Source organism: Mucilaginibacter sp. GW822-FHT03E02 (assembly GCF_058801545.1).
Genome location: NZ_JBXANJ010000001.1, coordinates 2,536,081 through 2,593,751, shown reverse-complemented (window position 1 = coordinate 2,593,751; position 57,671 = coordinate 2,536,081). Strand labels below are relative to the sequence as shown.

The following is a 57,671-nucleotide window of genomic DNA, read 5'->3' as shown; positions in this document are numbered from 1 at the left end:
TTCGAGAAAGTATTTTTCTGATGTGAATTTTATCCCGTTTTGATCTAAAAAAACCAAAGATGGCTTTTGTTTAATAACTGGTAAAAGCTTGGGGAACAGCAATTCAAAGTCTTCATTAAAATACTCAATAGAAACAAAATGCTTGAGGCTCGGATTGTTTTCTAAAAATGTATTGCACGAAATTTTCAGAAGTTCGAATTTTTCTTGAACTTTCTTTATAGGTTGATATTCATTTAGGTATAAAATTATGCGGACTTTTTTTTGAAAAATATTATCAATTTGTTCCTTTATTTTCTCCAGTATTCTGATTGGACTACCAGGAACGCCTGTCTTATCGTAACCTGTTCCAGCGAAAAAATCAATTATGCAAATTTCAGGGCGACCTTGCATAATAAAAGTCGGCAGCCACTCTTGCGCATAGTTTTCAAAAATTTCAAGTTTTGTAATTGTTTCGTCGTCGAAAGGCTTGCTATGTAAATCTATTGCTGCCATTAGTTTAGGTTGTTGTTAGAAAAATCTAATCTAAGAATTTTAGTAAGGTTTTAAACTATACAAAAAAATTAAATATTAGTATTAAATATCTTTGTTTATTCAACTTTGACATAAATACATTTTCTACCCGCGTTAACGATTGCAGCGGATACCGGCCTCGCGCCTAAGGCCCGTGCAGTATGAGCGAAAAGCGTGGGCCGCAGGCAACGCCGGGAAAAGAATTAAGAGGCAAGAATCAAGAGGCAGCCTCAAAACGCCTAAATTATCCAGCTACCGCGAGTTTTAAACTCATAGTAAAATATGGTTTCAGCTAAATAGTGAAGTTTTATAGCGTTCAGTATCCCCTACTGCTTATTAAAAACCATAGGCGAAGGAACGCAACTGGCATTAAACGGGCAGGTGAAATAAAGTGAAAGTTTATTTTTCTGGCCGTTGATTGACAGGCCGTAAGCAACGGTTTTGGAGCCGTCAACGGGTATAAGTTCGGTTACCGGGCCGTAACTGTTTTTGGAGTTTGAATAATTTACCTGGTCAAACATAATTAACGAATCATTTTTGATGCTATATTTCCCGGTGCTTCTAAAGCGGTATCCTATTATTTTTTTGGTAACCGAATCTGTGGCTATAATATCGTATTGAAACTGGTTGCCATTTTTGAATTCATATTGTTGAATTCCCTGGAATTGCATGATAGCCCATTTCCCGGTAATATTAATAGTCCCACTTGCATCCTTTTCACAGGCAGAAAAAGTAAATGCTAAAACAGCTACTAAAAGGCTTAAAATTTTGATAAGGGCAAGTTTTGTTTTCATATTGATAATTACGCACAAATAAATGGTACTGATACAGTTGCGATATTTTTTTGTTAAAATACTCATTTGCTACTCGCTGCCGCGAGTGTTTAACTCCTGGTGCAATATTGTTTTAGTTTCAGTTTTACTGTGACGACAAAGGATTTATTCAATATCATTCTGCTAATTCTCAAATTCTTTAATTCTGATTCAGACAACCTCCCCGCGTTAACGATTGCAGCGGATACCGGCCAATGTGGCTAAGGCCCGAGCAGTATAAGCGGAAAGCGTGGGCTGGGAAAAGAATCAAGAGGCAAGAGTCAAGAATCAAGACAGCTTCAAATAACTAAAATCCCCGCTATACTTCAATCCTAAAAATCAAGGTTCAGACAATACCGCGATCAACCTATAATCGCCCCTGCTTTCAACTAAACTTTAAACCCAACGGCTTCGGCCGGCTTTATCCACTGGTTATCACAAGACAATTCCCTACCGTTATTTACCTGAAAAAAAGCTACCGAAAGGGCTTTTTTACCCTGCTTACAGGTAAAGCCTTTGGGTACTATTGTACATGGTAATGGTGGAGTAACTGAGATGATTTCTGTTCAATTATTTTATTGGTTATCCATCAATTAAATGATAACCATGTTTTACATCATTCCAAATAATCCTTTCCCCCTGTTACCACCATCAAAAAAATAAACCATTCTATAACAAACTGTTAAAATTTAACCAATAAGCCAAAAGAATTATGACAACCGAGAATTTACAAATGCTTGAAGAGCAGATTGAACAATCAAAACCCCTGGATTTTGTACTGCAATCATTCAATGTTTTTAATCCCATTATTGCCAAAAATCCTGAATTATTACTGAGCCAGCTGAGTAATTATTTGAAAACACCGTTAACCGATAATGATGTAAATACCCAAACGGTTAAGCAAACCTTTTCGTCTACTTTTAAAGAATTTCAGTCTACCCAATCCTCTGATACGGAGTTTGCCGCTTCGGTGGGTATTGAGGGGAGTTATGGGTTTTACAGTGGTTCGGTAAAGGCCAGCTACAGTTCTGAAACCTACCAGGCTTCAACAGCTTTCAGCAGCAGTTTTAACGGCGTTATTAGCTGCGGCACGGTAACTTTTAAAAGGCAAAGCGACCACAACGCCATAAGGGCGTGCCTGGCCACCGAATTATGCGCGGCGCTTGACAGTATTACCACACTTAAAGCAGCTGAAGCTTTTGTGGGCACCTACGGCACACACCTGGTGCTTGGTTTAAACCTGGGGGGCTTTATCCAGCTAAAATCGGCATCAAAAACAAGCAATTACAAAAGTAAGCAGGAGATGTCGCTTGCGGTAACAGCAGCCTATGAAGGTGCCGGCAGCATTAGCGCCGCGGCAAGCGCGACTCAAAAGTTATCGCAGGAAAGCTTTTCCTCCAGTCTTGAGCAAACGGTTGATACATCGGGAGGGCAAGGCAGCCTGGCGGCCCAAATTGACCCGAAAGACCCTAAAACAATTGTAGATTGGGCTAATAGCTGCACCGCCGATACTTCTTACGGTATAACCAGCGCTATCGAGATATGGCAACTGGCCGCAAATGATACGGCAAAAAACACATTGAAGCAATATATTAACCTGGTAATATTGGTGCAAAGCATTAAAAACCCCACCATATTTGCAGCCGAAGCAGCCTTGCAACCATACACTGTGGTTGATGTGAATGCTGTAGCTAACGATGCCCACTTCCGGATTATTGGGGGAGGGGCTATGATAGAAAAAAACAAAAGCAGCTTCCTGGTAAACTCTTATCCCCAAACGGATAGCCATGGTCATATCAACGGGTGGACTGCCGGATCGCATGATATTGCGGATGCCGCATCGTCCGATGACTATATAACTGCTTTTGCTATGGCCATATACGATCCCAGTTATGTAGCCGGCAGCGCAGATAACCTGTTGCAGGTTCAGCTAAAAACGGCACAGGGCATCAATCCGGGTGTAGGTGGCGATACCGCTGCAAGTAGTGTAGATGGCGGTTATTTACTTTCGGGCGGCGGTATTCAATCTTTTACACCCGGAAATGTTAATAAATACATTTTGGGCAGCTACCCGTCAAGTGATGATACCTGGACGGCCACCAACCACGATTACGAAAGAGCGGCATCGGATGTTGCGCTTACGGCTTATGCAATTGGTATAAAGAGCAACCACCCTTCGCTTACCATTACGCCATATTTGGTTAGTACACCCGAATCTGAACATGAATACGGCAACCAAACCGCAACGCTGGGCGATGGTGTATCTATTGCGGGTGGCGGCTTATCCATAACCAATGCCACAGATTGTGGTAACCTTGCGCAGCAAAGCTACCCGTCATCATCAAACAGCTGGACGGAATATAATAAAGACGATGACGGCCACGTATCACATGCCGACGTTGTGGCCTATGCCATTGGGTTTACCGCTTCGCTTGATTTTAACAAGTAGTTTAGTAGTAAGTATCAAGTAGTAAGTAGTAAGACAAAAGAGCGAAAAATAAAATCCTGGCTATCCTTTAATCCTAAAAATCAGGGTTCAGACAAAAAAGATCGACATAACAACGGCCCGTTCCTGGCAGCTAAAAAGCCAGGAACGGGCCGTTTTAAATAATAGGGTGGGGCTTAACTTAATCAACTCAATCCAACCTAATCAACCCAATCAACCAACTATCCCAACAATTCTTCCAGTTGGTTAAGGCCGATGGTAAAGCCGCCCTGGAAGCCCATGGCTACCAGTTTTTCCAGGTCTGCTTCGGATTGGAAGGTGAGGGTTACATTAACAATTGTTTTTTCGCCCTCCTGTTTCATGGCCACGTGCCATGTGGATGGCGAGAAGCCCGGAGCCTGTACGCCATTTTCGTCGCTGAAAAAGGAAGTGGCTTCAAAGGTGTTGGTACCCACGGTGATAAACTGTACATTGCTCCAATGTACTTCGCCGGCGGGGCCCACCATCGAATACAGCCATTGGCCACCTGGTTTAAATTCCATTATTTTGGTTACGGCGTTCCAAGGTCGTGGTCCCCACCATTTGTCCAACAGTTCGGCCTGGGTCCAGGCGCTCCATACTTTTGCTATAGGCGCTTTAAATTCACGCACAACGTGCAGTTGTTTTTTTGCTAAATCTTTTTCAAAGGAGATCATGGTGTTTGTTTTTAAAGTGTATCTAATAAATTATCTAATTGGTTAAAACGGTCTGTCCACATGTTGCGGAAGGCTTCTATCCATTGGTCTACTTCTTTCATCTTGTTCAGTTCTAAATGGTAGTAAATTTCGCGGCCCTGTTGTTCTTGTTTTAACGCGCCGCATTCGGTTAATATTTGTATGTGTTTTGATACCGCCTGCCTGCTGCTGTCAAAGTGTTCGGCAATGGCATTGGGTGTCATGGCACCTGTTACCAGGAGGGTTAAAATGGCCCGTCGGGTTGGGTCGGCAATGGCTTGATAAATATCGCGTCTCATATAATTTGCAACTGATTGATTGCAAATATAAATGCAATTGATTGATTGCGCAATATTTTTTGAAAATATTTTTTGAGTGGAGGGGAAGTGGAGTGGTTTGCACGGGTGAACGGTATAGTGCAATATGTCATTGCGAGGTACGAAGCAATCTCGTTGCTATGTATATCCGTCCTGGGTATGGCTACGAGGTTGCCGCGCTGCGCTCGCAATGACATAACTTTTTATTTCCCTCTCCCACATTGATAATCAACTATCAAAATGATAGGCTATTTTCATTAATTAAACTCGTTTTTTATAACTGCTTAATGATAATTGCCTGTGATTCAATTATTTGATTTCCTGTGCCAATAATTGGCACCTACTTGGTAAACCCTCCTGCAAAAACTAATAATATGGATATTTTACAGATTGTTATTTATGTGGCCACCTTCATAGCCATATTCTGGATCTTCTTCAAATCAGTTAATTACTTCGAAAACATTTAATCATCATGATCGCATTATTCATTGTAGCAGTGGCTGTGTTTGTATACATGGTGTATGTACTGCTTAAACCCGAAAAATTTTAAACTATTAAACCCATGAACACTGAAATTTCAGGTGTAATTTTTACCTACCTGCTCACGCTGGCAATAGCCATCCCCCTGGGCCGTTACATCGCCCGCATTTTTAAGGGCGAAAAAACCTGGCTCGACTTTTTAGCCCCGCTCGAAAGGTTCATTTTTCGTTTCAGCGGCATTGATGCCAAAAAGGAAATGAACTGGAAACAGCATTTATTTGCCCTGCTTACTATCAATAGTGTATGGCTTATTTATGCATTTGTTTGTTTAATGGCACAAGGCCATCTGCCACTTAACCCGGATGCAAATCCGGGCCAGTCGCCTGATACGGCTTTTAATACGGCCATCAGCTTTTTGGTAAACTGTAACTTACAGCACTACTCGGGCGAAAGCGGCGCCACTTACTTTACACAGCACTTTGTGTTTATGTTCCTGCACTTTGTATCGGCAGCTACAGGTATTGCCGCGCTGATTGTATTGTTCAGGGCCCTGAAAGATAAAGTGACCGATAAACTGGGCAACTTTTGGGATTACTTTGTAAAAACCATTACCCGTATATTATTGCCTATATCATTTGTAATAGCTGTCATCTTCGCTTTTAATGGCATGACTACCAGCTACGCAGGTAAAGATACTTTTATTAGTATGCAGGGCGATACCGTTCACGTATCCCGCGGACCGGTTGCTGCCTTAGTTGCTATTAAGCACTTAGGTACAAACGGCGGTGGCTGGTTTGGTGCAAACTCTGCCCACCCTATTGAAAACCCTAACTACTTAACCAACACAGTTGAGTTGGTTGCACAGCTTATTATTCCTATAGCGCTGGTATTTGCCCTGGGCTTTTACCTTAATAAAAAGAAATTTGCTTACGTAATTTTCGGGGTGATGACGCTGGGAATGCTCATGCTGATGATACCAACCATTAATGCCGAACTAAACGGTAACCCGGCTATAGCCCACATGGGTGTTAGCCAGCCTACCGGTGCTATGGAGGGCAAGGAAGTAAGGTTTGGACCGGCCAATTCCGCATACTGGAGCATAATGACTACTGTTACTTCAACAGGTTCGGTAAACTCCATGCATGATAGTACCATGCCTTTATCAGGTTGTATGCAATTGCTGGGTATGATGGTTAATTGCTTTTATGGCGGTGTGGGTGTTGGTTTCCTTAATTTTTACATCTTTATCATCATCGCGGTATTTATATCGGGCCTGATGGTTGGGCGTACACCTGAGTTCCTGGGCCGCAAAATTGAAGCCCGGGAAATGAAGATAGCTTCACTGATTGCTTTATTACACCCATTCATCATATTGGTAGGCTTAGCCGTATCATCATACGTGGTGGTACACATGCCTGGTGCCGATTGGGCAGTAAAACCATCAACATGGTTAAATAACCCCGGCAACCACGGTTTTTCTGAAATGCTGTATGAGTATACTTCATCGGCCGCAAACAACGGTTCGGGCTTTGAAGGTTTGGGCGATGGTAACATCTTCTGGAACTTTAGTACCGGTTTAGTAATGGTTTTGGGTAGGTTTTTGCCAATTATTGGTCCGCTGGCCATTGCAGGTTTACTGGCCAATAAAAAATTCATTCCTGAATCTGCCGGAACACTTAAAAGCGATACCTCAACCTTTGGGTTAATGATCTTCGCGGTGATTGTAATTATCGCTGCCCTTTCATTTTTTCCTGCACTGGCTTTAGGTCCAATTGCTGAACATTTTTCACTTAGATAAAAAAAGGAAGCGGAGGGCGGTGCGATTCCCCTCTTGAGAGGGGGGAGGGGTGTGTTTAACCCGCGTTGAATGGCGCAGAACACACCCCTGCTGTCGCACAGTCCATCGCGCCCCCTCTCGAGAGGGGAACTGAAAAGCATTAATCGCTTAAAAAATTAAAAAGAAAATGAAAACCTCAAATACATTATTCCAGGGCGATCAGATGAAGGAGGCTTTTAAACAGTCGTTCATCAAACTAAACCCACGCATACTGTTCCGTAACCCGGTTATGTTTACCGTTGAAATAGGAACGGCAGTAATGCTTATTGTAACTATATTTTCCTTTGCAAATAAAGGACAGGGCAGTTTTGCCTATAACTTCACCGTGTTTTTGGTACTGTTGTTAACTGTACTGTTTGCCAACTTTGCCGAAGCTATTGCCGAAGCACGTGGTAAAGCCCAGGCCGAAAGCTTGCGCAAAACCCGCGAGGAAACTCCTGCCCGCTTACTGGTTAATGGTAAAGAAACCATGGTAATGTCGAGCCAGTTAAAAAAAGGCGATGTGTTTATCTGCGAAACAGGCGATAACATCCCTACCGATGGCGAGATCATTGAAGGTATTGCTACCATTGACGAATCGGCCATCACTGGCGAATCTGCCCCGGTTATCCGCGAATCGGGCGGCGATAAATCATCAGTAACCGGTGGTACCAAAGTATTATCTGATAAGATAAAGGTTATGGTAACCACCCAGCCCGGCGAAAGCTTTTTGGATAAGATGATTGCGCTGGTTGAAGGTGCATCGCGCCAGAAAACACCAAACGAGATTGCTTTAACTATCCTGCTTGCAGGCTTTACGCTCATATTTGTTATTGTGTGCGTTACCCTGAAACCATTTGGCGATTATTCAAATACCCCGATAACAATTGCCGCATTCATTTCACTATTTGTTTGTCTTATCCCAACCACTATCGGTGGCCTGTTATCGGCCATCGGTATTGCCGGGATGGATAGGGCGTTACGCGCAAACGTGATAACCAAAAGCGGTAAAGCGGTTGAAACTGCAGGTGATTTGGATACCTTGTTATTAGATAAAACAGGTACCATCACTATTGGTAACCGTAAGGCAACCAATTTTTATCCTGCCACAGGTGTTAGCAACGCCAGCTTTGTAGCCGCATGTGTATTAAGCTCGCTGGCCGATGAAACCCCCGAAGGTAAATCGATAGTGGAACTTGCCAACGAGGATAAAACCTTACCTAAAGTTGTTGCCCCCGCCAATTCGGTATTTATAAAATTTACCGCCGAAACCCGTTCAAGCGGTTTGGATACGCCCGATGGTTTACGCATCCGTAAAGGTGCTTTTGATTCCATCCGTAACATTGCCTTAAAGGCTGGTCACCCGTTCCCAACCGAGGTTGAGGATAACGTTAAAAAAATCTCATCAAATGGTGGTACACCGCTGGTAGTATCGCAAAACGAAGAGATAATGGGTGTAATTGAATTACAGGACATTATTAAACCCGGCATTGCCGAACGTTTTGACCGCCTGCGTAAAATGGGCGTTAAAACAGTAATGGTTACCGGTGATAACCCTTTAACTGCCAAATTTATTGCTGAGAAAGCAGGTGTGGATGATTTTATTGCCGAGGCTAAACCCGAGGATAAAATGAACTACATTAAAAAAGAACAACAAGGCGGCAAGCTGGTAGCCATGATGGGCGACGGTACAAACGATGCCCCTGCATTGGCCCAGGCCGATGTTGGTGTGGCCATGAACAGCGGTACCCAGGCTGCCAAGGAAGCCGGTAACATGGTTGATTTGGATAACGACCCAACCAAGCTGATTGAGATTGTGGAAATTGGTAAACAATTGCTGATGACCCGCGGTACGCTTACCACCTTCTCGATAGCTAACGACGTAGCCAAGTACTTTGCTATTGTTCCGGCCTTATTCATGGTATCTATACCATCATTAAGGGCACTGAACATCATGGCATTGCACAGCCCCGAATCGGCCATATTATCGGCAGTAATATTTAACGCCATCATTATCCCGTTGCTGATACCGTTGGCCTTACGTGGTGTGGAATATAAACCGATAGGTGCCAGCGCGTTGTTGCGCCGTAACTTGTTAATATATGGCCTTGGTGGTATACTGATACCATTTATCGGTATTAAATTAATTGACCTTGCCGTAGGCGTATTTATATAGAAGAGATTTGAGATGTGAGATATGAGATTTGAGACAAAAAAAGAATGTCGAAAATCTCATATCAAAGCACTCAGATCCAATTTAAAAGATGTGAGATAAGGAAATCTCATATCTCAAGTCTCATATCTCAAATCTAAAAAGAAAATGAAAACATATTTGTTGCCATCAATCAAGTTAACTATCATCCTGATAGTAATTACAGCCGGTATCTATCCATTAGCTATAGCCGGTGTGGGTAAATTAACTCCCGGCCATGGCGATGGGGAAACCGTAACATACAAAGGCCGCGTGGTTGGTTATGCCAACGAAGGTCAAAAATTTACCAAGGACGAATACTTCTGGAGCCGTCCATCTGCGGTTGATTATAATGCTGCCGGTTCGGGAGGTTCAAACAAAGGCCCTTCAAACCCCGATTATTTGAAACAGGTAGAAGGCCGCATCCAGGATTTTTTAAAGCACAATCCAGGTGTAACCCGCGCCCAGATCCCTGCCGAACTGGTTACCGCATCAGGTAGTGGGTTAGATCCTGATCTTTCGCCTGCAGGTGCAAAGGTACAGGTAGCCCGTGTTGCCAAAGTACGTGGCCTATCTGTCGATGTTTTAACCAAACTGGTTGACGAGCATACCGAAAAACCATTATTTGGCTTATTTGGCCCATCAAAAGTAAACGTACTGAAGTTGAATGTAGCATTGGACGAGCTAAAGAAATAGCCCTCTTTAAGTAGTTAAAAAAAGCGGGGCCAAGTGCTATTCCCTTCTTGAGAGGGGGGAGGGGGGGGGTTAACCCGCGAAATGGCATAACACACCCCTGCTACCGCACAATCCCAACGCACCCCCTCTCGAGAGGGGAACTGAAAAAGCAAATGATTTTTATACATAAATGAAAAAGACCTTCATATTAGTACCTGCATTTTTACTATTAAGCGCTTTGATAACCAAAGCCCAGGACACTGTTAAAACAACATCCGATGCGCCATTGGTGATCTTTGGATCGGTTGATACTTATTATAAATACGACTTTGCTGATAAAGGCAGCCAGATCCCTACCAGTTTTGCTACCGACCAAAATTCAGTTTCGATTGGGATGATAGACCTGGGGATTAAGAAGAAAGTTGGTAAAGCTGCCTTTTTAGGCGAAATGTCTTTTGGCCCAAGGGGGCAGGCGCAATCCGTACCTAACGGGCCAAACGGCGACTCGTATCATATCCAAAATCTATATATAGCGTATGATGTAACCGATAAATTAACCCTTACCGGTGGTTATATGGCAACTTTTATTGGCTATGAGGTGATAAGCCCTGTTGGTAATTTTAACTATTCCACATCGTATCTGTTCACTAATGGCCCGTTCCAAAACGCTGGTGTAAAAGCTACTTATGCTTTTACCGATAAAATAAGCCTGATGGTTGGGGCATTTAACGATAACTGGAACGCTTACCAATCTACCAAAAGGGTTAACAACTTTGGCGCTCAGCTAATGATTATCCCGGTAAAAGGATGGACAACTTATCTGAATGTTATTACCGGTGGTTTGCAGGGAACAGAATTTGATTTGACCACAGCCTACCAAATAACAGATGCCTTTAAATTAGGCTTAAACGCCGCTGACTATAAAGCTAACAGTGGTGTAACAGGTGGTTTTACCGGGGTGGCATTATATCCGCAATACGCGGTTTCAAAAGATGTGACCTTAGGCCTTAGGGGCGAGTACTTTAAAACAAAAACCGGTACCTATAGCTCGACAGCTGCTCCGGCACCTGGCGAAAACGTAACGGCTGTAACTTTTACAGCAAATATTAAGGCTGGTCCGCTGGCATTGATACCCGAGTTTAGGGTTGATAACGGATCGGCAAACGAGTTTAAAAATCACTCGGGCGACCCGACTAAAACAGCCTCGCAATTTGTGCTGGCAGCGGTGTACGCTTTTTAATTTAATAAAGATATGTATGGATGGTTGTATAGTTAATTTTGGTTTAATTATATGTTAGTTTGAGAAACATTCATACCTTAAAAGGGGGGCCGCGAGGGCTCTCCCTTTTTTAAGCCCCCTCTAAATCTCCCCCTGAAGGGGGGAGACTTTTGACTTGCGGGGGGGCCTTGGTTGTAAACCAAAATGGGATTTGTGCGGCTTTAAACATAACGGGTATTAATAAGTGTCAAATAAATTAAAATTTTTAAAGTCTCCCCCTTCAGGGGGAGATTTAGAGGGGGCTTGGGCTTATGGACAGCGAAAAAGAACGATCGGTTGAGCATTTCCTGGAGCTGATAAAAAAATCAAGGCGCGGGAAATTCAAGGTTTACATAGGCATGAGCGCAGGCGTGGGCAAAACCTTCCGCATGCTGCAGGAAGCCCAGGCTTTGATGCGTAACGGCATCGACGTTAAAATTGGCTACATAGAAACGCATAACCGCAAAGAAACCGTTGCCCAACTGGAAGGTTTGCCGGTAATACCCCGCCGCAAACTGTTTTACAAGGGTAAAGAACTGGAGGAGATGGATTTGAAAGCCATCATTAGTCTGCGCCCCGAGGTGGTTTTGGTTGATGAACTGGCCCATACCAATATTGAAGGCAGCAGCAACGAAAAACGCTGGCAGGATGTGCTGGAGATATTAAACGCGGGTATCAATGTGATCAGCGCAGTAAACATCCAGCATATGGAAAGCCTGAACGAAGAGGTGGAACGCATAACCGGGGCCAAAATAAACGAGCGGATCCCCGATAAGGTATTGCAACTGGCAGACGAGGTAGTAAACATCGACCTTACCGCAGACGAACTGATAGACCGCTTAAAGGAAGGTAAGATATACGATGAGAAAAAAGTGCCGATGGCGCTCAATAACTTTTTCCAGGCCGATAGAATTTTACAGCTGCGCGAACTGGCCCTGCGCGAAGTAGCCCACCAGGTAGAACGGAAGATAGATATTGAGATACCCAAGACAATTAAACTACGGCCCGAGCTTTTTTTGGCCTGCATTAGTACCAATGACGAATCGGCCAAAATAATTATTCGTAAAACGGCAAGGTTATCATCGTATTACCGCTCTAAATTTTTTGTTTTGTATGTGCAAACGTCAAGAGAAAGCAGCGATAAAATAAACCTTGCATCGCAGCGCCACCTCATTAATAATATGAAACTGGCTACACAATTGGGCGGCGAAGTAATTAAAGTGAAAAGCGACCGCATAGCCCAAACCATTTGGGAAACGGCCGAAAAATACGACATTACAACTATTTGCCTGGGTAAACCACGCTTTAAATTTTACCAGGTTATTATGAAAACGGCGGTGTTTACCCAATTGTTAAATAAAATGTCAAAAACTGATATAGACCTTGTAATACTATCATAACTATGACTATTAAAAATAAACTCCGTACAGGCATCGGTTTCTTGTTTGTACTGGCGCTCACCTGCTGCGGGCTATCTGTTTACTTCCTTAACCGCCTGTCGGCCGATGCCGGGGCAATCCTTAAGGACAACTATAAAACACTGCAGTTTACCCAAAACATGCAGGATGCTATCGATGCAAATGATAAACCGCTTTCGCCAAAACAAATTGCAATTATTGATAATAACCTAAAACTGCAACAACATAATGTTACAGAAAAAGGTGAGCAGGAATTAACAGATTCGTTAACGCTTGTTTACACGCAGATAAAGCAGCAGAATAACAATATAGCCGCACAATTGCCTTTAAGGAGCCATGCCCGCCGCCTTATTTATGGTATTATGCACCTGAATATGGACGCGATTTCGCGAAAAAATGCCATTGCTACCGATACAGCAAGCAGGGCAAATGTGCTGGTGGCCGTGAGTGCTTTTTTATTGTTTACTATCGCGTTCACTTTTGCGGTAAATTTTCCGGGTTATATAGCCGATCCTTTAAAAGAATTAACAGCAAGGATAAAAGAGGTATCAAACCGTAATTACCACCAGCAGATAGACTTTCACTCCGATGATGAGTTTGGCGAATTAGGGCAGGCTTTTAATAATATGACCCGGAAACTGGATGAGTATGAGAACAGCAACCTGGCCAGCATCCTGTTTGAGAAAAAACGGATAGAGACTATTATTAATACCATGCACGATGCTATTATTGGTTTAGACGAAAAGCAGTTTATCATATTTGCCAACGAAGTAGCGTGTAACCTGATAGGCATGACCACCGAACAGCTTACCGGCCGGTACGCGCCAGACATAGCGTTGGAGAACGACCTGCTGCGCAACCTGTTAATTAATGAACAGCCACGGTTAAAGATTTTTGCAGATAATCGCGAAAGCTTTTACAGCCGCGATTCATTATCCGTGAGCAGTAAAAGTAAAGTGATAGGTAAGGTAATTATCCTTAAAAATATTACCGAGTACCAGCAGCTGGATGAAGCTAAAACCAATTTCATCGCCACCATATCGCACGAGTTAAAAACGCCCATATCGTCCATCAAAATGAGCCTGAAATTACTGGAGGACGACCGCATAGGCAACGTAAACACCGAGCAAAGGCAACTGCTGGAAAATATTGATGATGATGCCCGCCGCCTGCTGCAAATAACCGGCGAACTGCTGGATATGGCACAGGTAGAAACCGGTAAGCTACAGCTTAACTTTGGCAGCACACATCCCCGTAACATTGTTGATTATGCGGTAAAGGCCATCAAATTTACAGCCGATCAAAAACACGTAAACATTAAAGTAAAATGCGACGATACCCTGCCCGAGGTACATGCCGACCTTGATAAAACTACCTGGGTACTTATCAACCTGTTATCAAACGCCATAAAATACAGCCACGAAAAATCAGTTGTGGAGCTAACTGTTAAAAAGCATAAGAACGACGAGATTGAATTTTCGGTAAAAGATCATGGCAAAGGGATAGAAGAGCAATACTTGTCGCGGTTATTTGAGCGCTACTTTAAAGTGCCCAACGCCACCGCCGACCAAACCGGCACAGGCCTTGGCCTTGCCATTGCCAAAGATTTTATTGAAGCCCAAAGCGGCCATATTATGGTTGATAGCGAGATAGGTGCAGGCAGCAGGTTTGCCTTTACGTTGAAGAGGGCGGTGTAAGAGCAAAAGACTTTCGAAGGTTCAAAAACTTCGGAAGTCTGAACCGGGAATCACTTGCGAGTTTACCCCAGCGGCAGGCTGAAGCAAAAGACTGAGCCGGCATTGGGTTCACTTTCTACCCATATTTTACCTTTATTCATCTCTGTAAATTCCTGGCAAATCCTCAAACCTATGCCTGTGCCTTTTTCATTATCTGTACCCGCGGTAGTGTGCATTATCAATGAAAATATTTTGTGCAGGTCGGCCTTTTTTATACCTACGCCGGTATCTTTTACACAGATGATGAGTTTGTCTTTTTCAGGATAACAACTCACGCTGATTGTGCCCAGTTGGGGGGTGAATTTGATGGCGTTCGTCATTAAATTTCGCAACACTATTTTAATCATAGCGCTGTCTGCATATACTTTAGTTCCTGGTGTTATGTTATTTTCTACCGTTAATTTTTTCTGTAAAATATTGTTTTTTAAGTCTGCAATGGTTTCATTGGTCAGTTGATATACATCAAACAGTTCGGGGCTGAAATGGAAACCCTGCAGTTGTTTTTTCGACCAGATGAGTAAATTATCAAGCAACTCCAGTGTGTTAATGATATCTGCCTTTATCACCGGGGTAATCGTTGATAGTTCTTCTTTATTTAAATTGCCGTTCTCCCACATGTTAAAAATAGAGATCAGCTGGGTAACGGGGCTGCGCAGATCATGAGATATCACCGAGAAAAGCTTGTCCTTAACCATGTTACTGTTTCCCAATACCAGGTTCTGTTCGGCAATGATTTTGTTTTTGGCCTTCACCTGTTCATTTATACGCTGAAAGTAGATAAAACCCAGGCAAATGAAAGCCAGTCCAATAAACAGCGCACCCTCAACGGTATGTTGCTGGCTGATGATCGCCCGGTTTCTTTCTTCAGATATCCGCAGGCGCTTATTTTCTTCATCGCGTAGTTGCGAATCAAACCTTACATTGTATAACGCGGCTATCTGATTTTTATTAATATTAACCAGGCTGTCATTCAACTTATGGAACCGGTAATTACTTTTGAAGGCCGCCTCGTAGTTGTGCTGGGCCGAATCAAGTAAAAAAAAGTCATGGTAAATTGCCAGCCTGTCTGTCGAATTGCGGGTTAGCTCGCTTAATACGTTGGCCCGGTTTAGCAGCTGGCGCGACAAATCAAAGCGCTTTTGAATATAAAACACCTTTGCTTTTACAACACAAGCAGCAGATGCATCGCTTAAATCGGTACCGCTGCTATCCTTTGTTAGCATCGTAATAACCTTATTGCAATAGTTTAGCGCTGTTTTATAATTCTTCTTTTTTAAATGTATAGATGCTAAATTGGCATAGCAAAGGCTCAAATAACCGGCGTCATTTGTTTTTATTGTTAAGGCCAGCGCCTCGCTATAATTGATATACGCCTTATTAATTAACCCGTTTTTTTCATAAATATCCCCGGTATTGCACAATAACAGTATCACCATTTTATGGCGTTCAATTTTTTTTGCCTGTTCAAGCGCAGATGAAAAATAAATTAATGATAGCTTATAATCTTTAATGGTGTGGTAGTAAACACCTAAATTGGTTAATGTGCGCGCGCAGTTAAGGGTATCATTTAAGTGTTTAAAAATTTTATAGGCTTTATTAAGATACTCAAGCGCCAAAGGGTTGGCATTATCGTCCATGTATACCGTGCTCAATCTCCTGTAAGCAAAAGCCTCGCCTTTGGGGTAATTGAGTTGCCGGGCCAGGGAAGCAGCTTCAACAGTATAAATCTTTACTTTTTTTGCATCGTTGTTATTATAGCAGGCATAAGCCAAATCGTTTAAAATATCTACCCGGATAGTATCTTTCCTGGGGTAGTTTTCAAGTCTTTTTTGCAAGCTGTCTACTACCTTTTTTTGTCCTTGAGCCAGGTGGCCAAACAGAAACATCAGTATAAGTAATAGTTTGGCCTTTAAAGTCATCGAAAGTTGAGGGGGTATAACTAACAGTTGTATACGATGGATTCTAAAACAGGTTTCTTTATTGGCCAAATAGTTTCTGGATCAGGGATTTAACGCGAGCAGGTTCATCCTCAGAGGAGCCGACGAATTGCCGATGGAGATAGATGATACGTCATCGACTGCTACACACAAGGTGATGATGAGTTGTTAAATACCGATTGATAATATCCAGGATATAAAGCGGGATTGCCGAACGAAAGATTTTAGCGAACAAGCTGTAGATCGCTTTGCATTTTAAGCCTGTTTTTTGACCAACGAAAAGACCTTACCAGCGTTCTCAATCAAATTCACCGCAAGGCAGCTTATGATATGACGCCCGGAAAAATGAAAGCTCATTTAATACCCCCAGCAAGAAAGCCTCCCGGTAATCCCGGAAGGCCTTCCAAATATCAATTAATCCCCCTAATTCACTTCCACAATCTTCATCCCCCAAGGTTCCAATTGCATAGCAGAATTGCTACTTACACTTGCTCCTGAGAACAGTTCTTTCCCATTCCCATATGGATAAGTAAAGCTGGCTTCCTTATCCGAATAATTAAAATAATAATGTACCGTTTTACCCGCCTGGTTTACGCCGTACTTGGTAATTACCGGGAAAGCCAATTGCTGATCTGCACCCCATAGGCCTGCTTTTTTAACCGCGTCGGCCAGTATTTTATCGGTAACGGCGCTTGTTGTAACGCAGCCAATGTAAGTTGCCAGGCCCTTGCCGTATGTATTTTCGGTAATGGCCGCGTATTTGCCCCAAACCGCGTGGTCGTAATAAGCCAGCACTTTGGCAGTGGTAGGGGTAATAAGTTCCATCCAGGTGTTAAGCTTTTTATCTTCGGGTTTCAGGTTAAAATCATCGCCTTTAAGGCCAACGTTTTCGGGCACTGTAAACTGGCTGTAGTAAATTCCTAATGCCTCGTTAATTATGCCAGGTTGGTGAGTAGTTCTCACTTTAACATTTTCGTCGCTGAAGCCGCTTTTAAAGGTATAAATAATGTGGCCGCCATTTTTTACATAACGGTTAAGCCGTTGTAATAAACTGTCGGGCGCGGCATACAAAACCGGTACTACCAGTAATTTATAATTTTCGATATTTTGGCTCGTAGGGTCAACAAAATCACAGCCCACGTTCATATGGTATAAGCCATCATACAGTTGGCGCAATACCTCATTGTAGCCGGTGCGTACACCCCAGCCAAAGCCAAAAGCCTTAAAGCCGGTAAGTGCTTCGTTGCTGAACAATATGGCTACATCGTTTTTCTTTTTCAGGTTGATGAGTTTCGGGCTTAAGCGGTCAAAATCTTTACCGATTGTTTTAGCTTCGTTATAAACCGGGTTCGGCTCAAAATCATGACTTAACAGGCCTTTCCAATAGGTCTCGATCGAGTTATGGATGGAGTGCCATGGCCAGTAGCCCACCATATTGGCGCCCGAGGCCAGGTGGCTAAAAGCCTGTAATCTCAATTGTCCTGGGTAAGGTGTCCATTGAGCAAATCCCTGCGCTTCGGTCTCTATTGTCAAATAATTTTTGCCGCCCTTCATGGAGCGGGTAACATCGCCGCCAAAAGAGATCTCGGCTCCTGTAAGCTTATCCTGGCTGGGGTGATAAATATCTATCCCTGCAATATCCATGGCCTTGGCAGCCGCAAAATGATCAACATCAGGCTGGATACCGAAAGAGGAGCCACGCCAATCCAGGTCGAAATTTTGGGTAATGAATTGGTCGGGGCGTTTGTATTCGCGCACAATAGCCGCCTGCCAGCCCAGGTATTGGGTAACCACCTGGCGCTGAAACTTGGCAAATTCAGATGACAAGCTGCCATTGATGGTACTATTCATCGATGGGAAATCTTCCCAGGCGTTAATGCGGTTGCTCCAGTAATCCAGGCCGAAGATATGGTTAATATTATCCAGGGTTTTGTATTTGGCCTGCATGTATTTTACAAATAGCGCCTGCACATTTGGGCCCGATGTGCCGTATGATTTGGTTTCGTTATCAACCTGGTAACCAATAACTGCGGGATTATCTTTCACATGCTCCATTATCTTGCGGATCACCCGCTCGACATACATCCTGAAATCGGTATTGGTAATATCCATATTTTGCCTTGGCCCGTATTGGTTTTGGCCCTGTGGTGTAATGGCTAATATTTCGGGATGCTTTTTGGCCATCCAGGTGGGTATGGCATAGGTAGGGGTGCCGACAATCACTTTGATGCCACCTTTTTGCATAGCCGCCAACACCCTGTCTATATGGGTAAAATCAAAAACACCATCCTGCGGTTCAACAGTGCTCCAGGTCGATTCGGCAATTCGAACCACGTTTATGCCAGCCTCCTTCATCATCTGCACGTCTTTGTCAAGCCGCTCGTAAGGCATATATTCATCGTAATAAGCTACACCATAAAGCAGCTTATCCATTTTGGGATATTGCGCAAATGAAGTGGCGCAAAAAAATAATTGCACAATGAAAAGCAGCAGGAATCTCTTTTTCATAAAACTGGATTTTGGTACAAATTGGTTTACGCCATGAATCTACAAATTAATTGTGTTTTTAACACATAATGTTAAAAAGTTTACAATTTGAGTAATGGTTAACATGGTTTGGGTAAGCTTTTAGCCAAACCGGGAGCTTTTGTGCAGTAAATGTAGTAGTAAGCCATCTTTTAATTGTTGTTTAAAAACAGATATTAGCATCCTGTTATTACCTATATAAACCAGTGCATATATGATGAAGATAGCTGCCCGTATTTTACTGATACTATTGCTTTGCTTTTTCCTGCGGGATGCAAGCGCGCAAACCAAAGGGCTAACTTATTGCAACCCCCTTAATCTCGATTATGGTTACACACCCTTTGATAGTTTTGCAAGCTGGGGCAAACACCGCGCCACTGCCGACCCCACCATGACCCTGTTTAAAGGCAAATATTACCTGTTCAGCACAAACCAGTTTGGTTACTGGTGGAGTGATGATATGCTGAACTGGAATTTTGTTTACCGCAAATTTGTACGCCCCTACAACCAGGTTGCCGGCGATGAACTTTGCGCGCCTGCAACATTAGTTTTAGGCGATACCTTGCTGGTGATAGGATCAACCTATAATAAAGATTTTACCCTTTGGATGAGTACCAACCCTACCAAAGATGACTGGAAAGCAGCTAAAGACTATTTTAAAGTAGGTGCCTGGGATCCTGGTATGTTTGCTGATGACGATGGCCGGGTTTACATTTACCACGGATCGAGCAATACGCTGCCGCTTTACGGGCAGGAGATTGACAGGAAAACATTTGAACCTATCGGCCCCAAAAAGGAAATGGTTAAGCTGGATCCCGAAAAGCATGGCTGGGAACGTTTTGGCGAGCACAATGATAATGTGTTTTTGCTGCCCTTTATTGAAGGCTCCTGGATGAACAAGCACAACGGTAAATACTACCTGCAATTTGGCGCGCCCGGTACCGAACAAAGCGGCTATGGCGATGGCGTTTTTGTGGGCGATAAACCGCTTGGTCCGTTCACTTATCAAAAGCATAACCCATTCTCATACAAACCCGGCGGCTTTGCAAAAGGAGCAGGGCATGGGGCAACCTGGGCTGATAAGTTTGGCAATTACTGGCATATCAGCACTATGGGTATTTCGGTAAAAAACAACTTTGAGCGCCGTGTTGGTTTCTGGCCCGCGGGTTTTGATAAAGACGGTACGCTGTATTGCAACACCGCCTATGGCGATTATCCCCAATATTTAGCCACCGGTGCCGAAGACCATCTGCAAAGTAACTTTACCGGCTGGATGATGCTTAACTATAATAAGCCGGTAGAAGTATCATCAACCCTGGGCGCTTATTACGCCAACAACGCGGTTGACGAAGATATCAAGACTTACTGGAGCGCCAAAACTGCCAGCAAAGGCGAATGGTTTAAAACCGACCTGGGCGAAACCAGTACCATCAACGCCGTGCAAATTAACTATGCCGACCAGGACGCCACGTTTATGGGCAAATCAATGGGCGTTTATCACCAGTATATAGTTTACTCGTCGGTAGATGGCAAAACCTGGAAACCTTTAATCGACAAGAGCCAAAACAAAAAAGATGTGCCGCATGATTATATCGAACTAAAAACCCCTGTAAAAGCGCGTTACCTGAAAATGGTAAACCTGCATATGCCAACAGGAAAGTTTGCGCTATCGGGCTTCCGGGTATTTGGCAAAGGAGCAGGCGCAAAACCCGATACTGTTCAAAACCTGATTGTGCTGCGTGGCGACAGCGAGCGCCGTAACTCCTGGCTTAAATGGAAACCCAATGATAACGCCACCGGCTATACCATTTATTTTGGCATAGCGCCCGATAAACTGTACAACAACATGATGGTATACGGCAAAAACGAGTTTTATTTTAGCGGGATGGATAGGGATTTGCCCTACTACTTCCAGATAGAGGCTTTTAATGAAAACGGGATTTCGGCACGGACAAAGGTGGTAAAGGTGGAATAGGACCGCAGTCTGCCCTTTTTTAGTGAAATGTTTATTTTATATTGTGAAATCGAAGAGTGGTAAGATAATGAAAGCCGAGTGCAGACCCCAATAATCATTCGGGTTTAGTATGCATCGGAAACCCTTTTTTATACTTCCCGCGTTTTTTAAGGTGGAGATAATTATCTTTATTAGTATAGAAATCATTAAAAAAGGAGCATGGATCAAAGACTAAGAAACCATATAGAAAAGATCGTGTTACTCAACGATGATGAGTATGAATTTGTATTAAGTCATTTCACCGCTAAAAAATTTAAAAAGCATCAATTTCTTATTCAGGAAGGAGAATCTGTAAAACACAATTTTTTTATTCTGTCCGGGCTTTTAAAGCTGGTGTATATTGACGACACGGCAAAGGAGCACATTGTCTCGTTTGCTATGGAAGACTGGTGGGAAAGCGATTTTCTGGCCTATTATACGCAGACCCTATCGACCATGTCACTGATATGCCTGGAAGATACAGAAGTACTGTGCTTAACGCTGGAAAATTACCGCAATCTTTGTGATAGAATGGAAAAGATGGAAAAATTTTTTCTCGAAAAAGCCAACTTCGGCTTTCTTGGTGCACAAAGGCGCATCGTCTCTTTGTTAACCTCTAATGCAAAACAGCGTTACGAACAACTTCTTAAGCAATATCCTTCACTCGTTCAGCGGGTGCCGAAAAGTCAGCTGGCTGCATTCCTGGGAGTATCCCGTGAAACTTTGAGCCGTTTTAATTAATAGTGTGATATACCTCACATGATAATGGTGAGGTATATCAAGGCTTGATCCCGAATGTTATCCGGATTTTTGCACTGTAAATTTATACTGCAATTATGAAAAAGATCGCAAAACTGGCAACACTATTATTAACAATTACTGCATCTGCATGGGCGCAAACTTCAAAACATGCACAGATGGAAAAAAGGATAATCAATCCCTGGGGGTGGCAGGACGAACGCAGTTATGTACAGGCTGTTGAAGCAAGACATGTGGAAAGCACACTTTACATTTCGGGACAAACCGCTATAAGCGATGACGGAATATCAAGTAATGACGATATGAAAACTCAACTGACCAAAGCATTGCAGAATTTAGAGACTGTGATCAGCAAGGCAGGGTACAAACCTGAAGGGATCGTCCGCTTAAATATTTATACGACATCAACCTCTGAGCTTTTGTCGAATTTTAAGATTTTTCAAGATTGGGCCGTCAGGAATGGCGTCAAACAAGCACTTACGCTTTTGGAGGTGAAAAGCTTATTCGAAACTTTAAAAGTTGAATTGGAAGCAACTGTCGTTAAATAAAGTATTCGTTCGAGGATCAGTGAAAACGGAAGACTCGCCTGCGGGAATGGGTCTTCCGTTTGCCTAGCTTTTGCAATCAATTATTAATTTAGGTTTCAGGCTTCTATCTTCAGGCATGAAGGTAAAGCAGCATAAATCAGGGATATTAGGTAGGATTCGGTTTGATTATTTGGCGTATCGTATTTCATAACTACTACTCAAATTAAGAAAGTTGGAAGTTTATTGGCCTAATAGTTGCGGCTTTTTCGTAAACTGCAACCTATGCTGAAAACAATACCTGTATTTATAGCTTCCCTGTTTATTTATAGTGGAATTGCGGCGCAGACGCCTGATAGTACCTTGAAAAAATCGCCCGTTAAAACTTTAACGGATGCGCAGTATACGGCATTGTTAAAAGGAGAGGATATTTATAACATGCCACCGGTAGCGTTGCTGAATCATTACCCAATGCCGGATGTGGCTATACAGTTTAAAAAGGAAGCAGGCCTTAGCCCTATACAAGTTACTAAGATTGAAGCTATAGCTAAAGAGCTGAAGCGTAAACGAATTGAAATGGGGGGATTTATTGTTACCAACGAAAAGAGACTGGATGATTTGCTAAGCAAAGGAACCGACGAAGGCAGCATCATTTTTTATGGAAACCGGTCGGGCTTGTACTACGGCGAACTGCGGGATGCCATTTTAGTTGCCTGTTACAATACCTGGAAATTGCTATCGCCGGCCCAGATAAAAAAGCTGGAAACTTTGCAAAATCATAATTGATAAATTTGCCGATTGATTTGTTTAATTTAGCGGCCCCAAATAAAGTGTATGAAAATAACTTTTGATTTTGAAAAACCCCTTGCCGAGCTGATGCAGCAGATTGAAAAGGTGAAGCAGGTTGAAGATAAAAACAAGCTCGATATGTCGGCAACGGTTGCAGAGCTGGAAGCCAAATTGGAAAGCACCAAAAAAGAAATATACGGCAACCTTACCGGCTGGCAAAAAGTACAAATTTCCCGCCACCCCGAAAGGCCATATACCTTGCAATATATTGAGCTGATGTGCGATGATTTTATTGAATTGCACGGCGACCGTACAGTTGGCGATGATAAAGCCATCATTGGCGGTTTTGGAACTTTAAATGGCCAAACCGTGATGTTTATAGGCCAGCAAAAAGGGCGTAACACCAAAGAGCGCCAGTACCGCAACTTTGGTATGGCTAACCCCGAAGGCTACCGCAAAGCCCTGAGGCTGATGAAAATGGCCGAGAAATTCAACAAACCAGTTGTTACCTTGATTGACACCCCCGGAGCATTCCCCGGCCTTGAAGCCGAAGAACGTGGACAAGGTGAGGCCATCGCCCGTAACCTGTTAGAAATGTCGATACTTAAAGTACCTATCATCTGTGTTATCATTGGCGAAGGTGCATCTGGTGGCGCATTAGGTATAGGTATTGGCGATAAGGTAATGATGCTGGACAATTCCTGGTATTCGGTAATATCGCCCGAAAATTGTTCAACCATCCTTTGGAAAACATGGGAAAATAAAGAACGTGCCGCCGAAGTGTTGAAATTGACATCTACAGAAATGCTAAAAAACAAGCTGATAGACGGCGTTATTAAAGAACCACTTGGTGGTGCCCACCAGGATCCCGTAGCTATGGCGGCCACGCTAAAAAAACAATTGCTAAAAGATCTTAAAATCCTCAAAGAAAAAGACGTTACCGAACTTGTTAACGAGCGCATCGAAAAATTCTGTTCGATGGGAGTAGTAAACGAATAATAGTTTTCGGACATGAATAACATATACTAAAAAAAGCGGCAATTGCCGCTTTTTTTAGTATCACCCTTTTTGTTACAAGAGCGTCTATTCTTAACGTATTCGGTGGGAGGCCTGTCAGTCTGAGCCTGTCGAAGATTCGCGCGGAGAGGCCTTTGCCCGCTATGGTTCGACGGGTTCACCATAACAGCCCATTTAAATGCTTAATTCTATTTCCCCGTACCCATGCCTAATTTTTTCTCGTAATCTTTAAACTGCGCGTCAAATTTGGCTTGTAGTTGTGGCTGCTTGTAGGTTTTAGAAAACTCTACCAGCCCATTCAGCATCGACATCGAGTATTGGATATCGCGGCTTTCCAGCGTGGTATCGCCGCTTTGCAGCAGTGTTAAATTATAAGCCAGGAGGTTGGTTACGTAGGCATCAACCAGGTTGGCCAGTTTGTTGGCCATCTGGGTTTCGCCCAGGCGATAGGCGGTTTCAATCAGGTAATATTTACGGATGGCTATCTCGGTATTCGGGATAGTTTCGGGCATTACCTCGTCGTATTTTTTTAACGCGTTTTTAGCCAGGTCGGGTTTGCCTTCTTTTAACAGGTTATCGGCCAGGCTGGAGTATAACCTCGAGATAAGTGGGTAAAACATGGTGTTTGATTCATGATCAAGGTAGCTGGCTGTTTTCATGTTACCCCATTTGTATTGGGTCATCATGTTATGGTACATCACCGGGGTGTTAATCAAATCGGCTTGGTTTGCAGCTGTATCTACTTTTAATGGCATCAGGCGGTTTGCAAAACCTTCGCTATACAAATATTTGCCCAGGCCTATCAGGTTTTCATCAGGTACGGTGGTAGCAAAGTAAATTGGCCTTTTCCAGTTATTGTGGGCCAAAATATCCATCATAGCCAAAATATCCTTGGTTACGTATTTGCCGTTAAATGTCCAATCCATTTCGGGCGCTATCTGGTCCTTTTGGGCGGCAGGCACTGTTCCGGTTTTAACCACATCGTCTGCATTAACCGTTATTTTGAACTTTTTGGTTGGCAGGTAGTTGCCTATATCGCCATTACCATACTCAGCCATGGTAGCTTTATCATCCGAAGTAATAAAATCAAAAACATCCTTTAACTCGGTTGAGCCTGGCAGGTTTTTATCGCTTAAATAAACCACATCGCGCACACCCGCTTTAAATTTATCGTCGGGCATAGTAATAGGCAGAGGCTCCGATTGGTTCATTTTATGCTTCATGCCACGGATATACCAATCGGTACCCAGCAGGCTTAAATTGACAATGCGTACATCTGGCCTTACGTTTTCAACCTCCTGTATATACCAAAGCGGGTAGGTATCATTATCGGCATAGGTAAACAAAATAGCGTTTGGCGCACAGGAATTGAGGTAGTTGTAGGCCATATCATGCGGCGTAAGTTTGGTCGACCGGTTATGGTCGTCCCACTCCTGGTTGGCCATTAGTATGGGAGCGGCTAATAAACAAACCACGGTGGCAATAATTCCGCTGGTTTTAGCATTAACCACCTTCCTTAAAAGCTCGGCCACGCCCATAACACCAAGGCCTATCCAAATGGCAAAAGCATAAAATGATCCGGCGTAGGCATAATCACGTTCGCGTGGTTGTAGGGGGTCCTGGTTAAGGTAAAGCACAATAGCCAAGCCGGTAAAAAAGAAGAGTACCAATACTACACCGGCGTTTCGCTGGTCGCTTTTAAAGTGGAAGAATAAGCCCACCAGGCCAATAATCAGCGGTAAAAAGTACAGGCGGTTATAGCTTTTGCTTTGGGTAACCTCGGCAGGCAATGGCTTGTTAAAATTCCAGCCGCTTATCCAGTTGCCATCGGCGCCGCTATTGCTGGTTTGTCCGTCAAGATCATTGGTACGGCCAACAAAATTCCACAGGAAATAGCGGGTATACATCTGGTTAACCTGCCAGGTGCCAAAAAAGCCCAGGTTGGTAGCAAATGTTGGATGTTCGCCTTCGGCCAGTTTACTCCATGCGCGGTAAAACTGCGCATGGCCCCCCTTATCGCTAAACATACGCGGGAAAATGGTATTACGATCGTAAACTGTTGTCAGTTTTTTGCCCGCAACTTCGTACTGAGTTTTACCGCGGCGGTAAATTTTAGCACCTTCGGTTTGCTCGGTAGGGGTAGAGTCAAAAAACTGGCCGTATAGTAATGGCGTATCTCCGTACTGATCGCGGTTTAAATAGCTGTTAAGGGCAAAAGCATCCTGCGGATCGCTGTTATTAAGGTTAGGATCGGCCTTGGCACGCACTACTATCATCACAAATGAACTGTAGCCAAACAGGATAAACAACAGGCACACAAAAAAGCTATTGAGGGCAAAACGTTTTTCACGAATTTTAATCACATACTCCAGCAATGCCAAAATACCTATGCCAATAACCGCACCAATAATGCCGGTACTAATACCCAGCGCCAATACAAAGCACACCGCCGAAGCTATGATAGCAGGCTGCGATTGTTTAACAGTATAATAAATGCCAAAAGCAATGGTGCCTATCAGTAAAACAAAAAACGCGATAGCACCACTGCCGAAGCCCATACCCAGGGTGTTTACAAAAAACAGATCGGAAAAGGCTGCGCCTTTAACGGTGAACTGGATAACGCCCCATAGTACAAAAGCTACCGATACCACACCCGCAAAAAATGCCAACAGGGTACCCTGAACGGTGATAGCTTTTGCCTTGCGGAAATAGATTACCAAAGCTATTGCAGGTATTACCAGCAGGTTTAACAGGTGGATGCCTATGGAGAGGCCCATGATGTAGGCGATAAAAACAATCCAGCGGTTGGCGTTGGGTTCATCGGCATGGGCATCCCATTTTAAGATGGCCCAAAATACCACTGCCGTACACAGGGATGATTGCGCGTAAACTTCAGATTCAACTGCCGAAAACCAAAACGTATCTGACCATGCATAGGCCAAAGCCCCAACCAAACCCGAACCTATAATAATGATTAGGCTGGAGATATTAATATCTTCGGTTGTTTTAACCAGTATTTTTTTAGCAAGCGCGGTAACCGTCCAAAATAAAAACAGGATAGTTGCACCGCTGGCCAATGCCGAGGCCATATTGGCCCAGTAGGCAACCTTCGTATTGTCGCCCATGGATAGCAGCGTAAATACTTTACCTATCATGGTAAACAAAGGTGCTCCTGGCTGGTGAGCTACCTGCATACGGAAGATACAGGCTATAAATTCGCCGCAATCCCAAAAACTGGCCGATGGTTCAAGCGTTAAAATGTAGGTAACGGTAGCGATAACAAAGGCTATCCAGCCAAAAATATTGTTGATTTTGTTGTAATTCATATTAGGATACTTTCGATGCAAAAGGCTTAATTGAGCCGAAATTAGCAAAAAACTATTATGATGCCGAAATCAAACGGCTTGCGTTAACTCTTTTTAATCATTTTTAGCTGTAAAACAGGCTGGTAAATACTTTTTTCAAATTCTGTTTTGAGAGTTAAAAAATCGTCTTATATTTGCATTCCTTTTCGGAGAATAAAACATCCAGGGAGATTGCCTGATAGTATAATGGTAGTACGACGGTTTTTGGTACCGTTTGTCTAGGTTCGAATCCTGGTCGGGCAACAAGAGATTTCGGATTTCGTATTTTCAATTTCGGATTTAGATTCGGGAGAAAAAATGAAATCCGAATTGTATTTTAGGACGTTATCAACACGGCTAATAGTTTTATGATGTAGCGCTAAGCAACTGAAAATTAAACAAATCCGAAATAGAACATCCGAAATTCAAAATTCAAAAAAATGCCATTACAATTTAATCCGGTTAAATTATTTGCAGGTTCGGGCTCAAAAGCACTGGCGCAAAAAATTGCTGAAGCCTATGGCCGCGAATTGGGCGATGTAGTACTTTCACGTTTTAGTGATGGCGAATTTCAACCACATTTTAATGAAACTGTAAGGGGATGCGATGTATTCCTGATACAAAGTACCCACCAGCCTAATGATAACCTGATAGAATTGCTGATGATGATTGATGCCGCCCGCCGTGCGTCGTCGCATTATGTAAACGCGGTTATCCCGTATTTTGGTTTGGCACGTCAGGACAGGAAAGATAAACCCCGTGTAGCTATTAGCGCTAAACTGGTAGCGAATTTATTGGTTGCAGCCGGTATTAACCGCATTATGACCATGGATTTGCACGCAGCGCAGATACAGGGATTTTTTGATGTACCGGTTGATCACCTGGATGCTTCTATAATTTTTGTGCCTTACATCAAAAGCCTGGGCCTTGGTAATTTAACCATTGCATCGCCGGATATGGGTGGCTCATACAGGGCGCGCAGTTTTGCCAAGTTTTTTAATGCCGAGGTTGTAATTTGCGACAAACGCCGCAAACGCGCCAACGAGATTGAATCAATGACCTTGATTGGCGACGTAACCGACCAGGACATTGTATTGATTGATGATATTTGCGATACCGCCGGTACACTGGCCAAAGCAGCAGGCTTAATAATGGAACGTGGTGCACGCAGCGTACGCGCGGTTTGTACCCACCCCGTATTATCTGGTAAAGCTTATGAAACTATCGAAAACTCAGTATTAACCGAACTGATAGTTACCGATACCATACCATTGAAATACGAAAGCCCCAAAATAAAAGTACTATCAACCGCCGAATTGTTTGCAAAAGCCATAAGCAATGTAAATGAACACGGCTCGATAAGCCAGTTGTTTAGGGTGGATTGATTGCGGCTTATGGTTCATAGTTGATGGTTCATGGTAAAACATTAACTATAGAGATTGAAAAGAACGAAGAACTTATAAGGATTAGGCTATGAACAATGACCTATGAACCATGAACTAAAATAAAAATTGTGAGGATTAGGCCATGAACAATGATCTATGAACCATGAACTAAAAGAAGACCTTGTGGGGATTAGACCATGAACAATGATCTATGAACCATGAACTAACAATAAATAATAAAATAAAAAAAAATGAAATCAATTGCTATTAGCGGTTCTCTAAGAGAGAACGTAGGGAAAAGAGACGCTAAAGAGCTGCGTTATGAAGGCTTAGTGCCTGCAGTTCTTTACGGTGGGCCAACCCAAACCCACTTTTCAGTGTCCGCAGCTGATTTGAGAGCCGTAGTTTACACTCCGGTTGTTCATTTCATCGATCTTGACGTTGCTGGTGTTAAATCACAGGCTATTATTAAAGATTTGCAGTTTCACCCTTTAACTGAACAAATTATCCACGTAGACTTTTTGTTGCTTGACGAGAAAAAGCCTATCACTATCGAGATCCCTGTTAAATTAACCGGAACTTCGCCAGGTGTTAAAGTGGGTGGTAAATTAGTTCAAAAACTAAGGAAACTGCGCATCAAAGCATTACCTAAAGATCATTTAGATGCTATTGAAGTAAGCATTGCAGCTTTGGAAGTTGGTAAATCAGTAAAAGTGGCCGAAATTAAATTGCCAAACTTAACTATTACCAATGCACAGGAAGATACTATCGTATCTGTAACTACTTCACGTGCATTACGTCAGGCTGAGCAGGAAGCTGCTTCAGGTAAAAAATAATTTTTACCCCCTGGTAAAAAGAACGCGATCGGGCTTTGCCTGGTCGCGTTTTTTTTTGGTCAGGAATTTTTGGCAAAAGCAAGGTTTTTAAACGCCTTGTTGTAGTTGATTGGCGGTTTGAGTCGGAAGTAAGCAACACGCAAAAATGACTTGAGACTTACGACTAAAGACTTTTGACTTAGCGTTAGCTGTTTGAATTTTGTAATATTTAGTTTGATACTTATAACCGCATCGCTTTGCAGGTTGCTTAAATTTGTATCAACAAAAACATAATACCTATGAAATACAGAAATTTAGGGAATACCGGCGAAAGACTATCGGCCATTGGTTTAGGCTGTATGGGGATGAGTTTCGCCTACGGCCCGATAGATAACGACGAATCATTAGCTACGCTAAACCTGGCGCTCGACCTGGGCATTAACTTTTGGGATACCGCCGATATGTATGCCAACGGCAAAAACGAAGAGCTGATAGCCAAGGTACTAAAACAAAACCGCGACAAGGTATTTATCGCTACCAAATTTGGTTTCAGGGTGAGGGATGTAAACGCCCCTTATGCGGGTAGCGGCACCTCGAATGTTTATTTCGATGCCTCGCCGGCCTATATGAAAACAGCCGTTGAGCAAAGCCTCAAACGATTAAATATCGACACCATCGATTTATACTACGCACATCGCATAGATCCCAATGTGCCTGTGGAAGAAATGGTAGGAGCCATGGCCGCATTAGTTAAGGAAGGCAAGGTACGTTACCTTGGTTTATCAGAAGCATCGGCTGCAAGTATCCGCAAAGCACATGCTGTGCATCCTATTGCTGCCCTGCAAAGCGAGTATTCCTTACTTACCCGCGATGTAGAGAACGAAATACTGCCGGTACTGCTCGAACTAAATATTTCATTGGTGCCTTATAGCCCACTATCGCGCGGCCTGGTAACCAATACCCTAAATAAAGAAGGACTTGCCGATGGCGATTTTCGCAAAACACTGCCCCGTTTTAACGAGGACAACTGGGACAATAACCAAAAGCTGGCTCATGAATTTGCTACCCTGGCACAACAAAAAAATGTTGCACCCGCACAATTAGCCTTAGGTTGGGTGCTGGCACAGGGCGATGATATTATTCCTATCCCTGGCACCAAAAAGCGCAAATACCTGCAGGAAAACGCAGGAGCTGTTGATGTGGAGTTATCGGCTGTAGATTTGCAGGAGATAGACGAGCTGTTAAAAAAATATCCAGATACCGGTCAGCGTTACTATGAGGCATCTTTAAAAATGACCAATCTTTAATTTTATTTAATGGTGTTTATTTTTATGGTGATATTAGATCATGAAAGATCATCACTATAAAACCACCATCACCTGGACAGGTAATACCGGTGCCGGAACCAAAGATTATAGGTCATATGAACGTGCCCACATCATCAGCATTGATGGTAAGCAGGATATTTCAGGCTCCTCAGATCCAAGTTTCAGGGGGGATAAATCCCGTTATAGTCCAGAAGATCTGTTGCTTTCATCGGTAGCCGCCTGCCACATGCTCTGGTACCTGCACTTGTGTTCGGTGGCCGGCGTGGTGGTAACCGCGTATGAAGATAGCGCAGAAGGTACTATGGTTGAAACCAGCGACGGCGGCGGCTATTTTACCGACGTAGTATTAAAACCGGTGATCACCCTTAAAGAAGCCACTATGCAGGTCAAGGCGGATGAATTGCACCACGAGGCTAACAAATTATGCTTTATAGCCAACTCGGTTAAATTTCCGGTTTTGCACCAGGCGGAGTATAGGGTGGAGGGTTGAGATAACTTGTATTATTGTTTTTGTCATTGCGAGCGATAGCGTGGCAATTTCGTAGTTTGCATGGTACGGGATTGCTTCGCATACCTCAATGATGATCTTTTATCTGCTTTTAAAATATCCAATTTATCACTTTCAATAAAATGCGGCGATTAACCACCTTATTCGCCGCAAATTTGCGGCGAATAATAAACACAACTCTTTAAAAAAGTAAATCACCGCATCGCGCGGTGATTTACAAAACCCAAAAGGGACCAGAGACCAAGCTGCCCCTTTGATATAAAAAGTAAACAAGAAACTATTTTTTTAGCGCCAGGTATTGGTATGGCTGAATAGTAAGCTGGGTACCTAATGTAATATTTGCTTTGGTGAAGCCGTTTGTCCAGGTGGTACCTTGCAGGGCTGCCGGAACGGTGTAGGTAACGCTGCTGTTTTTTGAATTTACCAGTACCAATACATCATCCGCTGCCGTCTTTTTCTCGAACGACACAATATCATTATCGTTATAAGCGGTTAATGTTCCTGTTTTAACAGCCTCATGCGCCTGGCGGAAGGCGACAATCTTTTTGTATTCGGCAATCATGTCCGGGTTGGCGGTATAATCTACCGTTACGTTGTTAAAAAAGTTGATGGAATTTGGATAGCCAACTTCCTGGCTGCTGTATATCAATGGCACACCATCCATATAGGCTGCCAAAACAAACGCGGCCAGCGCACCCTGCTTGCCTTTATACTCGCTGATGGTGCTGCCATCTGACGAGGCATTATCATGGTTGGTAATATACCTTAACTTAATACCATTGGCCGGTAACGAAGCTTTTTCGGCAGTGTTTGTTGAGAACAGGGCCGATGGGCTGGATGTACCTGCAAAAAGATTTTTAAGCGTACCGTAATAGCTGAAAGCGAAATTCATCTGGAAACCGGCGCTTATTTCGGGGCCTTTGGTGCCCTCGGCTAAATAGATCAGTTTATGGGTGGTAATTTTTTTTAATGTATCTATTGCCTGAACCCAGAAATCATTAGGGATATTATCGGCAAAATCGCAGCGGTAGCCATCGATATTGGCTGTGTACACCCAGTATTTCATGGCCTTAATCATGGCGGTACGCATGCTGGTATTGTTGTAGTTTAACGCGGCAACATCAGCGTAGTTTGTGCCTGGCGGAATAATAATATTGCCAGATGCATCCTGCTGGTACCAGTCTTTATTCTGGATCCATGCATTATCCCATGAGGTGTGGTTTGCTACCCAATCCAATATAACGGCTATGCCCAGCGTATGTGCTTTGGCAACATAAGCCCGCAAGTCATCCAGCGTGCCGAAATCGGCGTTTACAGCCGTGTAATCCTTAACCGCATAGGGTGATCCTGAAGCTTTCAAAACGCCTACCGGGTAGGTTGGCATTAGCCATACCACGTTAACGCCAAGCGCTTTGATAGAATCTAAACGAGCCATGGCACTGCTCAGGCCAACCGGCGAGTAAGTTTTTAAATTCACCTCATACATCACAATATCTTTGGTTGCGGGTACGCCGCTAAAAGGGGTACCATATTGCGCCGGATCTGTATTGACCGGGTTTACCGGCGGATCGGGTGTGGGATCTGATTTTTTGCCGCAGCCCAGTAGCGAGCCTATCAGCATTATAAATAGAATTAAACTGTTCATCTGGTTTTTTTTGTTACTCATTATCATACTCACACTTCCTTTTTAATAATTTATCTGGATTTTATTTGGTGCATTATTGACGGTTACCGTTTTAACGGGGCTGCTATCGGGCCTGTTTATGCTCCCTTGCGGGTCGGTATTTGCTGCGGCACCTAAAAACGCGATGCTGCTATCCTGTAGCTTTAAATTGCGGTTGCCTGCTTTAACTGATGTTGATTGTTCAAAGCCGTGCAGCACCAGCCTGATGTATTTAAAATTGGTTTTAAAGCTCCCTTCTGCTTTATCAAATGTGATGGTTTTTTTATCGGGATCAAAACTGATGGTACGTTTATAAAAATCACCTTTCTGGTAGCTGAAGCTTTTACCATCATCCTCGTAATACACAAAATGATTGGCTTTGCTGCCCTTATATACATGCACCGCGAGCGTATCGGTAGGCAATTCGGCAGTTGATTGGGTAAGCGACTGCATGGGGATAATGCTGCCGCCTTTTACGTAAACCGGCAGTTTGCTAACCGTTAGCGGGATGGTTACCTCCTGTGCGCCTTTTTGTTCGGCCCCGGTATACAAATCATACCAGCTGCCTTCGGGAAAATACACTTTGCCAAAAGCCGCGGTACTTTCAAAAGGGGCAACCATAAAGCCGTTGCCAAACTCGTACTGGTTTTGGTAGGTGGCGTCCATTACCTTCGGGTCAAAAGTATAGTTGATAGCCAGCGAGCGCATTACCGGCAAACCGTTTTGTGTCGACTCATAAAAGCTGGAGTATAAATAAGGCATTAACTGGTAGCGCAAACTGATATAGTTTCGTGCAATGTCCAGCACATCCTCGCCAAAAGCCCAAGGCTCGGCAGCGCGGCTGTTGAGGGCGGTGTGGTTACGATAGTAGGGGATAAATGCTCCAAGCTCAATCCAGCGGGTATATAAGGAGGTGGTTGGGTTGCCGGTAAACCCGCCAATATCCATCCCCGTAAATGATACGCCGCTTAGGCCAAGGCTGTTCATTAAACGTACGCCCAACAACATGTGGTCTTCTTCGGCACGGTTATCTCCCGTCCAGATAGCCGAGTATCGCTGCAAACCTGCATAGCCTGAACGGCTTAAAATAAACGGGCGCTCTTTAAAATGTTCCAGCGCGCCTTCGTAACTTGAACGTACCATTTCTAATCCATACACGTTATGTGCCTGTAAATGGGTGGTTGGGTGGCCATCATAATCAAACAAAACATTATCGGGCATTTTTTGACCCCAGGTAGATATTTCGTTCATGTCATTCCAGATACCGCTTACGCCCGATTTGGCAAAAAAATCAACCTGGCTGCGCCACCATGCCCGGCCTTTATCGCTGGTAAAATCGGTAAAGTTGCACCAGCCGGGCCAAACCTGGCCTGTGTATGGTGAACCATCGGGGTATTTGATATATACATCCTGTTTCAGGCCGCTTTCATAAGCCGGTGCACCTTTTTCAACCTTAATTCCCGGGTCTACAATAACCGTAAGTTTCAGGTTCATTTTGTTAAGCGCATCAGTCATTTTTACAGGATCGGGGAAACGGCTTTTGTTCCAGGTGAATAGCTGGTACCTGTCCATATAATGGATATCAAGGGTAATACCATCAGCCGGGATGCGCTTTTCGCGCAGGGTTTGGGCTATACGCATTACCTCGGCTTCGGGGTAATAGCTGTAACGATTTTGCTGGTAGCCTAAAGCCCATTTTGGAGGCAACGGCATACGCCCGGTAAGCCAGGTATAGGAGGCTATAATATCTGCCATTTTTTTATGGTAGATAAAATAATAGTTCATTTCGCCGCCACGTGCTCCGAATGACGAGAAACGGTTATTGCTGGCGCCGAAGTTAAAATCGCTTTGGTAGGTGTTATCCATAAAAATACCATAGTTTAAGCCATGGTGAATGCCAGCATAAAAAGGGATGGTGGAGTAAAGCGGATCGGCCATGGTACTGTAGCCATATACATCCGAGTTCCAGTTGGTATAGGCATTGCCTTTGCGGTCAAGGTTGCCTGTTTTTTCGCCAAGGCCTACAAAATGCTCATCATTCTGCATTTTTTTGTAGGTAGTTACCGCATCGTTTACCCAGGATGTGGTTAAACCGGGTTCGTCCTGGTTAATTATTTGGCCATTGATTGTATAAAACGTTATGCTGAAAGGTTTTTTTTGGATTACCGCTTTTAATGAATCGGTGCTGATATCAATCTCATTATCCGTTTGGCTGATCTGCACTTTTACAGCCTGCGCTTTGCCAACCACAGCATACGAAAAATCGGCGCCCAATACCTTTTTATCCAACCGCACCCGAATGATGGATGGGCTGTAAACAGATATGCTGCCGTAAGCATTGGTTGTTTTTAAAGAAACTCCCTGTTGCCCAATGGTAACGGTTTCTATATTGCCGGGCGTTACTACCGGCAATTGCGCCATAACACACGGCAAGTTTAAAACGCAGGCAAGTAAAAGTGTGATCGTAGTAAATTTCATGTATAAAAGGGAGTGATGAATTGTTATCGGGGCAACTGGCAGTAAAAAATCAGGAGCCCGGCAAGCCCGGTTACTCCTGAAAATCAACTAATGCACACTTGTAAAACCCGTTAACATACTCAAAGTATAATAAAAAAGGTATGATGTAAGGCAGCAAACGCGCTGCCTTACCGGTTAGTTTTTCTTTAACTTAAAGTTGTAATTATTTGGATCATGCAAATCCAGCGTAATGGTATAATTACCATTTGACGGTACAGTTAAGTTGCCTAACGATCCGTTGTACGGTAATGCAGGGTTATCGGCGTATTGGATTTTGCCATCTGCTGTGATACCAAAATCAATAGCCCACTGGTTATTGGCCCTGAACTTAAACGAACCGCTGGCAACCATATTGGCAGTAACCGTCCACACTTGTTTGGCCGGGTCGTACGTCATTTGGGTATCCGTGCTCCAGCCGCCTGGGGTGGCGTCGCCAATAATGCCCCACGTAACCAGGGTGTATGACCAGGTAAGGCTTTGCGGGTTGGCAACCAGTTCATAAACACCCGGGCCAGGCAAAACCAAATCGCCTTTGGTGCCATCAGTGGTTAATAAGCCCGCGCCGCCATCGCCGTAGTTAATGTGGTTCCAATCGGGAGCGCTGGTAAACTTAAAGTGATAGTTGCCACCTGCAGGCTCATAAATATAGCCTTCGTAAATGTTAGGTACCGATGCCGCTACTGTGCCAGCAGTACCCGGCGACCAGCCCTGGTAATCGCCCGGAAGGTATAATACCGGGTAATTGTTGCTTGGTGGCAGGATAATTTTATACGGACTGATAGTTAATGTTACCGCTTTTGAATAAGCATTCCTATCCTGGTAGGCTTGCACCCTGAACACCATTTTACCCACTTCATTTGGCGTAACGCCCAATGCAAGGGCCAGGGTGTTTAAATCGCTGCCTTTGTAGGTTTTGGTTAGCACATCGGTTCCAATTAACACCGATGTAGCGTTTTGCCAGGCGGTTGCGCCTACGGTATCGGCAGGCAAATCGGCCTGTAGGGTGTAGGTTACGTGCGATTTGTAAGGGTAAACTACCGCAGGCCAGGTAAAGGTAATTACCGACTGATCGTCGGTAGTAGCAGACAGGGTGACTGTGGTTGTTGAGGCCGTCATGTTACCAGTAAAGGTAACCGGTTTCAGCGTGGTCAACTCCGCCTGCTTATGGCAGGCAACGGTCATGAAGGCCATTGCTGCAAATGTTAAGTTGATTATTTTTTTCATCACTTTATGAATAATTAATAACCTGGATTTTGTTTCAACGTGGTGTTAGCGTTAAGCGCTTCAGTTGGTATCGGGAACAGCATCCTGTAGGCAGGGGTAGTTTGAACGAAACCGTGCGGCAGCAAAAACTTGCCAAACCTGATCATGTCCTGCCTGCGGTGGCCTTCCATGTTCAATTCAAATCCACGCTCATCGTAAATATTATCTAATGTAGGTGCTGCAATATCGCTAAGGCCAGCACGCTCCCTTACCTGGTTCAGGAATGGGGCTGCGGCTGTGGCGTTGCCTAAGCGCACATTACACTCGGCCTGCATCAGCAATACATCGGCATAACGGTAAACCGGGAAATCGTTTGATTCGCCGCTGCCGTCAGATGGTTTTACGGGGAAGAATTTATCGTTCCTGATGCCTTCATTAGGGCCTGCACCCGGGTCAATTAGCGACGATACCTCTTTGGTATAAGTAATACCACCGGCCTGTGCGCCAACCAGGAATTGTTTTTTACGTACGTCGGCATTATCAAACTTATCATAATACTCTGATGGGATAATGGTACCGTTCCAGCCTGCAAAGCCTATAAGGGCCACGCCATTGGGGCTGTTTAAGCTCCGGATGGTGTAAATGTTACCGCTGATAACGTTTTGCGTAATGTATAAGGCAAAAATGGTTTCGTCGTTAGGGCATACATCGCCAAAAAGGTCATAATAAGTGTTACCCAACGGTGCAGTTGTGCTTGCGCCTGCAGCGTGTAGTGTAAATCCACCCGATGCTACTTTGTTGGCTGCTGCCAAGGCTTCGGCCCAATGCGGGGTGCCGGTATAAACCTGGGCATTTAAGTAAACCTTGGCCAATACCATGTAACCTGCCCACTTGTTAAAACGGCCGTAATAGGCGCCGCCACGTGTTTCGGAAAGTAAATCAACATTGGCTTTAAGCTCGTTTACCACAAAATTGTAAACATCGGCACGTTTTGCCTGCGGTATTTTTGAAACGTTGGTATTGTTGTCGGTATAAAACGGCACATCACCAAAATCATCTATCAACAGGTAATAGATCCAGGCACGCATCACTTTGGCCTCGGCAATTTTTGCCGGATCGGCTTTGGCCGATGTAAGCTGGGCAATGGCCAGGTTGGCGCTGTAAATTGTAGAGTAAGCCCAGTTCCAGGTATTATTGATGATGCCCAGGTTTGGCAATTCGGTACGGGTATACAGTTGGGCAAAGTCAAGCTGCCAATCGCCGGTGTTACGGTGAGGTATTACCTGCTCATCTGATGAGAAGCTATTTAAATCGTACCAGCAATTATCGCGACCGGCATAGTTTGAGCCCCAGCTACCGGTAATTTTTGAGTACACATTGGCCAAAGCATCATCGGCACCCGCCGCGGTTGAATAAAACTGGTCAGCTGTATATTTGTCATACACATGCTCATTAACCTTGGTACAGCTTGCAGCAAGGCTAATAATACAAATACTGATTAATATTTTTTTCATGATCAAATTATTTTAGAATAACATTTAAACCTAAAGAAAAGGTCCTGGTGCGCGGATAGGTACCGTAGTCGCCGCCCGATGAGCTGTCGCCACTCACGTTCACTTCAGGATCAAGGCCTTTGTATTTGGTTATAATGGCAAGGTTTTGGCCGGTTACAGATAAGCGTAAAGCGCTGATGTATTTTACTTTGGCCAGGTTAAACCTGTATCCTAACGAAAGATTCTCCCACCTTAAATACGAGCCACTTTCCAACCAAAGGTCAGACCCATAAGGCGACGATTGAATGCCTAAGGGCACCGCGCTGGTAAGTACGTTTGATTTTCCCAGGTTTTCCAAAAGGCTTAAATCCTGGCGAAGGCCATTATAGATTTTGTTACCGCCCGATCCGCGCCAAACCATTGATGCATCAAAGTTTTTGTAAGTAAAAGATGGTGTAAAAGCATAGGTATATTTAGGCAGCGATTGGCCTTCTTCATACCTGTCTTTACTTTGCGATCCCTGGTCGATGGTGCCGTTTTTATCACGGTCAACAACGGTTTCGGCGCTGTTGGCATCTTTGCCCATGTGTTTTAAAATAAGAAAAGTGCCTACAGGCTTGCCTACAACAAGGTAAGCATTTGGTCCCCAGCCAACATAGTTGGTAGGTACATCAAAGCCTTGTATGTTGCCGCCTAATTTAAGTACCTTACTTTGCAGCAGTGATCCGTTTGCAGCAAGTGTAAGCGTCATATCCTGCTTTTTGATAATCATATAGCTTAATGAAAGCTCAACACCCTGCGAGCGTAAGCTACCTACGTTTGCCAGGATATTGTTTACAAAAAACTGGCCTACAACAGGCACTGTATAATGGTATAACAGGTTATCGGTAGTAGCCCTGTACACATCAAAAGTACCGCTCAGCCTATCGTTAAACATCGCGAAATCGAAACCGGCGTTGGCCTGTTTGCGTGTTTCCCACTTTAGGTTAGGGTTGGCATTTTGTGTATAAAAATAGTTAGGGATGGTTGTGCCTCCAAAAAATACCGAACCCGCCTGGCCTACTAAAGCAATAGAGTTTTGTGGCGAAATGCCTTGCTGGTTACCGGTAACACCATAGCCCACGCGCAGTTTAAAGCTGCTGAACAGGGTTTGATTTTTCATGAAATCTTCCTGGTCAACACGCCATGCAAGCGCGGCCGAAGGAAAGTTACCCCATTTGTTATTAACCCCAAACACGGTTGAACCATCGCGCCTGATACTGGCGGTTAACAGGTACTTGTTGTTGTACGAGTAATGGATCTGGCCGATATATGAAATAAGCCTCCTGTCGTTTTTGTACGATGAGATATCGCCCTGTAAAACTTTGGAGATATCGCCCAGCTGCAAAGCGTTATAAGTAGCAAAATCGTTCACAAAACCACGGCCCTGTGCAAAACTGCCGTTATAGGTTTGTGCCTGCCACTCATAAATAGCCGAGGCATCAAAATGGCTTAACCCAAATTCATGTTTGTAGCTCAGGCTGATATCCATCAGTTTTTCGTCAACATGGTTGTTGCTGATGTTGGCGATGCCTTTGTTATCAATAGCGGTAGCTATGGTTGATGCTACCGGCGCGTAATAACCTGTATTGGTATCAGATTTTCTCCAGCTGCCAAACCATCCGGCAGATATACCTTTGTAAATATCCAGGTCGCCCCTTAAACTGGTGAACAGGCTGTTGGTGTTCACATCGTTTTTAACCGTTTTTGCAACAGCGTAAGGGTTGATGTACTGGAATACGTTAGGGTCTGAGTAATATGATCCATCGGTATTAAATACAGGATCGGTAGGCCTGGATATGTACGTATTGCTGATCAGGTTTGAAGTAAAAGCTGCCCGGCCGATGCCGATTGGGCTGTAAACATCATTGTTGATGCCGCTATTTACATTCATGGTGAGGATTAACTTATCATCAAGCGCTTTTTGTGTAGCGGTGATGCGGCCTATATACTTTTTATAGTTGGAATTGATAACAATACCGGTTTGTGTAATAGCACTTACCGATGCACGGTAGTTGAAGCCGTTTGTACCACCACCAAAAGCAAGGTTATGGTTTTGCGTAACGCCGTTTTGGGTAAGCAGGTTAAACCAATCGGTATTGGAGCCATGGTTTGCAGATACATCCACACCCTGTTTTTCGGCTTGTGCAGTCCATTGCGCGGCGTTTAACTCCTGCAATTTGTGGGCAATTACGTCCAGCGAGCTATTTTCGGTATACTCAACACTGCTTTTGCCGGCAGCGGTTTTCCTGGTAGTAATCAGGATAACACCCGGGGCGCCGCGCGAGCCGTAAATTGCGGTAGCCGATGCATCTTTAAGGATGTCTATTGATGCAATTTCACTTGGCGGTACCTGGTTTAGCAGGTCCATATTGCCTTGTATGCCATCAACTACAACCAATGGGTCATTGCCACCCTGTAACGATGTTAGGCCACGTATGCGCACCGTTGGGGCCACACCGGGTTCGCTGCCTACCTGGGTAATGTTTACGCCTGCTGCTTTGCCGGCAAGTTGCTGTAAAGGGTTGGTAACCGAACCCGGATTAAGGTCTTTAGCACCGATGGTTGCAACAGCACCCGTTAAATCAGATTTTTTAACCGTTCCGTAACCCATAACCACCACTTCGGTTAAGGCTTTCGATGAAGGAACTAACTGAAAAGTGGGATTTTCGTTGACTTTGATTACCCGCTCCAGCACATCGTAGCCAACAAAAGTAACCTGCACGGTTAATACCTGTTGCGCATCGCCCGTAAGCGAAAACATACCATTGGCATCTGTCACTGTTGTTTGGGATGCGCCTTTAACGTGCACTGTGGCACCAGGCAATGGCTGGTTAAGATCATCAACCACTTTGCCCCTAAAAGCACCTTTTTGAGCAAACGAAGCTATCGCCGAGATTAAAAGGAGCACAGTCAGGCCGTACTTAAATAAGTAAACTTTTTTCATGTAAAATTGGTTTTAAAAATTGGTTTTTGCAGATGTACCATAGCTGGCAAATCCGAATCAAATAAAAGGAGGGAATTTTGGCTAATCAATAGCCTGAAAGGCCAATATAGAAAATATAGACGGAATAATATTGTTAATTACTTGATTATAAGGTATTTGATTTGATGTTTTAGAGGCTGTAATATAGATTTAATATGGGGCGATATAGATGGGTTTTGAGCGGAGATGATTAAGGCTGGTGGAAGAATCGGCATTGAACGTCGGCGAAGACTCACCCGCCCGATGCTGCGCTGGAGCACCCGCTCTTCAACTTCGTTGGACAGAGGGGCTTGAAAGTTTATAGAACCTATTTTTTAAATCAAAACTATACTCAGATAATCGTAGCTTTAAACATGCGATCCAACTTGGAATATACGTTTTACAGATTGGCAAAGTTGTACAAAAAATATCCAACAGATCAAGGCTCAAGGGCCCTTGCCATGATTGCCCTGGCAGAGACATGCATTATATTAGCCGCCGTAAATTGCATAGGGATATTATTGGGTAAAAAGGGGGCGGAGACCCTAATAGCCTTTTTTAAATGGATAATAGTTCCTGTGGTTTGTGGAACTTTTTATTTGAACTTTCAGGTTTTCAAAAACAGGTATCAGGAATTTGATGAGCGCTGGGGCAATGAGCAGAAGCATAAAAGAATCAGAAACGGGGTGTTAATAGCTATATGCTTGATTATGTCAATAATCATATTTGCCAAAGTTACCGAAAGCTTGTACCATGTGGCTAAAAGTTGACGTATCAATAATTTTCCATAGCAAAACTTCTTACAAATGACCAAATACATCACTGTCTTATTTTTGTCGACACTAACATTCGGACGCTGTTTTGCTCAATCGACACAGGATATTGATAAGCTATTAGATGGCATTTACAAAGTGGAAAACTCAAGGGACATCACCAAAAATGTCTCTTCAAGAGAGCTGAAAAAATATGGCAGTAGACTGCTACCCTCATTAGTTCCTTACTTTTCTGATACGACTTTAACTGGTGTAAAATCCGATTGTCAGAGTAAATTTTTAAATAAAGGTGAGGTAGCTATAATTGTGGCCGACTACTTAGAAGGCATGCCCTATTATGCCTTAACCCACGTTCAAAACTGTTTGGTTAGTTTTTGTGACAACAATCCTAATTTGATAGAATATTACTTATGGGAAATTAAACGGGATGGCGTAATGTTATTTAAGAAGCGTTACAGTGCGTGGCTAAACAGTGCCGACCGGTGTAAATGGCCTTTTTATCTTTACAATAAGAGAAAAGAGCATTTCTAAGCAGGGTTTTCGCGATTTTCCTAAACCGCCTCTATCGCCATAATATGATCTTCAAACTCATCATTAGCGATAAATGATTTGTTTTTGATACGGTTTTTGTAGGAGTAAATGGTATTTACCGAGTAGCCCAGCAGTTTGGCAATCCGGTCGTTATCGTGGATGCCCATGCGGATAAGGGCAAAAATGCGGTGCTCGGTGCTCAACAACAGCCCGTCGGCAATGGCAATTTTATCGTCTTTGTGAAACAGGGCTTCAAACTTTTCGATAAAATCGGGGAACAGGGAAAGGAAAACCTTATCGAAGGTGTGGAACAACTGGTGCCGCTCGTTCTCCAGGTTCAGGCTTTTAATGGCTGCCTGGGCATCTTCGTAGCGTTTGCTGCTCAATTTTTTATCCAGCGATTTCTGGAAGCTCTCCAGCTTATCAATGTAGATGGAATTGATGTTGAAGTAATAACCAATGTATTCGTTTTTGATTTTATTGGCCGTACTTAAATTTCTATTTAGCGCCTCCAATGCAACGTTGCTTTCCTGTAACGATACATTGGCCTCCTTGATGAGGTTATCGGCAATGCGTAGCTTTTTAAGCTGGCGGAAGATGATGAATGCAAACATCACAACAAAAAGCACCAATACAGTAATTATAGAAGCGTAAATAATCAGCGATTTGCGTTGCTGTTCTATCGTACTGATGCGCTGCGCCTCGATGATGGGCAATATACTGCTGATGGCAACCTGCCGGTGGCGTGCCCCATAAAAGGTAGCATCGTCCATAGCTTGCTTGATATAGACGAAGGCGCTGTTCAGGTCGCCTTTTTTATACAGGAAATCGGCCAGCTTATAAATGGCGACTGTTTCTTTAGTGGCCGACTGCAAGTCGGCAATGGCGGCCTGGATCAATAATTGGGTCGATTTGTCCTGCTCACCGAGCACTTCATAAATGTAGCTTAAAGAGCAGGCACTTATGGCAAACTGGTTGGGCGTTAAGTTTTTTAACTTGAGCAGGGCCGTGTAATCTTTTACGGCACCGGTATTATCGGCCTTGCGTAAGGCTTGCAGCCCCCTTAATGCATAATAGTTGTAGGTTCCGGGCGAGGCTAATGAAAGGCCCGAATCGATAAACTGAATGCCTTTGGGATTATACATAGCCGAGTAATCAACATTACGGTCAAAATCGGACAAGTCGAAATAGCTGCGTGCTTTCAGGAAGTAATACTCCACCTTATCATCGTTTGATAGGTATTGCAGGTTGATACTGTTCAGGGTTTCCAGCGTTTCTTTAAACATGCCCGATGAAATGAGTGTAAAGCCCAGTTCCATTTTAGCAAAAGCCATACGGTTAGGGTCGTTTAGTTTGGCGGCGGTTTCCTGTAGTTTTTTGGCGTAATTATAGGCCGAATCGTAGCTGAAGTTTTTATACTCGTTATACAGCTGCTGGTAAATATTATATTTTTTATCCAGGTCGTTGGCCTGGCTTAGCTGTTTGCCCAGCTCATCAATGCGGTTTGTTTTTTGCTTTACGTATACATCCTTATCGGCCAGTACCGCGTTGAGCCTGGTGAGTAACGAATCGGTGGCAACTGACTGTGCATAGCCCGGCAGGCTTATCGAAACAAATAAGAAGAATAAAAGATAAAAGCCTGGCCTCATTTAAAGTAAAGGTAGTAATTGGATGTTCACCCCTAAAGATAGGCAAACATATTAAAATATGGCGTATGGTTTTTGGGGGGCAGGTATCGAAGAAATCGGACGGTTGGGCATACACTATGGTAATCAATACAGCGCCGGTAATATTTACAACGCAAAACTGTATTTGGGATTAGTTTCTTTCACAAAGAAGCAGCGTTTCCAATTACGTTTATATTCACCGTTTAAATTTAGTAAGTAAAGCGTACGGGATTCGAACCCGTGATGGCTACATTGAAAGTGTAGCGACTTAACCAGCTTGTCCAACGCTTCATTTTTTGCCGCAAAAAGGCCTTAATACTTAGTAAAGCGTACGGGATTCGAACCCGTGATGACTACATTGAAAGTGTAGCGACTTAGCCAGCTTGTCCAACGCTTCATTTTTTGCCAAATGAAAGGCTTTAATACTCAGTAAAGCGTACGGGATTCGAACCCGCGATGGCTACATTGAAAGTGTAGCGACTTAACCAGCTTGTCCAACGCTTCATTTTTTTATAAAATAAAAAAGCCCCTTAGTTTTTTAGTCTAAGAGGCTCAATGCTTTTATGTTGGGTAATTTACATAGCAGTACCTGTTCGACTAAAAGTCAAATAGTACTCTTGCTCATGTAGATTATTCATTATCATGTCGCAAATGTAGATATTTTTTTACGCAATCCTACAGAGAGACTAAGATTTTTGTTTTAAGCGCTTTAAATCAGTTGTTTATTGTGTTGGCTGGGTAAATGTAATGCAATTTTCACCCTTCCCCATACATCCAATCACAATAACCCCTAACTTGCCATCCTGAACATGAAAGACATTCCCGTACATCTTTTAAAGGAACGTGCCTCATCGGGCCTGGAGATCAATCGCTTTTTTAAGGGCGATAAACCCAAGGCCGATGAACCCCTGGGTGCGCACCGCGATGATCATTATATATTTTTTGTAATCGAGGGTGGATGGGGCTCGCTGATGGTGGATTTTAACGAGATCGTGATACAGGAATCCTGTCTTTATTATGTTTTACCAGGGCAGGTGCACCATCGCATCCAAAACGAAGGCGCTTACGGATGGTTTATAGCGGTGGATACCATGCTGATACCGCCCGATTATCGTAATGTGTTTGAAAATCAACTACTGTTGCAGCGCCCCTATACCTTAAACGATGTACAAAAGCGGCAGTGCGAAAGCTTGCTTAACCTGTTATTTGAGCGGTACCGCGAGGACGAGCAGGCTGTTTTTAATTTATCCGTCGTGCATTCGCTGTTGCAGTCGTTTCTGGGGATAGCTGCCGGGTGCTTTAGCCAAACGGGTAAACCGGGTATGCTGATGTCTCGGCCGGTGCAGTTGGCGCAGGATTTTAAGAAACTGCTGGTTGAGCATGTGCGTACACTCAAAAGCCCGTCGGCCTATGCGGCTAAGCTCAATGTGTCGGAAACGTACCTGAATGAGGCTTTGAAAAAGGCTACGGGACTGTCGGTAAGTTACTGGATTCAACAGGAAGTTATTTTGGAAGCCAAACGTTTGCTGTACTATAGCCAGCTGAATGTTAAAGAAATTGCACATGCGCTGGGTTATGAAGACCATGCCTATTTCTCGCGCCTGTTTAAAAAAGCAGAAGGTGTAACGCCACTCGCCTTCAAGGCCGATTACCGCAAATAGTCCAATCATTACCGCAGGTATGCCATTTTATCGCGCATAGATAAGCCTTTTCTTTGTGATAACAATTCTACATCACATGGAAACATTCACTCTACAAAAATTAAAACAAAAAACCGGTAAGCTATTTGAAGGTCGCCTGCAAACGGGCAATGTTTTAGAAGTGAGGTATTGGGAGCCCTGCACTTTAATTGAGGTTGACCTGCACCTGCCGCAAATAGATATGACCGGCTGGACTGAAATTCCCTATATTAAATTTAAGGTAGATAACCTCACTTTCAGAGATTACACCCCATCGGGCTGGGATGCCGAAACCCAAACCTGCTCCATTTATATTGATGCCGCTCATAACGGCCCAGGCAGCAATTGGGCACGATTGTTAAAAAAGGGCGATAAAGTTAATTATCTTAAAACGGGTACTACTAATCAAAGCCCCGTGGCTACATCGGCAATAGTTGCCCTTGGCGACGAAAGCAGCATGGGGCATTTACTGGCCCTGCAAAAAATGGTGCTGCCCCATACCCGGTTTTCGGGCGGGATAGTAATTGGTAACGAGCATCACCGTAAATTATTCCAGGAATACTTTTGGACGCCGCTTGAGCCGATACCCCGCCGCGATGTTTACGGCCATCACAGCCTTATTGAATGGGTGCTCGATCAGCGTTATAGTTTAGAGAACACCGTATTTTATTTAGCCGGCAATAATACCATGGTAGCCCAATTACGTAAACTACTCAAAGGGCAGGGGTATCCTTCGGGGCAAATTAAGGTTCAGGGCTTTTGGGACTGATTTTTTTAAAAACGCTGGCCAATATTTTTACGGCCGCTTCCAGTTCCTTAGGGTTGAGGGATGCAAAACCTATCCTGACGTAGGGATGCTTGACGGCGTTACGGTAAAAATAATCGCGGCCGTTATTGATGGTAAGGCCCATAGCCGATGCTTTTTCGGCCACATCGGCAGGGTTAATGCCATCGGCATATTTAAGCCAAACGGCAAAACCGCCATCGGGAATTTTAAAGCTTAACCAACTGCCAAGGTGCTCTTTCAGCAGGGCGCAAAGTATATCGCGCCTTTCATGGTACAATTTATTGGCCTTTTTAAGGTGACGGCCTATGTCGCCATTTTTAAGCAGGTTGGCTATGGCTTCTTCCAGCAGGTGCTCGCCCTGGCGGTCAATCATTTTACGCAGCCTGGTGGCCTGCACAATCAGGTTGGCCGGTGCAACCATAAACCCAATGCGTATGCCGGGGGCTATAGTTTTACAAAACGAACCTACATATATCACACTGCCATAATAATCGGCACTTGCCAGGGGCAGTATGGGGCTGCTGGCATAATGAAAGTCATAATCGTAATCGTCCTCAATAATGGCAAAGCGGTATTTGTGGGCCAGTTCAAGCAGGCGCATCCGGCGGTCGGCGCTCAGCGTTACCGTAGTAGGGCGGTGGTGATGGGGGATAACGTATACCAGCTTTACTTTCTTCTGTTGGCATATCTCCTCTACTGCGTTTAAATCAATACCATGCTCATCAACCGGTACCAGTTTTAATTTGGCCCCGGTTTGTTCAAAAACCTCGTTGGCGCCCGGATATCCGGGGTCGGCGGCAATTACAACATCATTTTTGGTTAACAGGATCTGGGCTGCCAGGTAAATGGCCATTTGTGCGCCCTTGGTAATCAGTATATCATCGGCGCTAACCTGCAGGCCACGGGTTTCACCCAGGAAACGGGCCAGCTCGGTACGCAGGTTTGCCGAACCCTGCTCTGGGCCGTAGGTTAAATACTTTTGCGTGAAATGGTAATTGGCAAACCTGCGGTACTCGCGCACCAGTAATTCAACCGGGGCTACGCGGGTATCGGGGAAGCCATCGTCAAATGTTAACAGCTGAGGCTTATCGTCATTAAACAAGCCGGGGTAGGGCACTTTTTCGATAACATCATAATAGGTTTTACCGGGATATATATTTTGTTTTAATACATTGTTGATTGGCCGGGGCGATACATCGGGCAGGTTTTTGGCTACAAAAAATCCTTTACGCGCGTAAACATCTACCCAGCTTTGGGCATATAATTCATCATAGGCAGCCACAACTGTTTTTCTGTGAACTTTTAACGCGGCGGCAAGCAGCCTGCTGCTGGGCAGGGGCGATGCCGGTTTTAATGTACCCTGCCTGATGTGCCCGATAATACTATTGGTTATCTGCAGATAAACTGCTACCTGCGCATCCTTATCAATACTGATTAATCCTATGCTGAATTTCATACTGGACTATCTTGTTTGTGTTTTCTGGACTATAAAGATAGGCCAACTGCTGCGTAATTTTATACCAGTTAATAAAAAAGATATGCAACTCATTAAAAATTATGCCCTTCCATCCGTCGCTTTGCGTGCTGCTTTGGCTACCAGCTACCTGTGGGAGGTGGCAGATCGCCTTGGTTTTTTTGGCGCCCACGGACAGCCCCATGTAGGCTGGGGCGATTGGCAGCACTTTATGGACTATGCCCGGCAGGTAATGAACTTTTTGCCTTCCGGAATTATCCCAACACTGGCTGTGATAGCAACCATTGGCGAGGCCGGTATAGGTTTGTTATTACTCGCGGGTTTGTTTACCCGTACCGCTGCATCACTTAGCTGCCTGCTTAGCCTGGCGTTTGCTTTGGCCATGGCTATATCCGGCGGTATCGAGTCGCCGGTAGGTTATTCGGTTTTTACCGTGAGCGCGGCAAGCCTGCTGCTGGCCACACTGCCCGATTATAAATGGAGCATTGATTCAATCATCAACAAAAACTAAAACTATCATGACAACAGTTAACCAACAAAAAGCGCCTGCACTATTGGTAATCATAGCATTCGCTACGGTTTATATCGTTTGGGGCTCTACATACTTTTTTATCGGGATGGCGGTACACGGTTTCCCGGCTATGCTGATGGGGGCGCTCAGGTATACTACCGCAGGCCTGCTCATGCTGGGCTGGTGCGCTTACAGGGGCGATAAAATATGGGTAAAGCGGGACATCATCAATTCGGCTGTTAGCGGTATGCTGATGTTGTTTGTAGCTACCGGCATGGTAATTTGGGTTGAGCAAACTTTGCCCAGCGCCATGGTAGCCATCACTGTATCGGCCAGCCCCATTTGGTTTGTGGTATTAGACAGGCCAAACTGGCGTGTTAACTTCAAAAGCCAGTCGACCATTATCGGGCTAATTGTGGGCTTTGCCGGTGTTATGCTGCTATTTGGCGAACAGGTAGCCAAAGCCCTTGCCGATAAACACCATACAACCACTTTTTTGGGCATGGCTTTATTGGTTTTAGGGCCAATAGTTTGGTCGGCTGGCTCATTGTATTCAAAGCATAACGTAAACAGCGGCCCGGCAAGGTTAAACACAGCCTGGCAAATGGTTATTGCCGGTTTGGCTTTTATCCCCGCAGGCATGCTGCACCATGAGTTTGACGGTTTTAGTTTGGCTCAGGTGCCTGCCTCGTCATGGATGGCCATTGCCTACCTTGTTATATTTGGATCCATTGGGGCATTTAGTGCTTACGTTTGGCTGTTACAGGTAAAGCCGGCTACACAGGTAAGCACACATTCGTACGTAAACCCGGTTATCGCGGTGCTTTTGGGTGTATTGTTTGCCGGCGAGCAGATATCCGTTTTGCAAGTTGTTGGTTTGGTTATTATCCTCATCAGCGTATTACTCATTAACCTGGTTAAATACCGTAAAGCTATGCCCCAAAAAAAGGTAGTGCCCATACCGGGCTTACCAACCGGGGAGTTGCTGGTGAAAGCCTGTTAGCAAAGCCCCCTACCCCCCTGAAGGGGGAACGAATATGCAGATTTTTAAACAACAAAGGCCGGTTTCGAAGAAACCGGCCTTTGTTGTTTATGCTAATCAAAAGCTCCCCCTTCAGGGGGTTGGGGGGCTGCTGCGTTCTTACCTCCAGGCCTTGTACAAATTAATCAACCCATTGGTTGACGAATCATGACTGCTTATTTCGCTGTCGTCCTTTAATTCCGGTAGAATTTTGCCGGCCAATTGCTTACCTAATTCAACACCCCATTGGTCAAAGCTATAAATGTTCCAGATTATGCCCTGAACAAATATCTTGTGCTCGTACATGGCAATTAATGAACCCAGGCTGTGCGGGGTTATTTTTTTAAGCAGGAACGAGTTAGTTGGGCGGTTGCCTTCAAACACTTTAAATGGCGCAATGGCTGCAATTTCTGCTTCGGTTTTACCGGCGGCTTTTAATTCTTCAATAACTACTTCTTCTGTTTTGCCATTCATCAATGCTTCTGTTTGGGCAAAAAAGTTTGATAGCAACATGTTATGGTGCTCGCCAAGCGGGTTGTGCGATTGCGCCGGAGCTATAAAATCACAGGGGATTAGTTTGGTACCCTGGTGAATTAATTGGTAAAAAGCGTGCTGGCCGTTGGTGCCTGGCTCGCCCCAGATGATCGGTCCGGTTGAGTACTCCACATGTTTGCCGTTACGGTCAACATGTTTACCGTTACTCTCCATATCGCCTTGTTGAAAATAGGCGGCAAAACGGTGCATGTATTGGTCGTACGGTAAAATGGCATTGGTTTCGGCTTCAAAGAAATTGTTATACCAGATGCCTAAAAGGGCAAGTGTAACCGGTATGTTTTCTTCAAACGGCGCTGTTTTAAAATGATTGTCGGCAGCATGTGCGCCATCAAGCAGTTCGGCAAAATTATCAAAGCCGATGCTGAGGGCAATTGAGAGGCCAATGGCACTCCATAACGAGTAGCGGCCACCAACCCAATCCCAAAACTCAAACATGTTTTTAGTATCGATACCAAATTTCTCTACAGCGGCGGCATTGGTTGATAAGGCAGCAAAGTGTTTGGCTACATCAGCCTCGGTGGCACCGGCAGCTAAAAACCAATCGCGGGCACTGTGGGCGTTGCCCATGGTTTCCTGGGTAGTAAAAGTTTTTGACGCTATCAGGAACAAAGTAGTTTCGGGGTCAACAACCTTCAGTGTTTCGGCTATGTGCGTGCCATCCACATTGCTTACAAAATGCAGGTTAAGGTGGTTTTTGTAGGCTTTTAATGCTTCGGTAACCATTACCGGGCCTAAATCGGAGCCTCCGATACCTATGTTTACTACATCGGTAATAGGTTTGCCGGTATAGCCTTTCCATGTGCCGGATATGATAGCTTCGCTAAATTCCTTCATATGATCAAGCACCTTATTTACATCGGGCATAACATCTTTGCCATCTACGTAAATTGGGGTATTGCTGCGGTTACGCAAAGCAATGTGCAGTACCGGGCGGCCTTCGGTAACGTTAATGGTTTCGCCCGCAAACATGGCTTCTATTGCCTTATTTACTGAACATTCTTTGGCCAGTTGTATCAATAAGGCTATAGTTTCATCGTCGATGCGGTTTTTGGAATAATCCAGCAAAATCTCTTCAAACTGGATAGAGAACTTATTAAATCGCTGATCGTCAGCATCAAATAATTCTTTCAGGCTTTTTGATACAATATCAATGTAATGGTCGGCTAAGTATTTATAGCTCTGGGTGGTGGTGAAATCGATATTTGGCAACATAGTTGATGTGTTTTTGACAAAAGTAACAAGTTAATTGTTAGGTGGATATAAATTATCAAACTTACTATTCTCTGTGTTATTTTAACACCACACACATAGTGTTTGTTTTACACCTAAAAATTGCGAAAATTTAAAAAATATTTGCAAATTGTTTTGATATTTAAAATTATTATTTGATATCTTTGTATTGTTGGTAATCAAATGAGTGATTTATCATCAATTTGTAAATTTCGGTATAAAATTGTTGCTACTATGTTTGGAAAACTTTTTTTGCTTGTAAAAAATAACGCCGGGACGGCTGTTATTAACAACCCTTCAATTCCTGTAAAATACCATGAAAGTGTGCTGATTGAAGCATCGAGCGCTATCATCGAAGTATTAAAAGGACAAATGGAAAACGGTAAATTGAAAGATTTAGTGAAGTATTTTCGCTCGTCGGGTATTTACAATCAATCATTAGTATCCAGTATGGTTAGCAGGTTTGCCAATAGGCTCAATACTTTCTATCATATCGACCCTGAACAGGCCATGATCGCGTCAAAAGCATTGATCCCGGCTGTGATGACCGAGTTGGTAAAAGCGTCAAAAAGCGAGCAAGTTAAAGAATTTGGCCTTAAAAATATGCTTACCAAGCTAAATGGTAACCGTGCCGACTTAAGTTTGCTGGTTGACCGCGCTATGGTTGCTTAAAATATTCATCTACCTTGTAAACGGGTCTGCAGATTGATAATACAATTTGCAGGCCTTTTTTTATTTATGCCGATAATCTAATTGCATATATTTGCCACATGACTAAAGAACAGATTCAGGATTTAAGGGATAGAGCAGCTTCCCTGAGGAGGCATCTTTGACATCGACAAGAAATTAGAGCTACTAAAAGCTGAGCAGGAAATAACCATTGGCCCGCATTTTTGGGATCACCCGAAAGAGGCCGAAAAGGTACTGGCATCCATCAAAGTAAAAAAAGTTTGGACAGACGAGTTTCAAAAAGTATTGGCGGTAATTGAAGATACCGGTGTGCTGTTTGAATTTTACCAGGGCGGTGATGCTACCGAGGCCGAAATGCTGGAGCAGTATAACATGGCTATAAAGGCTGTGGAAGAGCTTGAATTTAAAAACATGCTCTCGGCCGAGGAAGATCAGTTTAACGCCGTACTGCAAATAACAGCAGGCGCAGGCGGTACCGAAAGCTGCGACTGGGCCGGCATGCTGATGCGTATGTACATTATGTGGGGCGAAAAGAACGGCTACAAAGTTACCGAGCAGGATTACCAGCCCGGCGATGTGGCCGGAGTAAAAACCGTAACCCTGCAATTAGAGGGCGATTTTGCCTACGGATACCTTAAAGGCGAAAACGGCGTACACCGTTTGGTCCGCGTATCGCCATTTGATGCCAATGCCAAGCGCCATACGTCGTTTGCTTCGGTTTATGTTTATCCGCTGGTTGACGATACCATTGAGATTGATATTAACCCGGCCGATATCGAGTTTGAAACCTTCCGATCGGGCGGTGCCGGTGGACAGAACGTGAACAAGGTAGAAACCGCGGTGCGTTTATACCACAAACCATCGGGCATTATTATCAAAAACCAGGAGTCGCGCTCACAGTTGCAAAATAAGGATAATGCTATCCGCTTGTTGAAATCGCAGCTATATGAAATTGAAATGCGTAAGCGCATGGAAATAAGTAATGCTATTGAGGGCAACAAAAAGAAAATAGAGTGGGGGTCGCAAATCCGCAACTATGTTTTGCATCCTTACAAGCTGGTTAAAGATTTGCGAACCGATCATGAAACCTCGAATGCCGCCGCCGTACTTGATGGTGAACTTAACGAGTTTTTGAAGGCCTACCTGATGGAGTTTGGCGGGCCGAAGAGTTAAAAAAATGCAAATTACAGGCAGGCAGAAAAGAGATTTATTGCTGATAGGGTATCACTTGATTTCCGCAGTAGCGGTTGTCTACTTTATAAAGTCGGGCAATTTTAAAAGCGGCCCCTGTACGCTAAACTTAGATATCTTTGGTTTTTTTCTGGCGATATTGATTTCGATTGTATTAACGCTTACAGGAGCCATAATGACGATCAAAAGCAGGCAAAACAAATATTTTTTGCTCGTCAATTTGATGGCAATGCTGATATGGCTTTCCATTTTATTTTGGAATAGTTAATCATCCAATATTTAAAACAACAATAGCCACGGAATTACTCCAATCGCTATTAAAAGTTGAAACTGAAGAAGGGTAGCTCCTAAGGAGCAAAAAGAGTTGAACTATTTGTCTTATCTACTGGTTAAAGATTTGCGTACCGACCATGAAACCTCGAATGCCGCCGTACTTGATGGCGAGCTTAACGAGTTTTTAAAGGCCTACCTGATGGAGTTTGGCGGGCCGAAGAGTTAATATTTGATATTTTTAAATTATACCAGGGTGGTGTTATTGGGTTTTTGCCGGTAACACCATTTTTATTTAATGCGCATATTTAACCCGTTTTGCAGATAGAAACCAACAACTGGCAGAGTTTATTGATAAACCACCATGCTAAAAATGATTTTTGAACCATGTTTAATTTAAATAACAACAACATGAAAAAAACAGCTTGGGCAATTTTACTAAATATTGCCTATTGGTTTCCAAAGCTCCTGCAAGCCTATTTCGTCTTAAATTTAAATCCAGGTTATCCCGTCAGCAATTATTTAATTGTACCTGTTAGTTACGGTGTTCAGATTATCACCTTTTACCTGTTTTATTTTCTGTTTTTCCCGGTTTATTTGTCCAATCGTAAACTGTTTGTTTTTGCCGTCGGTGGTTTGGCAACAGCGGCATTAATAACGGCTGCGGAGTATTTTACCCTGCGCGCTTTAGCGCCTGCTTCCCTCAATAATGGGCATCAGGGTTTTGTAATTGGCGATATGATTATAAGTGTAATTTATCCGGCCGTTGCAGCCTGTTTAATCAGGGGATTTATAAATTGGTATGCCGACATCAGGTATAAAAAAGAGCTCGAGAAAAAGAATCTTGAAACCGAGCTTGCCTTGCTGAAAGCCCAGATTAATCCGCACTTTTTGTTTAACACGCTTAATAATATTGATGTGCTGATTGAAAAAGATGCGCAACAGGCGTCCATCTACCTAAAAAAACTCTCGGATATTTTGAGGTTTACACTTTATGAAAGTCCGTTGGAGCAAATTGAGCTAAAGCAGGAGGTAGATTATATTGAGCAATATATCGAGCTGCAAAAAATTCGCACCGCCAACCCCGATTTTGTGAAGCTTACAGTAAATGGCAACCTGGATAACCGGCAAATTGCCCCCATGCTTTTTATCCCTTATATCGAAAACGCGTTTAAGCACTCCACAAATAAAAAAATAAGCAACGCTATTGAAATTGGCATCGGCGTATTGGGCAATACCATTACTTTTACCTGTAGTAACGCCTATGATCAATCAACCGAGCTAAAGCAGTCACATAGTGGCCTTGGGCTCGAATTGATAAAAAATCGCCTTAACCTGCTTTATAAAGATGCCTACGTGCTTCATATTACGCAGACAGATGAGCGTTTTAACGTAACATTAGCTATTAACCTGCATGGTAATTAATTGTATAATAATTGAGGATGAGCCCCTGGCTATGGACCGCATAAGAGGTTTTGTGCTTAAAGTGCCGTTTTTGAACTTACTGCAAAGCTTTGATAATGGCGTAGAAGCCATAGCTTTTATGCAAACTCAAAAAGTAGACCTGCTTTTTTTAGATATACAAATGGATGGCTTTACGGGTATACAACTGTTGGAATGTTTGATAAAAAAGCCCGAAGTTATAATTACCACAGCCTTTGATAAATATGCCCTGCGCGGATTCGATCTTAATGTGTGTGACTACCTTTTAAAACCCTTCACCTTTGAACGTTTTATGCAGGGCGTAAATAAGGTTTATGATAAACTATCAGGCAGGGAGGAGGGTAAAACATTCATTTTTATAAAAACAGAATACCGGCTCGAAAAAATTAAGTTAGATGACCTGCTTTTTATTGAAGGCATGCGCGATTATCGCCGCCTGCACTTAAACGAAAAAAATATAATGACGCTGCAAACCTTTAGCGAACTGGAGCACGAATTACCCGCCAGGCAATTTTGCAGGGTACACAAATCATTCATTGTGGCACTTGATAAAATTGAAAGCATTGAGCGCGACCGCATCCGTATTAAAAATGAATTGATACCCGTGTCTGATAGTTATAAAGAGAATTTTTATAAACAAATCAGGTAAGCATATTAGCAGTATGCTGCCAAATTCTAAGCACAGCCTGCCACATACTCATTGCGCGTTGTTAAGCCGCGCAGGTAAATACATTTTTGTGATGTAAATAATAATTGTAAACTTAAACACACATCATGAAAAAGAGAATTTTGGTATTGTTAACCGGGCTAATCCTTAGTTTCATCTCCCCGTTACGTTCATCTGCACAGCCAAAGCAGGATTTGTCTTTTGGTAATCATTTTACCTTCGAGTACGCGGGTGCGTATTATGGCGTTAAAGATACCGATTTGGCGCAGGTGAGGGCCTTTAAAATGATAAGTACAAAACACCCCATTTGGCTGGGCGTAAAGCTTAATCCCAACCTTGTTGATTTTTTTGCATCAAGTGTAAAATCAATGTCTAAAGAGTATCCAAGTTATATCATTTCAGATACTTCGGCGGCAATTTTAATAGCATACGGCATTACAAAAGCTAATGTTAATGATTATCGCTATCATGTAGTGGAAAATGATAGTGTTGAATTAGTTCCATGGTCAAAAATACCAATGCTCCAGCAAAAATATGGGGCAAAAGAGCCCTATGGTTTTTTGGGGAGGTTTAAAGCTCCTGGTAAGCAACTATTGGTAGAGGTGCTTAATACCCAAAATTACGACATACGACATGGAGTGGTGTTTGACTGGAAACCTAACTTTAAACCCTTTGTAATACAGATAGAAATTAACCGGACAAAAGATTATTTTAACCTGGATAATATAAAGCTTAATCATGGGTATGCCACAAAGTTTAAAGAGCACACCGGCGTGCCGTTAGATTTTAGCTTTCCGGCCGACAGTGTTGTTAGTATACGCCTATACTATAAACACCATGAAACTATTCCCTATGTGGTGTACCTGGTTAAAAATGTGAATGGAAAAAAAGACACCACTCAAATGGGATATTACAACAGGGAAAACTATTATGATATAGATGGTAAGTTTTACAACAAACCCGGCAAATATGAAATAATTATTCAGCGTGCAAATGAACTTGGCAAGTGGCCGGAAGACCAGGTGTTGCGAATACCATTTGAGGTGAAGCCTCCACCGGTATTGGATAAAAAAGTCGCCATAAAACAAGCCTTACCATATATCATAGCAACACTCACGGGTGTTGTTTTGTTGTTTGGGGGCTATTACAGGCGCAACCAGGTAAAGTTGTTACGTGCGGCGCAGGAGAAGCAAACGGCCGGCTTAAAACTGCAATCTATCCGGGCCCAGCTTAACCCGCACTTTATGTTTAATGCTTTAACATCCATCCAAAACCTGGTAAATAAAAATGATATCGCCGGTGCAAATCATTACTTAGCTAAATTTGCAGGCTTAACGCGGCAGGTGCTGGATACCGGTAACGAGGAATTATTAAGCCTGGAGCAGGAAATAAGCATATTAGATGATTACCTGCAAATGGAACAGTTGCGCTTTGGCTTTAAGTATGAGATAATAACAGATCTGGATTTGAACAAAGCCAATGTCGAAATTCCGGCCATGTTGCTGCAGCCCTTCGTAGAAAACGCGGTTAAGCACGGCGTAGCCATTTTAAAGGATCAAGGCCGGATAGAAGTATCGGTGAGCAGGCAAGGGCAGGACATTGTTTTTGCCATAAAAGACAACGGCAAGTGGACAGCGATTGACAATCCTGTTGAAATAAGTGGATACGGCCTGAAATTAAGCCGGGAACGTGTAGTTTTATTAAACCAGTTATATAAAGATCAGCCGGTGAGTTTGCATATTGAGAAGCAAGGGCCGGGAACTGTAGTAAGTATCCGTTTATCAAACTGGATATAAAATTTATGCCTATGAGTATCAAAAGTATTATTGTTGATGATGAACCCAACAATATTGAAAATTTACAGCAGATCATTAAAACCTGGTGCCCCCAAATTGATGTTGTGGCAACTGCTTCGAATGCCGGCGACGCGATAGCCGCCATTAACGCCAACCAACCCGACTTGCTGTTTCTTGATATCCAGATGCCGGGGCAATCGGGCTTTGAT

General features: G+C 43.7%; 43 protein-coding genes, 4 tRNA genes and 1 pseudogene (2 of these 48 only partly in view). 30 read left to right on the top strand and 18 right to left on the bottom strand.

What is annotated here, in order from left to right; all coding sequences use genetic code 11:
- On the bottom strand, window positions 1-492 hold the beginning of the coding sequence (gene tcmP, locus AC1RM2_RS10935; protein ID WP_492985122.1) for a three-Cys-motif partner protein TcmP. 630 nt of this gene lie to the left of the window's left edge; only the first 492 of its 1,122 coding nucleotides appear in the window; its start codon is at window positions 490-492; the stop codon falls past the left edge of the window.
- Window positions 493-836: 344 nt separating this feature from the next.
- Window positions 837-1,304, bottom strand: coding sequence for a hypothetical protein (locus AC1RM2_RS10930; protein WP_492985121.1), 468 nt, complete (start codon window positions 1,302-1,304; stop codon window positions 837-839).
- A 730-nt stretch (window positions 1,305-2,034) separates the two neighbouring features.
- Between AC1RM2_RS10930 and AC1RM2_RS10925 the strand changes: the two genes are divergently transcribed.
- A complete protein-coding gene (locus AC1RM2_RS10925) occupies window positions 2,035-3,771 on the top strand; it encodes an MAC/perforin domain-containing protein (RefSeq protein ID WP_492985120.1) in 1,737 nt (578 codons plus the stop codon).
- A gap of 218 nt (window positions 3,772-3,989) precedes the next feature.
- On the opposite strand, the gene AC1RM2_RS10920 is transcribed toward AC1RM2_RS10925, so the two are convergent.
- The gene (locus tag AC1RM2_RS10920; RefSeq protein ID WP_492985119.1) at window positions 3,990-4,463 is read right to left on the bottom strand and encodes an SRPBCC family protein; all 474 of its coding nucleotides are present in this window, start codon (window positions 4,461-4,463) and stop codon (window positions 3,990-3,992) included.
- Window positions 4,464-4,474: 11 nt separating this feature from the next.
- Entirely contained in the window at window positions 4,475-4,780 is a 306-nt protein-coding gene (locus tag AC1RM2_RS10915; protein WP_147053289.1) for an ArsR/SmtB family transcription factor, read from the bottom strand.
- 490 nt (window positions 4,781-5,270) lie between these two features.
- On the opposite strand from AC1RM2_RS10915, the gene kdpF reads away from it, so the two are divergent.
- The 7 genes from kdpF (at window position 5,271) to AC1RM2_RS10880 (ending at window position 14,333) form a co-directional block, all read left to right on the top strand.
- Window positions 5,271-5,348, top strand: a complete 78-nt coding sequence (gene kdpF, locus AC1RM2_RS10910; protein ID WP_090651871.1) for a K(+)-transporting ATPase subunit F — start codon at window positions 5,271-5,273, stop codon at window positions 5,346-5,348.
- A 12-nt stretch (window positions 5,349-5,360) separates the two neighbouring features.
- Window positions 5,361-7,076 carry a potassium-transporting ATPase subunit KdpA gene (gene kdpA, locus AC1RM2_RS10905; protein WP_492985118.1) on the top strand — a complete coding sequence of 572 codons (1,716 nt, stop codon included), beginning with the start codon at window positions 5,361-5,363 and terminating at the stop codon, window positions 7,074-7,076.
- Between the two features lie 166 nt (window positions 7,077-7,242).
- The gene (kdpB, locus tag AC1RM2_RS10900; RefSeq protein ID WP_477383511.1) at window positions 7,243-9,270 is read left to right on the top strand and encodes a potassium-transporting ATPase subunit KdpB; all 2,028 of its coding nucleotides are present in this window, start codon (window positions 7,243-7,245) and stop codon (window positions 9,268-9,270) included.
- 144 nt (window positions 9,271-9,414) lie between these two features.
- A complete protein-coding gene (locus AC1RM2_RS10895; protein ID WP_492985117.1) occupies window positions 9,415-9,981 on the top strand; it encodes a K(+)-transporting ATPase subunit C in 567 nt (188 codons plus the stop codon).
- A 169-nt stretch (window positions 9,982-10,150) separates the two neighbouring features.
- Window positions 10,151-11,200, top strand: a complete 1,050-nt coding sequence (locus AC1RM2_RS10890; RefSeq protein WP_492985116.1) for an outer membrane beta-barrel protein — start codon at window positions 10,151-10,153, stop codon at window positions 11,198-11,200.
- Window positions 11,201-11,490: 290 nt separating this feature from the next.
- Window positions 11,491-12,618 (top strand): sensor protein KdpD, encoded by a 1,128-nt coding sequence (locus tag AC1RM2_RS10885; RefSeq protein ID WP_492985115.1) that lies wholly within the window; start codon window positions 11,491-11,493, stop codon window positions 12,616-12,618.
- A gap of 2 nt (window positions 12,619-12,620) precedes the next feature.
- Window positions 12,621-14,333, top strand: coding sequence for a HAMP domain-containing sensor histidine kinase (locus AC1RM2_RS10880; protein WP_492985114.1), 1,713 nt, complete (start codon window positions 12,621-12,623; stop codon window positions 14,331-14,333).
- A 62-nt stretch (window positions 14,334-14,395) separates the two neighbouring features.
- Here AC1RM2_RS10880 and AC1RM2_RS10875 read toward each other — a convergent pair whose 3' ends face one another.
- Both AC1RM2_RS10875 and AC1RM2_RS10870 read right to left on the bottom strand, forming a co-directional pair.
- Window positions 14,396-16,291, bottom strand: a complete 1,896-nt coding sequence (locus AC1RM2_RS10875; protein ID WP_492985113.1) for a tetratricopeptide repeat-containing sensor histidine kinase — start codon at window positions 16,289-16,291, stop codon at window positions 14,396-14,398.
- Between the two features lie 441 nt (window positions 16,292-16,732).
- The gene (locus tag AC1RM2_RS10870) at window positions 16,733-18,817 is read right to left on the bottom strand and encodes a beta-galactosidase (RefSeq protein ID WP_492985112.1); all 2,085 of its coding nucleotides are present in this window, start codon (window positions 18,815-18,817) and stop codon (window positions 16,733-16,735) included.
- 232 nt (window positions 18,818-19,049) lie between these two features.
- Between AC1RM2_RS10870 and AC1RM2_RS10865 the strand changes: the two genes are divergently transcribed.
- The 5 genes from AC1RM2_RS10865 to AC1RM2_RS10845 all read left to right on the top strand — a co-directional run bounded on the left by AC1RM2_RS10865 (window position 19,050) and on the right by AC1RM2_RS10845 (window position 23,899).
- On the top strand, window positions 19,050-20,810 hold the full coding sequence (locus AC1RM2_RS10865; RefSeq protein ID WP_492985111.1) for a family 43 glycosylhydrolase: 1,761 nt from the start codon (window positions 19,050-19,052) through the stop codon (window positions 20,808-20,810).
- A 198-nt stretch (window positions 20,811-21,008) separates the two neighbouring features.
- Window positions 21,009-21,569 carry a Crp/Fnr family transcriptional regulator gene (locus AC1RM2_RS10860; protein WP_090651829.1) on the top strand — a complete coding sequence of 187 codons (561 nt, stop codon included), beginning with the start codon at window positions 21,009-21,011 and terminating at the stop codon, window positions 21,567-21,569.
- 95 nt (window positions 21,570-21,664) lie between these two features.
- Complete coding sequence (locus AC1RM2_RS10855) at window positions 21,665-22,135, top strand: RidA family protein (protein ID WP_492985110.1); 471 nt, start codon at window positions 21,665-21,667, stop codon at window positions 22,133-22,135.
- A gap of 261 nt (window positions 22,136-22,396) precedes the next feature.
- The gene (locus AC1RM2_RS10850; RefSeq protein ID WP_492985109.1) at window positions 22,397-22,897 is read left to right on the top strand and encodes a hypothetical protein; all 501 of its coding nucleotides are present in this window, start codon (window positions 22,397-22,399) and stop codon (window positions 22,895-22,897) included.
- 48 nt (window positions 22,898-22,945) lie between these two features.
- The gene (locus AC1RM2_RS10845) at window positions 22,946-23,899 is read left to right on the top strand and encodes an acetyl-CoA carboxylase carboxyltransferase subunit alpha (protein ID WP_090651831.1); all 954 of its coding nucleotides are present in this window, start codon (window positions 22,946-22,948) and stop codon (window positions 23,897-23,899) included.
- Between the two features lie 206 nt (window positions 23,900-24,105).
- On the opposite strand, the gene AC1RM2_RS10840 is transcribed toward AC1RM2_RS10845, so the two are convergent.
- Complete coding sequence (locus tag AC1RM2_RS10840) at window positions 24,106-27,243, bottom strand: glycosyltransferase family 117 protein (protein ID WP_492985108.1); 3,138 nt, start codon at window positions 27,241-27,243, stop codon at window positions 24,106-24,108.
- Window positions 27,244-27,454: 211 nt separating this feature from the next.
- Here AC1RM2_RS10840 and AC1RM2_RS10835 point away from each other — a divergent pair.
- The 5 genes from AC1RM2_RS10835 to AC1RM2_RS10815 all read left to right on the top strand — a co-directional run bounded on the left by AC1RM2_RS10835 (window position 27,455) and on the right by AC1RM2_RS10815 (window position 31,279).
- Window positions 27,455-27,525, top strand: a tRNA-Gln gene (locus AC1RM2_RS10835).
- A gap of 176 nt (window positions 27,526-27,701) precedes the next feature.
- On the top strand, window positions 27,702-28,646 hold the full coding sequence (locus AC1RM2_RS10830; protein ID WP_492985107.1) for a ribose-phosphate pyrophosphokinase: 945 nt from the start codon (window positions 27,702-27,704) through the stop codon (window positions 28,644-28,646).
- A gap of 251 nt (window positions 28,647-28,897) precedes the next feature.
- Window positions 28,898-29,482 (top strand): 50S ribosomal protein L25/general stress protein Ctc, encoded by a 585-nt coding sequence (locus AC1RM2_RS10825; RefSeq protein ID WP_477451665.1) that lies wholly within the window; start codon window positions 28,898-28,900, stop codon window positions 29,480-29,482.
- 278 nt (window positions 29,483-29,760) lie between these two features.
- Window positions 29,761-30,768, top strand: a complete 1,008-nt coding sequence (locus tag AC1RM2_RS10820; protein WP_492985106.1) for an aldo/keto reductase — start codon at window positions 29,761-29,763, stop codon at window positions 30,766-30,768.
- Between the two features lie 40 nt (window positions 30,769-30,808).
- The gene (locus AC1RM2_RS10815) at window positions 30,809-31,279 is read left to right on the top strand and encodes an OsmC family protein (protein ID WP_492985105.1); all 471 of its coding nucleotides are present in this window, start codon (window positions 30,809-30,811) and stop codon (window positions 31,277-31,279) included.
- Between the two features lie 295 nt (window positions 31,280-31,574).
- Here AC1RM2_RS10815 and AC1RM2_RS10810 read toward each other — a convergent pair whose 3' ends face one another.
- From AC1RM2_RS10810 to AC1RM2_RS10790, 5 genes are all read right to left on the bottom strand, one after another.
- Entirely contained in the window at window positions 31,575-32,942 is a 1,368-nt protein-coding gene (locus AC1RM2_RS10810; RefSeq protein ID WP_492985104.1) for an alpha-amylase family glycosyl hydrolase, read from the bottom strand.
- A 42-nt stretch (window positions 32,943-32,984) separates the two neighbouring features.
- Entirely contained in the window at window positions 32,985-35,438 is a 2,454-nt protein-coding gene (locus AC1RM2_RS10805) for a glycoside hydrolase family 31 protein (protein ID WP_492985103.1), read from the bottom strand.
- A 174-nt stretch (window positions 35,439-35,612) separates the two neighbouring features.
- Window positions 35,613-36,701 (bottom strand): SusE domain-containing protein, encoded by a 1,089-nt coding sequence (locus AC1RM2_RS10800; RefSeq protein WP_492985102.1) that lies wholly within the window; start codon window positions 36,699-36,701, stop codon window positions 35,613-35,615.
- A gap of 14 nt (window positions 36,702-36,715) precedes the next feature.
- Window positions 36,716-38,194 carry a RagB/SusD family nutrient uptake outer membrane protein gene (locus tag AC1RM2_RS10795; protein WP_492985101.1) on the bottom strand — a complete coding sequence of 493 codons (1,479 nt, stop codon included), beginning with the start codon at window positions 38,192-38,194 and terminating at the stop codon, window positions 36,716-36,718.
- Between the two features lie 7 nt (window positions 38,195-38,201).
- Window positions 38,202-41,159: a SusC/RagA family TonB-linked outer membrane protein gene (locus AC1RM2_RS10790; protein WP_492985100.1), complete on the bottom strand. Its 2,958-nt coding sequence runs from the start codon at window positions 41,157-41,159 to the stop codon at window positions 38,202-38,204.
- Window positions 41,160-41,983: 824 nt separating this feature from the next.
- Between AC1RM2_RS10790 and AC1RM2_RS10785 the strand changes: the two genes are divergently transcribed.
- Entirely contained in the window at window positions 41,984-42,481 is a 498-nt protein-coding gene (locus tag AC1RM2_RS10785; RefSeq protein ID WP_492985099.1) for a hypothetical protein, read from the top strand.
- A 20-nt stretch (window positions 42,482-42,501) separates the two neighbouring features.
- Here the strand turns inward: AC1RM2_RS10785 and susR are convergent, their stop codons facing one another.
- The 4 genes from susR to AC1RM2_RS10765 all read right to left on the bottom strand — a co-directional run bounded on the left by susR (window position 42,502) and on the right by AC1RM2_RS10765 (window position 44,652).
- Window positions 42,502-44,130 (bottom strand): SusR family glycan utilization regulator, encoded by a 1,629-nt coding sequence (gene susR / locus AC1RM2_RS10780; protein ID WP_492985098.1) that lies wholly within the window; start codon window positions 44,128-44,130, stop codon window positions 42,502-42,504.
- A gap of 235 nt (window positions 44,131-44,365) precedes the next feature.
- A tRNA-Glu gene (locus AC1RM2_RS10775) sits at window positions 44,366-44,439 on the bottom strand.
- Between the two features lie 32 nt (window positions 44,440-44,471).
- Window positions 44,472-44,545 (bottom strand) — tRNA-Glu (locus AC1RM2_RS10770).
- Between the two features lie 33 nt (window positions 44,546-44,578).
- Window positions 44,579-44,652 (bottom strand) — tRNA-Glu (locus tag AC1RM2_RS10765).
- A 305-nt stretch (window positions 44,653-44,957) separates the two neighbouring features.
- Between AC1RM2_RS10765 and AC1RM2_RS10760 the strand changes: the two genes are divergently transcribed.
- Window positions 44,958-45,809 carry a helix-turn-helix domain-containing protein gene (locus AC1RM2_RS10760; protein WP_492985097.1) on the top strand — a complete coding sequence of 284 codons (852 nt, stop codon included), beginning with the start codon at window positions 44,958-44,960 and terminating at the stop codon, window positions 45,807-45,809.
- Between the two features lie 76 nt (window positions 45,810-45,885).
- Window positions 45,886-46,596 carry an SIP domain-containing protein gene (locus AC1RM2_RS10755; RefSeq protein ID WP_492985096.1) on the top strand — a complete coding sequence of 237 codons (711 nt, stop codon included), beginning with the start codon at window positions 45,886-45,888 and terminating at the stop codon, window positions 46,594-46,596.
- On the opposite strand, the gene pdxR is transcribed toward AC1RM2_RS10755, so the two are convergent.
- Window positions 46,571-48,070, bottom strand: a complete 1,500-nt coding sequence (gene pdxR, locus AC1RM2_RS10750; protein ID WP_492985095.1) for a MocR-like pyridoxine biosynthesis transcription factor PdxR — start codon at window positions 48,068-48,070, stop codon at window positions 46,571-46,573. The genes AC1RM2_RS10755 and pdxR overlap by 26 nt on opposite strands.
- Between pdxR and AC1RM2_RS10745 the strand changes: the two genes are divergently transcribed.
- Window positions 48,057-48,599 carry a DoxX family membrane protein gene (locus tag AC1RM2_RS10745; RefSeq protein ID WP_492985094.1) on the top strand — a complete coding sequence of 181 codons (543 nt, stop codon included), beginning with the start codon at window positions 48,057-48,059 and terminating at the stop codon, window positions 48,597-48,599. The two genes, pdxR and AC1RM2_RS10745, sit on opposite strands and share 14 nt — an antisense overlap.
- 7 nt (window positions 48,600-48,606) lie before the next feature.
- Entirely contained in the window at window positions 48,607-49,602 is a 996-nt protein-coding gene (locus AC1RM2_RS10740) for an EamA family transporter (RefSeq protein ID WP_492985093.1), read from the top strand.
- Window positions 49,603-49,740: 138 nt separating this feature from the next.
- Here the strand turns inward: AC1RM2_RS10740 and pgi are convergent, their stop codons facing one another.
- Window positions 49,741-51,387, bottom strand: a complete 1,647-nt coding sequence (pgi, locus tag AC1RM2_RS10735; protein ID WP_492985092.1) for a glucose-6-phosphate isomerase — start codon at window positions 51,385-51,387, stop codon at window positions 49,741-49,743.
- A gap of 252 nt (window positions 51,388-51,639) precedes the next feature.
- Between pgi and AC1RM2_RS10730 the strand changes: the two genes are divergently transcribed.
- The 7 genes and pseudogenes from AC1RM2_RS10730 to AC1RM2_RS10700 form a co-directional block, all read left to right on the top strand.
- Entirely contained in the window at window positions 51,640-52,077 is a 438-nt protein-coding gene (locus AC1RM2_RS10730) for a hypothetical protein (protein WP_477354026.1), read from the top strand.
- A gap of 98 nt (window positions 52,078-52,175) precedes the next feature.
- A protein-coding gene (gene prfB, locus AC1RM2_RS10725) for a peptide chain release factor 2 (protein WP_143065359.1) occupies window positions 52,176-53,268 on the top strand; the annotation gives its coding sequence in 2 pieces (ribosomal slippage) (window positions 52,176-52,235 and window positions 52,237-53,268; 1,092 coding nt in all).
- Between the two features lie 397 nt (window positions 53,269-53,665).
- A pseudogene (gene prfB, locus AC1RM2_RS10720) lies at window positions 53,666-53,785 on the top strand (peptide chain release factor 2); the annotation flags it as partial.
- A 182-nt stretch (window positions 53,786-53,967) separates the two neighbouring features.
- The gene (locus tag AC1RM2_RS10715) at window positions 53,968-54,981 is read left to right on the top strand and encodes a sensor histidine kinase (protein ID WP_492985091.1); all 1,014 of its coding nucleotides are present in this window, start codon (window positions 53,968-53,970) and stop codon (window positions 54,979-54,981) included.
- Window positions 54,971-55,648, top strand: a complete 678-nt coding sequence (locus tag AC1RM2_RS10710) for a LytR/AlgR family response regulator transcription factor (protein WP_492985090.1) — start codon at window positions 54,971-54,973, stop codon at window positions 55,646-55,648. Before AC1RM2_RS10715 ends, AC1RM2_RS10710 begins: the two co-directional genes overlap by 11 nt.
- A gap of 125 nt (window positions 55,649-55,773) precedes the next feature.
- Complete coding sequence (locus AC1RM2_RS10705; RefSeq protein ID WP_492985089.1) at window positions 55,774-57,462, top strand: sensor histidine kinase; 1,689 nt, start codon at window positions 55,774-55,776, stop codon at window positions 57,460-57,462.
- A gap of 11 nt (window positions 57,463-57,473) precedes the next feature.
- Window positions 57,474-57,671, top strand: the 5' portion of a protein-coding gene (locus AC1RM2_RS10700) for a LytR/AlgR family response regulator transcription factor (RefSeq protein WP_492985088.1). 558 nt of this gene lie beyond the right edge of the window; 198 of the gene's 756 nt are visible here — the first part of the coding sequence; the start codon lies at window positions 57,474-57,476; its stop codon lies beyond the right edge, outside the window.

What these genes read in the sequence shown, in the direction of transcription:
- pgi (WP_492985092.1), bottom strand. Translation starts at nt 51,387, where the DNA reads ATGTTGCCAAATATCGATTTCACCACCACCCAGAGCTATAAATACTTA.
- AC1RM2_RS10825 (WP_477451665.1), top strand. Translation starts at nt 28,898, where the DNA reads ATGAAATCAATTGCTATTAGCGGTTCTCTAAGAGAGAACGTAGGGAAA.
- AC1RM2_RS10785 (WP_492985099.1), top strand. Translation starts at nt 41,984, where the DNA reads ATGACCAAATACATCACTGTCTTATTTTTGTCGACACTAACATTCGGA.
- AC1RM2_RS10715 (WP_492985091.1), top strand. Translation starts at nt 53,968, where the DNA reads ATGAAAAAAACAGCTTGGGCAATTTTACTAAATATTGCCTATTGGTTT.
- AC1RM2_RS10820 (WP_492985106.1), top strand. Translation starts at nt 29,761, where the DNA reads ATGAAATACAGAAATTTAGGGAATACCGGCGAAAGACTATCGGCCATT.
- AC1RM2_RS10915 (WP_147053289.1), bottom strand. Translation starts at nt 4,780, where the DNA reads ATGAGACGCGATATTTATCAAGCCATTGCCGACCCAACCCGACGGGCC.
- AC1RM2_RS10795 (WP_492985101.1), bottom strand. Translation starts at nt 38,194, where the DNA reads ATGAAAAAAATATTAATCAGTATTTGTATTATTAGCCTTGCTGCAAGC.
- AC1RM2_RS10870 (WP_492985112.1), bottom strand. Translation starts at nt 18,817, where the DNA reads ATGAAAAAGAGATTCCTGCTGCTTTTCATTGTGCAATTATTTTTTTGC.
- AC1RM2_RS10895 (WP_492985117.1), top strand. Translation starts at nt 9,415, where the DNA reads ATGAAAACATATTTGTTGCCATCAATCAAGTTAACTATCATCCTGATA.
- AC1RM2_RS10845 (WP_090651831.1), top strand. Translation starts at nt 22,946, where the DNA reads ATGAAAATAACTTTTGATTTTGAAAAACCCCTTGCCGAGCTGATGCAG.
- AC1RM2_RS10860 (WP_090651829.1), top strand. Translation starts at nt 21,009, where the DNA reads ATGGATCAAAGACTAAGAAACCATATAGAAAAGATCGTGTTACTCAAC.
- susR (WP_492985098.1), bottom strand. Translation starts at nt 44,130, where the DNA reads ATGAGGCCAGGCTTTTATCTTTTATTCTTCTTATTTGTTTCGATAAGC.
- kdpF (WP_090651871.1), top strand. Translation starts at nt 5,271, where the DNA reads ATGATCGCATTATTCATTGTAGCAGTGGCTGTGTTTGTATACATGGTG.
- AC1RM2_RS10925 (WP_492985120.1), top strand. Translation starts at nt 2,035, where the DNA reads ATGACAACCGAGAATTTACAAATGCTTGAAGAGCAGATTGAACAATCA.
- AC1RM2_RS10830 (WP_492985107.1), top strand. Translation starts at nt 27,702, where the DNA reads ATGCCATTACAATTTAATCCGGTTAAATTATTTGCAGGTTCGGGCTCA.
- AC1RM2_RS10930 (WP_492985121.1), bottom strand. Translation starts at nt 1,304, where the DNA reads ATGAAAACAAAACTTGCCCTTATCAAAATTTTAAGCCTTTTAGTAGCT.
- AC1RM2_RS10920 (WP_492985119.1), bottom strand. Translation starts at nt 4,463, where the DNA reads ATGATCTCCTTTGAAAAAGATTTAGCAAAAAAACAACTGCACGTTGTG.
- pdxR (WP_492985095.1), bottom strand. Translation starts at nt 48,070, where the DNA reads ATGAAATTCAGCATAGGATTAATCAGTATTGATAAGGATGCGCAGGTA.
- AC1RM2_RS10880 (WP_492985114.1), top strand. Translation starts at nt 12,621, where the DNA reads ATGACTATTAAAAATAAACTCCGTACAGGCATCGGTTTCTTGTTTGTA.
- AC1RM2_RS10790 (WP_492985100.1), bottom strand. Translation starts at nt 41,159, where the DNA reads ATGAAAAAAGTTTACTTATTTAAGTACGGCCTGACTGTGCTCCTTTTA.
- AC1RM2_RS10800 (WP_492985102.1), bottom strand. Translation starts at nt 36,701, where the DNA reads ATGAAAAAAATAATCAACTTAACATTTGCAGCAATGGCCTTCATGACC.
- kdpB (WP_477383511.1), top strand. Translation starts at nt 7,243, where the DNA reads ATGAAAACCTCAAATACATTATTCCAGGGCGATCAGATGAAGGAGGCT.
- AC1RM2_RS10885 (WP_492985115.1), top strand. Translation starts at nt 11,491, where the DNA reads ATGGACAGCGAAAAAGAACGATCGGTTGAGCATTTCCTGGAGCTGATA.
- AC1RM2_RS10755 (WP_492985096.1), top strand. Translation starts at nt 45,886, where the DNA reads ATGGAAACATTCACTCTACAAAAATTAAAACAAAAAACCGGTAAGCTA.
- AC1RM2_RS10760 (WP_492985097.1), top strand. Translation starts at nt 44,958, where the DNA reads ATGAAAGACATTCCCGTACATCTTTTAAAGGAACGTGCCTCATCGGGC.
- AC1RM2_RS10745 (WP_492985094.1), top strand. Translation starts at nt 48,057, where the DNA reads ATGCTGAATTTCATACTGGACTATCTTGTTTGTGTTTTCTGGACTATA.
- AC1RM2_RS10850 (WP_492985109.1), top strand. Translation starts at nt 22,397, where the DNA reads ATGCTGAAAACAATACCTGTATTTATAGCTTCCCTGTTTATTTATAGT.
- AC1RM2_RS10865 (WP_492985111.1), top strand. Translation starts at nt 19,050, where the DNA reads ATGATGAAGATAGCTGCCCGTATTTTACTGATACTATTGCTTTGCTTT.
- AC1RM2_RS10875 (WP_492985113.1), bottom strand. Translation starts at nt 16,291, where the DNA reads ATGACTTTAAAGGCCAAACTATTACTTATACTGATGTTTCTGTTTGGC.
- AC1RM2_RS10710 (WP_492985090.1), top strand. Translation starts at nt 54,971, where the DNA reads ATGGTAATTAATTGTATAATAATTGAGGATGAGCCCCTGGCTATGGAC.
- AC1RM2_RS10815 (WP_492985105.1), top strand. Translation starts at nt 30,809, where the DNA reads ATGAAAGATCATCACTATAAAACCACCATCACCTGGACAGGTAATACC.
- AC1RM2_RS10805 (WP_492985103.1), bottom strand. Translation starts at nt 35,438, where the DNA reads ATGAAATTTACTACGATCACACTTTTACTTGCCTGCGTTTTAAACTTG.
- AC1RM2_RS10810 (WP_492985104.1), bottom strand. Translation starts at nt 32,942, where the DNA reads ATGAACAGTTTAATTCTATTTATAATGCTGATAGGCTCGCTACTGGGC.
- AC1RM2_RS10730 (WP_477354026.1), top strand. Translation starts at nt 51,640, where the DNA reads ATGTTTGGAAAACTTTTTTTGCTTGTAAAAAATAACGCCGGGACGGCT.
- AC1RM2_RS10890 (WP_492985116.1), top strand. Translation starts at nt 10,151, where the DNA reads ATGAAAAAGACCTTCATATTAGTACCTGCATTTTTACTATTAAGCGCT.
- AC1RM2_RS10855 (WP_492985110.1), top strand. Translation starts at nt 21,665, where the DNA reads ATGAAAAAGATCGCAAAACTGGCAACACTATTATTAACAATTACTGCA.
- AC1RM2_RS10740 (WP_492985093.1), top strand. Translation starts at nt 48,607, where the DNA reads ATGACAACAGTTAACCAACAAAAAGCGCCTGCACTATTGGTAATCATA.
- kdpA (WP_492985118.1), top strand. Translation starts at nt 5,361, where the DNA reads ATGAACACTGAAATTTCAGGTGTAATTTTTACCTACCTGCTCACGCTG.
- AC1RM2_RS10705 (WP_492985089.1), top strand. Translation starts at nt 55,774, where the DNA reads ATGAAAAAGAGAATTTTGGTATTGTTAACCGGGCTAATCCTTAGTTTC.
- AC1RM2_RS10840 (WP_492985108.1), bottom strand. Translation starts at nt 27,243, where the DNA reads ATGAATTACAACAAAATCAACAATATTTTTGGCTGGATAGCCTTTGTT.